The 57,369-nt window shown below is 61.4% G+C and carries 55 protein-coding genes (1 of these 55 only partly in view); 26 read left to right on the top strand and 29 right to left on the bottom strand.

What is annotated here, in order from left to right:
- Both coaE and dnaQ read left to right on the top strand, forming a co-directional pair.
- A protein-coding gene (gene coaE / locus FHX03_RS32765; protein WP_183857322.1) for a dephospho-CoA kinase crosses the window boundary here: on the top strand, positions 1-73 show its end. It extends 539 nt beyond the left edge of the window; 73 of the gene's 612 nt are visible here — the last part of the coding sequence; its start codon lies beyond the left edge, outside the window; its stop codon occupies positions 71-73.
- Positions 66-788 carry a DNA polymerase III subunit epsilon gene (gene dnaQ, locus FHX03_RS32760; protein WP_097625098.1) on the top strand — a complete coding sequence of 241 codons (723 nt, stop codon included), beginning with the start codon at positions 66-68 and terminating at the stop codon, positions 786-788. Before coaE ends, dnaQ begins: the two co-directional genes overlap by 8 nt.
- Positions 789-855: 67 nt before the next feature.
- On the opposite strand, the gene secB is transcribed toward dnaQ, so the two are convergent.
- Positions 856-1,338, bottom strand: coding sequence for a protein-export chaperone SecB (secB, locus tag FHX03_RS32755; protein ID WP_003589527.1), 483 nt, complete (start codon positions 1,336-1,338; stop codon positions 856-858).
- Between the two features lie 101 nt (positions 1,339-1,439).
- Positions 1,440-1,946: an FxsA family protein gene (locus FHX03_RS32750; RefSeq protein ID WP_183857321.1), complete on the bottom strand. Its 507-nt coding sequence runs from the start codon at positions 1,944-1,946 to the stop codon at positions 1,440-1,442.
- Between the two features lie 131 nt (positions 1,947-2,077).
- Here FHX03_RS32750 and FHX03_RS32745 point away from each other — a divergent pair, with 131 nt between their 5' ends.
- From FHX03_RS32745 to gyrB, 5 genes are all read left to right on the top strand, one after another.
- Positions 2,078-2,782 carry a Tim44/TimA family putative adaptor protein gene (locus FHX03_RS32745; protein WP_097625100.1) on the top strand — a complete coding sequence of 235 codons (705 nt, stop codon included), beginning with the start codon at positions 2,078-2,080 and terminating at the stop codon, positions 2,780-2,782.
- The gene (locus tag FHX03_RS32740) at positions 2,775-3,893 is read left to right on the top strand and encodes a murein transglycosylase A (protein WP_183857319.1); all 1,119 of its coding nucleotides are present in this window, start codon (positions 2,775-2,777) and stop codon (positions 3,891-3,893) included. Before FHX03_RS32745 ends, FHX03_RS32740 begins: the two co-directional genes overlap by 8 nt.
- On the top strand, positions 3,893-4,462 hold the full coding sequence (locus FHX03_RS32735; RefSeq protein WP_097625102.1) for a Smr/MutS family protein: 570 nt from the start codon (positions 3,893-3,895) through the stop codon (positions 4,460-4,462). The genes FHX03_RS32740 and FHX03_RS32735 overlap by 1 nt, the downstream gene beginning before the upstream one ends.
- Complete coding sequence (locus FHX03_RS32730; RefSeq protein ID WP_012559396.1) at positions 4,459-4,836, top strand: helix-turn-helix domain-containing protein; 378 nt, start codon at positions 4,459-4,461, stop codon at positions 4,834-4,836. The genes FHX03_RS32735 and FHX03_RS32730 overlap by 4 nt, the downstream gene beginning before the upstream one ends.
- Before the next feature lie 135 nt (positions 4,837-4,971).
- The gene (gene gyrB, locus FHX03_RS32725) at positions 4,972-7,407 is read left to right on the top strand and encodes a DNA topoisomerase (ATP-hydrolyzing) subunit B (protein ID WP_183857317.1); all 2,436 of its coding nucleotides are present in this window, start codon (positions 4,972-4,974) and stop codon (positions 7,405-7,407) included.
- A gap of 66 nt (positions 7,408-7,473) precedes the next feature.
- Here the strand turns inward: gyrB and FHX03_RS32720 are convergent, their stop codons facing one another.
- Both FHX03_RS32720 and FHX03_RS32715 read right to left on the bottom strand, forming a co-directional pair.
- Positions 7,474-8,073, bottom strand: coding sequence for a nitroreductase family protein (locus FHX03_RS32720; protein ID WP_183857315.1), 600 nt, complete (start codon positions 8,071-8,073; stop codon positions 7,474-7,476).
- A 40-nt stretch (positions 8,074-8,113) separates the two neighbouring features.
- On the bottom strand, positions 8,114-8,398 hold the full coding sequence (locus FHX03_RS32715) for a DUF2218 domain-containing protein (RefSeq protein WP_097625104.1): 285 nt from the start codon (positions 8,396-8,398) through the stop codon (positions 8,114-8,116).
- A gap of 253 nt (positions 8,399-8,651) precedes the next feature.
- Between FHX03_RS32715 and FHX03_RS32710 the strand changes: the two genes are divergently transcribed.
- The 9 genes from FHX03_RS32710 (at position 8,652) to FHX03_RS32670 (ending at position 17,756) form a co-directional block, all read left to right on the top strand.
- Entirely contained in the window at positions 8,652-9,494 is an 843-nt protein-coding gene (locus FHX03_RS32710; protein ID WP_097625105.1) for a fumarylacetoacetate hydrolase family protein, read from the top strand.
- A 201-nt stretch (positions 9,495-9,695) separates the two neighbouring features.
- Entirely contained in the window at positions 9,696-10,973 is a 1,278-nt protein-coding gene (locus FHX03_RS32705) for a polyhydroxyalkanoate depolymerase (RefSeq protein WP_097625106.1), read from the top strand.
- A 145-nt stretch (positions 10,974-11,118) separates the two neighbouring features.
- Positions 11,119-11,553, top strand: a complete 435-nt coding sequence (locus tag FHX03_RS32700) for a DUF2852 domain-containing protein (RefSeq protein ID WP_003571403.1) — start codon at positions 11,119-11,121, stop codon at positions 11,551-11,553.
- 87 nt (positions 11,554-11,640) lie between these two features.
- Positions 11,641-12,399, top strand: coding sequence for a M48 family metallopeptidase (locus tag FHX03_RS32695; protein ID WP_097625107.1), 759 nt, complete (start codon positions 11,641-11,643; stop codon positions 12,397-12,399).
- A 204-nt stretch (positions 12,400-12,603) separates the two neighbouring features.
- Positions 12,604-13,272 carry a phosphoribosylanthranilate isomerase gene (locus FHX03_RS32690; protein WP_097625108.1) on the top strand — a complete coding sequence of 223 codons (669 nt, stop codon included), beginning with the start codon at positions 12,604-12,606 and terminating at the stop codon, positions 13,270-13,272.
- A 2-nt stretch (positions 13,273-13,274) separates the two neighbouring features.
- Positions 13,275-14,495, top strand: a complete 1,221-nt coding sequence (trpB, locus tag FHX03_RS32685; RefSeq protein ID WP_183857313.1) for a tryptophan synthase subunit beta — start codon at positions 13,275-13,277, stop codon at positions 14,493-14,495.
- Between the two features lie 3 nt (positions 14,496-14,498).
- Entirely contained in the window at positions 14,499-15,338 is an 840-nt protein-coding gene (gene trpA / locus FHX03_RS32680; RefSeq protein ID WP_183778526.1) for a tryptophan synthase subunit alpha, read from the top strand.
- 132 nt (positions 15,339-15,470) lie between these two features.
- Positions 15,471-16,376: an acetyl-CoA carboxylase, carboxyltransferase subunit beta gene (accD, locus tag FHX03_RS32675; protein ID WP_097625111.1), complete on the top strand. Its 906-nt coding sequence runs from the start codon at positions 15,471-15,473 to the stop codon at positions 16,374-16,376.
- Positions 16,377-16,403: 27 nt separating this feature from the next.
- Positions 16,404-17,756, top strand: coding sequence for a bifunctional folylpolyglutamate synthase/dihydrofolate synthase (locus FHX03_RS32670; protein ID WP_183778528.1), 1,353 nt, complete (start codon positions 16,404-16,406; stop codon positions 17,754-17,756).
- A gap of 75 nt (positions 17,757-17,831) precedes the next feature.
- On the opposite strand, the gene trxA is transcribed toward FHX03_RS32670, so the two are convergent.
- The 12 genes from trxA to FHX03_RS32610 all read right to left on the bottom strand — a co-directional run bounded on the left by trxA (position 17,832) and on the right by FHX03_RS32610 (position 35,569).
- Positions 17,832-18,152 carry a thioredoxin gene (gene trxA, locus FHX03_RS32665; RefSeq protein WP_003589503.1) on the bottom strand — a complete coding sequence of 107 codons (321 nt, stop codon included), beginning with the start codon at positions 18,150-18,152 and terminating at the stop codon, positions 17,832-17,834.
- A 71-nt stretch (positions 18,153-18,223) separates the two neighbouring features.
- On the bottom strand, positions 18,224-21,775 hold the full coding sequence (gene addA / locus FHX03_RS32660) for a double-strand break repair helicase AddA (RefSeq protein ID WP_183857311.1): 3,552 nt from the start codon (positions 21,773-21,775) through the stop codon (positions 18,224-18,226).
- Positions 21,768-24,962 carry a double-strand break repair protein AddB gene (gene addB / locus FHX03_RS32655; RefSeq protein ID WP_183857309.1) on the bottom strand — a complete coding sequence of 1,065 codons (3,195 nt, stop codon included), beginning with the start codon at positions 24,960-24,962 and terminating at the stop codon, positions 21,768-21,770. The genes addA and addB overlap by 8 nt, the downstream gene beginning before the upstream one ends.
- Before the next feature lie 3 nt (positions 24,963-24,965).
- Complete coding sequence (locus tag FHX03_RS32650; RefSeq protein WP_097625115.1) at positions 24,966-25,697, bottom strand: nucleotidyltransferase family protein; 732 nt, start codon at positions 25,695-25,697, stop codon at positions 24,966-24,968.
- A 13-nt stretch (positions 25,698-25,710) separates the two neighbouring features.
- Complete coding sequence (tsaE, locus tag FHX03_RS32645) at positions 25,711-27,222, bottom strand: tRNA (adenosine(37)-N6)-threonylcarbamoyltransferase complex ATPase subunit type 1 TsaE (RefSeq protein WP_183857307.1); 1,512 nt, start codon at positions 27,220-27,222, stop codon at positions 25,711-25,713.
- Entirely contained in the window at positions 27,219-29,804 is a 2,586-nt protein-coding gene (locus FHX03_RS32640; RefSeq protein WP_183857305.1) for a PAS domain-containing sensor histidine kinase, read from the bottom strand. Before FHX03_RS32640 ends, tsaE begins: the two co-directional genes overlap by 4 nt.
- Positions 29,805-30,007: 203 nt before the next feature.
- Entirely contained in the window at positions 30,008-31,408 is a 1,401-nt protein-coding gene (ahcY, locus tag FHX03_RS32635) for an adenosylhomocysteinase (RefSeq protein WP_097625118.1), read from the bottom strand.
- Between the two features lie 273 nt (positions 31,409-31,681).
- Positions 31,682-31,957, bottom strand: a complete 276-nt coding sequence (locus tag FHX03_RS32630; protein ID WP_183857303.1) for an HPr family phosphocarrier protein — start codon at positions 31,955-31,957, stop codon at positions 31,682-31,684.
- A 9-nt stretch (positions 31,958-31,966) separates the two neighbouring features.
- Positions 31,967-32,368, bottom strand: a complete 402-nt coding sequence (locus FHX03_RS32625; RefSeq protein WP_003544139.1) for a PTS sugar transporter subunit IIA — start codon at positions 32,366-32,368, stop codon at positions 31,967-31,969.
- Positions 32,369-32,518: 150 nt separating this feature from the next.
- Complete coding sequence (locus FHX03_RS32620; RefSeq protein WP_183778544.1) at positions 32,519-32,968, bottom strand: HPr kinase/phosphorylase; 450 nt, start codon at positions 32,966-32,968, stop codon at positions 32,519-32,521.
- On the bottom strand, positions 32,965-34,755 hold the full coding sequence (locus tag FHX03_RS32615; protein ID WP_003589491.1) for a sensor histidine kinase: 1,791 nt from the start codon (positions 34,753-34,755) through the stop codon (positions 32,965-32,967). The genes FHX03_RS32620 and FHX03_RS32615 overlap by 4 nt, the downstream gene beginning before the upstream one ends.
- Positions 34,756-34,834: 79 nt before the next feature.
- Entirely contained in the window at positions 34,835-35,569 is a 735-nt protein-coding gene (locus tag FHX03_RS32610; RefSeq protein ID WP_003589490.1) for a response regulator transcription factor, read from the bottom strand.
- Between the two features lie 89 nt (positions 35,570-35,658).
- On the opposite strand from FHX03_RS32610, the gene FHX03_RS32605 reads away from it, so the two are divergent.
- The 4 genes from FHX03_RS32605 to FHX03_RS32590 all read left to right on the top strand — a co-directional run bounded on the left by FHX03_RS32605 (position 35,659) and on the right by FHX03_RS32590 (position 38,687).
- The gene (locus FHX03_RS32605; protein ID WP_183857301.1) at positions 35,659-35,802 is read left to right on the top strand and encodes a hypothetical protein; all 144 of its coding nucleotides are present in this window, start codon (positions 35,659-35,661) and stop codon (positions 35,800-35,802) included.
- Between the two features lie 104 nt (positions 35,803-35,906).
- Positions 35,907-37,517, top strand: a complete 1,611-nt coding sequence (locus tag FHX03_RS32600) for a phosphoenolpyruvate carboxykinase (RefSeq protein ID WP_097625120.1) — start codon at positions 35,907-35,909, stop codon at positions 37,515-37,517.
- Positions 37,518-37,624: 107 nt separating this feature from the next.
- Positions 37,625-38,068 carry an alternative ribosome rescue aminoacyl-tRNA hydrolase ArfB gene (arfB, locus tag FHX03_RS32595; RefSeq protein ID WP_097625121.1) on the top strand — a complete coding sequence of 148 codons (444 nt, stop codon included), beginning with the start codon at positions 37,625-37,627 and terminating at the stop codon, positions 38,066-38,068.
- A gap of 1 nt (position 38,069) precedes the next feature.
- Complete coding sequence (locus tag FHX03_RS32590; protein ID WP_183778546.1) at positions 38,070-38,687, top strand: alpha-ketoglutarate-dependent dioxygenase AlkB family protein; 618 nt, start codon at positions 38,070-38,072, stop codon at positions 38,685-38,687.
- Positions 38,688-38,707: 20 nt separating this feature from the next.
- Here FHX03_RS32590 and coaA read toward each other — a convergent pair whose 3' ends face one another.
- From coaA to hisB, 9 genes are read right to left on the bottom strand one after another with little or no spacing between them, the layout of a single operon-like run.
- A complete protein-coding gene (coaA, locus tag FHX03_RS32585) occupies positions 38,708-39,703 on the bottom strand; it encodes a type I pantothenate kinase (RefSeq protein ID WP_183857299.1) in 996 nt (331 codons plus the stop codon).
- Positions 39,700-40,023, bottom strand: a complete 324-nt coding sequence (locus tag FHX03_RS32580; protein ID WP_003589483.1) for a phosphoribosyl-ATP diphosphatase — start codon at positions 40,021-40,023, stop codon at positions 39,700-39,702. Before FHX03_RS32580 ends, coaA begins: the two co-directional genes overlap by 4 nt.
- A gap of 17 nt (positions 40,024-40,040) precedes the next feature.
- Complete coding sequence (gene hisF / locus FHX03_RS32575) at positions 40,041-40,829, bottom strand: imidazole glycerol phosphate synthase subunit HisF (protein ID WP_003589481.1); 789 nt, start codon at positions 40,827-40,829, stop codon at positions 40,041-40,043.
- Positions 40,830-41,576, bottom strand: a complete 747-nt coding sequence (gene hisA / locus FHX03_RS32570) for a 1-(5-phosphoribosyl)-5-[(5-phosphoribosylamino)methylideneamino]imidazole-4-carboxamide isomerase (protein ID WP_183857297.1) — start codon at positions 41,574-41,576, stop codon at positions 40,830-40,832. It lies immediately after the preceding gene.
- 6 nt (positions 41,577-41,582) lie between these two features.
- Entirely contained in the window at positions 41,583-42,140 is a 558-nt protein-coding gene (locus FHX03_RS32565; protein ID WP_097625127.1) for a hypothetical protein, read from the bottom strand.
- A complete protein-coding gene (locus FHX03_RS32560) occupies positions 42,137-42,319 on the bottom strand; it encodes a hypothetical protein (RefSeq protein WP_097625128.1) in 183 nt (60 codons plus the stop codon). Before FHX03_RS32560 ends, FHX03_RS32565 begins: the two co-directional genes overlap by 4 nt.
- Before the next feature lie 52 nt (positions 42,320-42,371).
- Positions 42,372-43,022 carry an imidazole glycerol phosphate synthase subunit HisH gene (gene hisH, locus FHX03_RS32555; RefSeq protein WP_097625129.1) on the bottom strand — a complete coding sequence of 217 codons (651 nt, stop codon included), beginning with the start codon at positions 43,020-43,022 and terminating at the stop codon, positions 42,372-42,374.
- Between the two features lie 2 nt (positions 43,023-43,024).
- Positions 43,025-43,510, bottom strand: a complete 486-nt coding sequence (locus tag FHX03_RS32550; protein WP_183857295.1) for a DUF2628 domain-containing protein — start codon at positions 43,508-43,510, stop codon at positions 43,025-43,027.
- A gap of 22 nt (positions 43,511-43,532) precedes the next feature.
- Positions 43,533-44,141 (bottom strand): imidazoleglycerol-phosphate dehydratase HisB, encoded by a 609-nt coding sequence (hisB, locus tag FHX03_RS32545; protein WP_054185459.1) that lies wholly within the window; start codon positions 44,139-44,141, stop codon positions 43,533-43,535.
- Positions 44,142-44,317: 176 nt separating this feature from the next.
- On the opposite strand from hisB, the gene hslV reads away from it, so the two are divergent.
- From hslV to FHX03_RS32520, 5 genes are all read left to right on the top strand, one after another.
- Entirely contained in the window at positions 44,318-44,845 is a 528-nt protein-coding gene (gene hslV, locus FHX03_RS32540; protein ID WP_003583308.1) for an ATP-dependent protease subunit HslV, read from the top strand.
- A gap of 91 nt (positions 44,846-44,936) precedes the next feature.
- On the top strand, positions 44,937-46,244 hold the full coding sequence (hslU, locus tag FHX03_RS32535) for an ATP-dependent protease ATPase subunit HslU (RefSeq protein WP_097625131.1): 1,308 nt from the start codon (positions 44,937-44,939) through the stop codon (positions 46,242-46,244).
- Positions 46,245-46,433: 189 nt separating this feature from the next.
- Positions 46,434-47,381, top strand: a complete 948-nt coding sequence (locus tag FHX03_RS32530; protein WP_097625132.1) for a DUF1402 family protein — start codon at positions 46,434-46,436, stop codon at positions 47,379-47,381.
- A 48-nt stretch (positions 47,382-47,429) separates the two neighbouring features.
- A complete protein-coding gene (locus tag FHX03_RS32525; RefSeq protein ID WP_183857293.1) occupies positions 47,430-48,836 on the top strand; it encodes a cytochrome P450 in 1,407 nt (468 codons plus the stop codon).
- A 91-nt stretch (positions 48,837-48,927) separates the two neighbouring features.
- Positions 48,928-51,099, top strand: a complete 2,172-nt coding sequence (locus FHX03_RS32520; protein ID WP_183857291.1) for a malate synthase G — start codon at positions 48,928-48,930, stop codon at positions 51,097-51,099.
- A gap of 72 nt (positions 51,100-51,171) precedes the next feature.
- Here FHX03_RS32520 and FHX03_RS32515 read toward each other — a convergent pair whose 3' ends face one another.
- Entirely contained in the window at positions 51,172-51,855 is a 684-nt protein-coding gene (locus FHX03_RS32515) for a L,D-transpeptidase (protein ID WP_097625135.1), read from the bottom strand.
- Between the two features lie 179 nt (positions 51,856-52,034).
- Here FHX03_RS32515 and FHX03_RS32510 point away from each other — a divergent pair, with 179 nt between their 5' ends.
- Complete coding sequence (locus FHX03_RS32510) at positions 52,035-52,529, top strand: MmcB family DNA repair protein (protein ID WP_003589465.1); 495 nt, start codon at positions 52,035-52,037, stop codon at positions 52,527-52,529.
- Between the two features lie 12 nt (positions 52,530-52,541).
- Here the strand turns inward: FHX03_RS32510 and FHX03_RS32505 are convergent, their stop codons facing one another.
- The 3 genes from FHX03_RS32505 to hrpB all read right to left on the bottom strand — a co-directional run bounded on the left by FHX03_RS32505 (position 52,542) and on the right by hrpB (position 56,988).
- On the bottom strand, positions 52,542-53,120 hold the full coding sequence (locus tag FHX03_RS32505) for an ActR/PrrA/RegA family redox response regulator transcription factor (protein WP_097625154.1): 579 nt from the start codon (positions 53,118-53,120) through the stop codon (positions 52,542-52,544).
- A 68-nt stretch (positions 53,121-53,188) separates the two neighbouring features.
- Positions 53,189-54,499 (bottom strand): ActS/PrrB/RegB family redox-sensitive histidine kinase, encoded by a 1,311-nt coding sequence (locus FHX03_RS32500; RefSeq protein WP_097625136.1) that lies wholly within the window; start codon positions 54,497-54,499, stop codon positions 53,189-53,191.
- 23 nt (positions 54,500-54,522) lie between these two features.
- Positions 54,523-56,988 (bottom strand): ATP-dependent helicase HrpB, encoded by a 2,466-nt coding sequence (gene hrpB, locus FHX03_RS32495; RefSeq protein ID WP_183857289.1) that lies wholly within the window; start codon positions 56,986-56,988, stop codon positions 54,523-54,525.
- Between the last annotated feature and the right edge of the window lie 381 nt (positions 56,989-57,369).

The raw sequence follows: 57,369 nt of genomic DNA, 5'->3' as shown, positions 1-57,369 counted from the left end.
GAAGGAACGGGTGCTCGAGATTATCGCCGACCTGAAAACGCGGATTGCCAAGGGAGAGTTCCGGAATGCGTGAGATCATCTTCGATACGGAAACCACGGGCCTCGACAACCGTGCCGACCGCATCATCGAAATCGGCGGCATCGAGCTCTTCAACCATTTCCCGACCGGCAATGTGATCCATATCTACATCAATCCAGGCGATCAGAAGGTTCATCCGGATGCGCTCGCCGTGCACGGCATCACCGACGAATTCCTGAAGGACAAGAAACCCTTTGCTGAGGTCGCCGAGGAAATCCTGACCTTCTTCGGCGACGCAAAGTGGATTGCCCATAACGCCACCTTCGATATGGGCTTCATCAACGCCGAATTGGCGCGGATCGGTTTGCCGCCGATCCTGCCGGAGCGGGTGCTGGACACCCTGTCGATGGCGCGGCGTAAACATCCGATGGGCCCGAATTCACTCGACGCGCTCTGCCGGCGCTACGGCATCGACAATTCGCACCGCACCAAACACGGCGCGCTGCTCGACTCCGAACTGCTCGCCGAAGTCTATATCGAGATGATCGGCGGCAGGCAGGCAGCTTTCGGCCTCAGCATGACCGCTACCTCAGGTCAGAACGGTCGCGGCGATGCGACTGAGGAGGACGATGTGGTGATTGCATCCGTGTTCGAGCGGCCTCGCCCGCTTGCCCCCCGGCTCAGCCAGTCCGAGGCGCAGGCGCATGAGGCGCTCGTCGCCAAGCTCGGTGAAAAAGGCATCTGGGCAAAATACGCCAGCCCGAACTAAACCGGCCGCAATTGAAAATGCCCGGGACTTGCCCGGGCATCTGCATCTCAAAACCGAAAAGATCCGATCAGTTCGGAACGGCCTCAACCTTTGCGCGGGCCTGTTCTTCGGCAACGCGCTGGGCGAACATCTGCGTGAAGTCGATCGGGTCGATCATCAGCGGCGGGAAACCGCCGTTGCGGGTGACGTCGGCGATGATCTGACGGGCGAAGGGGAAGAGCATGCGCGGGCACTCGATGAAGAGAACCGGCAGCATGTGTTCCTGCGGGAAACCGGCAACGCGGAAGACGCCGCCATAAGCGAGTTCTGTATGGAACACCGTCTTGTCGCCGTCCTTGGCTTCGGCATTCAGCGACAGCACGACATCGAAATCCGTATCCGAAAGCGGGTTGGCGTTAACGTTCACATTGATGTTGATCGTCGGCGCCTTGTCGCGGGCCTGCAGCGAACGCGGCGCACCCGGATTTTCGAAGGAGAGGTCCTTGGTATATTGCGCAAGGATCGAAAGGGTGGGGCTGGCCGCACCGTTGGTGTTGTTATCGTCTGCCATTGGCTTTTCCTCGAGGGGCATGGGAATGGTGCCGCCATCTAACATTTCAGGGAAGGGCTTACAACCCTGAGCGCTTGGCGCCGTTGATCGGTCGAAGCGCCTCAATCTCCGAGATGTTTGCCCGACCATGGCGAGTTGCGGTCCGGCTCCCTATGATAGTCCTCGTCGTCGAGGTCGACCACCTTCGAATTCCGGTTGCCGTCGCGGAAATCCGGTTGCGAGGAGGCGGAAAAGCCGCTCCTGGCGTTGACCGTGACGAAGCGTTTGGCGACCCACCGCCAGACGAAATCACGCACCGGCGGAATGAGGATCAGGATTGCGATGACATCCGTGATGAAACCGGGAACGATCAGCAGCAGCGACGCGATGACGTTCATCGCCGGCTGCAGCAGCTCGCGGCCCGGCATCACCCCGTTTCGTCCTTCGCTCGACATGCGGCGCAAAATACCGATGCCCTGCCGGCGCAGCAGAACCACCCCGAGAACGAAGCCCAGCATGACGAGCGCCAGTGTCAGCCACAATCCGATTGCCCGGCCGACGACGACGAAACCGGCAATTTCGGCGAGCGGCAGCAGTAGAATGAAAGCTGGCAGGATCGAAAAACGCATGGTCGTGATGTCCCGGGCTTGCCGGTCTCCTCTTGGCGCTGGCGAAGATGCCAGCCATCATTTGAATCATCTGTATAGGCAGACTATATGGGAGTACAAATCAGAGATGTTAACGGCGGCTGCGATACGATATGAGTTCGAACGACTTCATCACATTATTCTTCCTGGTCGCGGCTGTGCTGATTTTCTTTCAGCTCCGCTCCGTGCTCGGGCGCCGCACAGGAAATGAGAAGCCGCCGCGCGATCTCTATACGCCGCGCGATGCGGCTCCGGCCGAAACCGCCGATGCCGGCAAGGTCGTGACGCTGCCGCGCCGCGATGCGACGAGCGAGGATGAGGATCGTTTCGCTGCCATCGACGCCTTCGCCGCACCCGGAACGCCGCTCAACGAATCGCTGCGCGCGCTGAACAAGGCCGATCCGGCCTTCAGCCCGAAAGAGTTTTTGAATGGCGCCCGCATGGCTTACGAGATGATCGTCATGGCCTATGCCGATGGCGACCGGAAAACGCTGAAGAACCTGCTGTCGCGCGAAGTATACGACGGCTTCGATGCCGCGATCGGCGAGCGCGAAACCCGGGGCGAGAAAGTGAAGTCCACCTTCGTCGGCATCGACAAGGCCGAAATCACCCATGCGGAGACGAAGGGCAGCGAAGCGCAGATCACCGTTCGCATCATCAGCCAGCTGATATCGGCCACTTACGACAAAGCGGACGTGCTGATCGAAGGCGACGCCGAAAACGTCGCCGAGGTCAACGACCTCTGGACTTTCGCCCGCGACACCCGCTCGCGCGATCCGAACTGGAAACTCGTGGCGACCGAATCGGAACATGAGTGACCACGCATCGGACTTCGTCCTGCAGGCCGTAAGCTTCGACACTCTGGAAGGCTGGAAGGATGACGATCCCTCCGGCCTTTTTGAAGTCATGCGGCGCTGCCGCCGCCAGATCAGCGATGTCAAACTCTACCGCACCGGATCGCTTGGCCTGAGCTCGGAAGACCTGCTGCCGCTTCTGCACGCCGCCGAAGATTTCACGCCGTCATCGCCATCAGCGGCGCGCGCCTTTTTCGAGACGCATTGTCGGCCCTTCCTGATTCGCCGCAAGGATGGCAATCCCGGCTTCGTCACCGCCTTTTACGAACCTGATATCGAGGTGTCGGAGCGGCCGGACGAGGTTTTCCGTTTCCCTTTCTACCGGCGCCCGGACGATCTGATCGATCTCGACGATGCCAATCGCCCCGCCGATCTCGACAATTCCTATGCTTTCGGCCGCCTGCATGATGGCCGCATCGCTGCCTATCCGGATCGCCGCGCCATCGACCAGGGTTTTCTCGAAGGCCGCGGTCTTGAAATCGCCTGGGCGAAGTCGAAAGTCGACGTCTTCTTTGTGCATGTGCAGGGCGCGGCCCGTTTGCGTTACGGCGATGGCCGCATCGGTCGCATCACCTATGCGGCGAAGGCCGGCCATCCTTTCTCGGCGGTCGGCAAGCTGCTGATCGACCGAGGCGAGATCGCTCGCGCCGACGTCTCGATGCAGTCGATCCGCGCCTGGCTGGCGCGCAATCCCGAGTACGTAGACGAGGTGCTGTGGCATAACCGCTCCTATATCTTCTTCCGGGAAGCGCCCGTTGCCGATCCCGAGGCCGGTCCAGTCGCCGCCGCCAAGGTTCCGCTTTTGGCCGGACGCTCGCTTGCCGTCGACCGGATGATCCATACCTTCGGCTTTCCCTTCTTCATCCGCTCCGAAAGCCTCACCCATCTCGATGACGCCCGGCCCTTCCGCCGGCTGATGCTGGCGCTCGATACCGGCTCGGCGATCGTCGGGCCGGCGCGCGGCGATATCTTCACCGGCTCGGGGGATCTGGCCGGAGAAAGGGCCGGCACCGTTCGCAACGATGCCGATTTCGCCATCCTTATTCCCCAAGCTGCCGCCGGACGATTCGACTGATGGCCAGGGATCGGAAACTCAGCGCGGACGAGAGGATCCTCTGGGGCAAGGTTGCCCGCAGCACAAGGCCGATGCCCGGTAAGGCGGGTGAATTGACCGAACTCGATGCTTTTCTTGTCGAAGCCGAAGCGGCGGCCGAACAGGAGAAGGCAGGAAAGCAGACATCCGCCGCACCTCTGTCGCCGCAGCACGCAGCACCCTCGGCGCCGAAACCGCCGACAGGCGTGCATCATCCACTGGAAAAGCCGGTCAAGCGCAAGATCGCCAAGGGCCGGCTGGCGCTCGAAGCGCGGATCGACCTGCATGGGCTGGTGCAGAGCGAGGCTCATGTCATCCTGCTCGATTTCCTGATGCGCGCCCATGAGCGCGGCATGCGCCATGTCCTGGTCATCACCGGCAAAGGCAGCTCGATGGGCAGCGACGGCGCGCTGAAGCGGGCCGTGCCGCTTTGGTTCTCGAAGCCGGAATTCCGCTACCTGATCTCGTCTTATGAATCGGCCGCACAGCATCATGGCGGGGAGGGCGCTCTCTACATTCGCCTGTCGCGGCGGCATGGGGAAAAGCCATGACCCCTTTCGGAGAGGCGATTCGCAAGCTGAGAGCGCGTAAGGGTGTCTCGCAGAAGGAGATGGCGGAAGCGCTGAATGTCTCTCCCGCCTATCTCTCGGCGCTCGAACATGGCAAGCGTGGTTTGCCGACATTCGATCTGCTGCAGCGCATCGCCGGCTATTTCAACATCATCTGGGATGAGGCCGAGGAACTGTTTCTGCTCGCCCGCTCCTCCGACCCGCGCGTCGTCATCGACACATCAGGCCTGCCGCCGGAATATACCGAATTTGCCAACCGATTGGCGCGGCGGATCCGCAGCCTTGACAGCGCAGAGATAGGGCGGCTATCCGCTCTTCTCGAAAATGGCGTCAAAGGCGACGGAAAAGCGTCATAATCCCCTGTTTTATGCCTTGTTCAGGGGACTTGCCATTGGGAAGTGTGTCCAAAAAACCTATATACGAGAGTGAAGAAAGCCGGTGATTCGCAAGGCGCGCCGCAGCTTTACGACAACAGGGAAAATCTCGACAGAATGAGCGATACATCCGCGACGGAAAACGGCGTAAGCACCGAATATGGCGCAGATTCCATCAAGGTTCTGAAGGGCCTTGATGCCGTGCGCAAGCGTCCCGGCATGTATATCGGCGATACCGACGATGGCTCCGGCCTTCATCACATGGTCTATGAGGTCGTCGACAACGCGATCGACGAAGCGCTTGCCGGCCATGCCGACATCGTCACCGTCACGCTCAATCCGGATGGCTCGGTGACCGTCACCGATAACGGCCGCGGCATCCCGACGGATATTCATACCGGGGAAGGCGTATCGGCGGCCGAAGTCATCATGACTCAGCTGCATGCCGGCGGCAAGTTCGACCAGAATTCCTACAAGGTCTCCGGCGGTCTGCACGGCGTCGGCGTCTCCGTCGTCAACGCATTGTCCGTTTGGCTGAAACTGAAGATCCGCCGCCAGGGCAAGATCCATGAAATGAGCTTCACCCATGGTGTGGCCGATGCGCCGCTCAAGGTCACCGGCGAAGCGCCCAATGAGACCGGCACGGAAGTGAGTTTCATGCCGAGCACCGATACTTTCACCATGACGGAGTTCGACTACGGCACGCTCGAGCATCGCCTGCGCGAACTCGCCTTCCTGAACTCGGGCGTGCGCATCCTGCTGACCGACAAGCGCCATTCCGATATCAAGCAGGAGGAGCTGCGTTATGACGGCGGCCTCGAGGCTTTCGTCGCTTATCTCGACCGTGCCAAGAAGTCGCTCGTCGACAAGCCGGTCGCCATACGCGGCGAAAAAGACGGCATCACCGTCGAAGTGGCGATGTGGTGGAACGACAGCTACCACGAGAATGTGCTCTGCTTCACCAACAACATCCCGCAGCGCGACGGCGGCACCCATATGGCCGGTTTCCGGGCAGCCTTGACGCGCCAGGTCGTATCCTACGCCGACAGTTCCGGCATCACCAAAAGAGAAAAGGTGACGCTGCAGGGCGAGGATTGCCGCGAAGGCCTGACGGCGGTGCTTTCGGTCAAGGTGCCTGATCCGAAATTTTCCTCGCAGACCAAGGATAAGCTGGTTTCCTCGGAAGTCCGTCCGGTTGTCGAAAGCCTCGTTAACGAGGCGCTGAACACCTGGTTCGAAGAGCATCCGAGCGAAGCCAAGATTCTGGTCGGCAAGGTCGTCGAGGCAGCGGCGGCGCGCGAAGCGGCCCGCAAGGCCCGCGAATTGACCCGCCGCAAGGGCGCACTCGATATCGCCTCGCTGCCCGGCAAGCTCGCCGACTGCTCAGAGCGTGATCCGACAAAATCGGAGGTCTTCCTCGTCGAGGGCGACTCCGCCGGCGGCTCGGCCAAGCAGGGCCGCTCGCGCGAAAACCAGGCGATCCTGCCGTTGCGCGGCAAGATCCTCAATGTCGAGCGTGCCCGTTTCGACAAGATGCTGTCGAGCCAGGAAATCGGCACGCTGATCACAGCACTCGGCACCGGCATCGGCAAGGACGAGTTCAACGTCGAAAAGCTGCGCTATCACAAGATTATTATCATGACGGATGCTGACGTCGACGGCGCTCATATCCGCACCCTGCTGCTCACCTTTTTCTTCCGCCAGATGCCGGAACTTATCGAGCGCGGCCATCTCTATATCGCCCAGCCGCCACTCTATAAGGTCTCGCGCGGCAAGTCGGTGCAGTATCTGAAGGACGAAAAGGCGCTGGAGGAATACCTCATCAGCCAGGGCCTGGAAGATGCGGCTCTGAAACTCGGCAGCGGCGAAGTCCGCACCGGCCAGGACCTGCGCGAGGTCATCCTCGACGCGTTGCGCATGCGCGCTTTGCTCGACAATCTCCATTCGCGTTACAATCGCGCGGCCATCGAACAGGCGGCGATCGCCGGCGCCCTCAATGCCGAACGCGTCAGCGATCGGGCAAGAGCGCAGGCATTGACGAGCGAGGTGGCAAGCCGCCTCGACATCATCGCCGAGGAAACCGAACGCGGTTGGCAGGGTGATCTGGCCAGCGATGGCGGCCTGCGCCTCGAACGCATGGTCCGCGGCGTCAAGGAAATCGTCGTGCTCGACATGGCGCTGATCGGCTCCTCGGATGCTCGGCACATCGACCAGCTGACGTCACGGCTCAAGGAAATCTATCAGACGCCGCCGTCCCTGCATCGACGCGAAGGCGACCTCGAGATCTCGGGCCCGCGCGCCTTGCTCGACGCCATCTTTGCAACCGGCCGCAAGGGCCTGACCATGCAGCGCTACAAGGGTCTTGGTGAGATGAATGCCGAGCAGCTCTGGGAAACGACGCTGGATCCCAACGTGCGCTCCCTGCTGCAGGTCAAGGTCAACGACGCCACTGATGCTGACGGCCTCTTCGCCCGGCTGATGGGTGACGAAGTCGAACCGCGGCGCGAATTCATCCAGGACAACGCACTGAGCGTCGCAAACCTCGATATCTGATTGTTATTTTACCAAGCAGAAGCCGCGCCGTCTCTAGATGGCGGGGCTTTTGCTTGTGAGGGGCGATTAATCCGCGAGGAAACGGCCGTTGAACGCGACCTCGGCGAGCGGTTTGCGCTGACTGGGGAATTCGCGCGCCTGGTTGCGTTCGGAAAGAACGCTCTTGTCGGCCAGACGGCCGACGGCAACGCCGGCTTCCACCCGGTAACCCTCGGGAATGCCGAAGCTCTTCATGATTTCCTGGTGTTTGATGCCGCCCATGCCATGGGCGTAGAAACCAGAAAGGCGCGCTTGCAGCGACAGGTGGCCCCATGCCGCGCCAGCATCGAAGGAATGGGTGTAGCTGGGTTTCTCCTCGCCGGAACCGGCAACGCCGGTAAAGCTGCGCGACACGACAAAAATCAGCGCCGAGGCATTCCTGGCCCATTCCTGATTGGCATCGACGAGCAATGCGACGAATTTCTCCCAATGTTCCGAACCCTTAAGCGCATAGATAAAACGCCAGGGCTGGTGATTGGACGAAGACGGCGCCCAATGGGCGGCATCGAGCAGGCTGAGCAGTTGGGCTTCCTCGATAATTTCGCCGGTGAAGGCGCGGGGTGACCAGCGGTCGAGAAACATCGGATCGATCGGATATTGGGATTCGCGGCTATTGCTCTTGGTCATGCTTATTCCCTGAGGGCAGAAATTTGGATCGGGGTTCGTGTTAGTCGGTCCAGACGATGTCGAGTTCCTCGCGAAAGGCGAAGCGCTTCAGATGATCGTCGATGACACCCTGCATTCTTAGCTGTTGTTCGGGGTCGGCGACGGAAAGTATCATGGTCAGCGCCGCATCATCGGCGGTGAACGTCACCTCTGCCGTCTCGCTGAACGGCACGCGGCCCTTGTTCGGATCGAAATCGACGCTGAATTTGTGACTCCAGTGTTTGCAGAGCTGCTGTAGATAGCGGCTTGCATGTTCCGTGCGCACGACAGCCTGGGAGAGATGCATTTTCGAACTCCACGTCATCTTCGGATCGGTTGGGAGTCATATTTCCTGCTTCATGGGCTTGGCAAGCGCAGCATCGTCGCAATTCGGGTGCACAGACTGTCTTCATAAAAGCGGTCTACGACATGCAAAACATCGCCGAAATCCGACTAAATTCGAGGAAAGCCGTACCGCTTCGCGCCAAAGCCGTAATGACACCGGTGAATAATTCGTTCATAGGTGGCTGCAAATCCGTTTTCGATGAGGAGGAAATTCCATGAAGCTGATGCGTGTTGGCCAAGCAGGCAATGAAAAACCCGCGCTTCTCGATGCCGATGGCAAGATCCGCGATCTCTCCGGTCATGTCGCCGATATCGCCGGCGAGGCGATCACGCCGGCCGGTCTTGCGAAGATGGCGGCGATCGATCCGAAGAGCCTTCCGGAACTTATGCCCGGCCGTATTGGCGCCTGTGTCGCCGGCACTGGCAAATTCATCTGCATCGGCTTGAATTATTCGGATCATGCTGCCGAAACTGGCGCCACCGTTCCGCCCGAGCCGATCATCTTCATGAAAGCAACATCGGCAATCGTCGGGCCGAACGACGATGTCATCATTCCCCGCGGTTCGGAAAAGACCGATTGGGAAGTCGAACTTGGCGTCGTCATCGGCAAGACCGCAAAATATGTGACGGAAGCCGAAGCGCTGGATTATGTCGCCGGTTATTGCGTCTCCAACGACGTTTCCGAGCGCGCTTTCCAAACCGAGCGGTCCGGCCAGTGGACAAAGGGCAAATCCTGCGACACCTTTGGCCCGATCGGCCCATGGCTCGTGACCAAGGACGAAATCCCCGAACCGCAGAACCTCGGCATGTGGCTGACGGTCAACGGCCAGAAGATGCAGAACGGTTCGTCGAAGACCATGGTTTACGGGGTGGCTTTCCTGGTCTCCTACCTCAGTCAGTTCATGTCGCTGCATCCCGGCGACGTGATCTCGACCGGCACGCCTCCGGGTGTCGGCATGGGTCTCAAGCCGCCGCGTTTTCTCAAGGCTGGCGACGTGGTCGAGCTCGGCATCGAAGGTCTCGGCATACAGAAGCAGACTTTCGTAGCGGACCGTTAACGACGCTTCCTGCTGAGAAACTTAAGTTTTCAGGGCGATTATGATGCCGGGGATCAAATCTCCGGCATTTCTTGTGTGGGTCTGGTTCGTCCATGTTGCTGTGCAACAAAAAACTGTTAGTCTGCGTTACGTGCCCGCGTAACGGAAAGAGTCGATGCCGCTCAATCGGCCTCATCTTTTCGATAGAGAAAGGTGGCGCCTTTGTTTTATCAGCTTTATGAATTGAACCATGCCGCCATGGCGCCGTTTCGCGCCGCGGCCGATATCATGCGATTTGCCTATGCCAATCCGCTGAACCCGTTTTCCCATACGCCGCTCGGCCGGACGATGGCGGCAAGCCTCGAAATGTTCGAACGCACGACGCGCCGTTACGGCAAGCCGGAATTCGGACTGAAGCAAACGACGATCGGCGATCGGATGGTTTCCGTCCGCGAAGAGATCGTCTGGTCGCGGCCCTTCTGCAATCTCCTGCATTTCGCACGCAATGTTCCAGCCGCCCGCGGCAACGATCCGCGCATTCTGATTGTTGCGCCGATGTCCGGCCATTACGCGACGCTGCTGCGCGGCACAGTGGAGGCGCTGCTGCCGAGTGCCGATGTCTACATCACCGACTGGATCGACGCCCGCATGGTGCCGATGACGGAAGGCACCTTCGATTTCGACGACTATGTCGATTACGTCATCGAGATGCTGCATTTCCTCGGTCACGACACACATGTCATCGCCGTTTGTCAGCCTTCCGTTCCGGTGCTGGCTGCGGCTGCGGTGATGGAGGAAGCCAATGATCCGCTGTCGCCGGCGTCGATGACGCTGATGGGCGGCCCGATCGATACGCGCATCAACCCGACGGCGGTCAACAAGCTCGCACAGGAGCGGTCGCTTCAGTGGTTCTCCGACAATGTCATCATGAACGTGCCTTGGCCGCAGCCGGGCTTCATGCGCCCGGTCTATCCGGGATTCCTGCAGCTTTCGGGATTCATGTCGATGAATCTCGACCGACACCTCGTCGCGCACAAGGAATTCTTCATGCATCTCGTGAAGAACGACGGCGAACCGGAAAAGCATCGCGATTTCTACGACGAATATCTCGCCGTCATGGATCTGACCGCCGAATTCTACCTGCAGACGGTCGAGGAGGTCTTCATCAAGCATTCCCTGCCGAAGGGCGAATTGATGCATCGCGGCAAACGCGTCGATCCGGCAGCGATCCGCAAAGTGGCGCTTCTGACCGTCGAAGGTGAGAATGACGATATATCGGGGGTCGGCCAGACCAAGGCGGCGCAGACCATCTGCGTCAACATTCCCGAAGATATGCGCATGCATTACCTGCAGCCGGATGTCGGCCATTATGGTGTTTTCAACGGCTCGCGGTTCCGCCGCGAGATCGCGCCGCGTATCCTCGATTTCGTCCGCCAGCATTCCCGTTCTGCCGTGAAGCCTCCGGTTCCGCGTGTCATCAAGGGCGGGCGGACAGCCTAAATCAGGCATGGCTGAATTAGCAAAATGGATTCAAGGCCTTGTCCGATTTCACGGGCAATCGTCTTGAAGGTGGTTATTGCGGTAACCACATCGATTTCAGCGTTCGGTATCCTGCCGGACGTGGAAAGCGAGGGATACCCGCACGATGAACCAGTCAGCATTGCTTCGACCGGATTGGACTCCGGCTACCATTGCCCTGATGATTCTCGGCTTCATGGTTTTCTGGCCTCTGGGTCTTGCCATGCTTGCCTACATCATCTTCGGCGACCGTCTGCGCGGCTTCAAGCGTGACGTCAACCAGGCGACCGATGGCTTCTTTGCCTCCTGCCGCCGCTCGAACGGCCGTCACCGCCCGCATTTCTCGACCGGCAACGTCGCCTTCGACGACTGGCGCAAGGCCGAGATCGACCGGATCGAGGAAGAGCGCCGCAAGCTCGATGAAATGCGCGAGGAATTCGACGCCTACATGCGCGAACTTCGCCGCGCCAAGGACCAGGAAGAGTTCGATCGCTTCATGCGTGACCGCAAGAACGCCAAGCGTGACGACAATGGCCCGGTCGCTGAATACCAGACGCCTTGAAGGCCTGAGCGCTGAATTGATGACCGGCATCTTCCGATGCCGGTTTTTCTATGTCCGCTCCCTCGGCGAATCGGATAGAAAACACCCATGTTCTCGCTTCTGAAGACAAGGCCGAAAGCGCGGAAACCGGCGCCGCCCGAAACGCGGACGCTTGAGGTGGCCGGCCGGCTGATGCCGTTGACCATCAAGCAGCATGACCGGGCGACCCGCATCACCTTGCGCATCGAGCCGGGCGGCCGGGCCTTGAAGATGACAGTGCCGAAGGGTCTTGCGGCGCGCGAGGTCAATGCCTTTCTCGATCGGCACCAGGGTTGGCTGCTGACCAAACTTGCCAAGTTTTCGACCGATGCCGGCCTTCGCGACGGCGGCGAAATTCTTTTTCGCGGCGTTTCCCATCGCATCCAGCATACCGGCAGCTTGCGCGGGCTGACGGAGGCGGTTTCGATAGACGGCAGACCGGTGCTGCGCGTCAGCGGCATGGAGGAACATATCGGACGGCGCATCGCGGCCTTTCTCAAGAAGGAGGCGCGCGCAGAGCTGGTGAAGCTCGCGACGATGCATGCCGGAACGATCCGGGCGCCGATCCGCTCGATCTCGATGAAGGACACGCGCAGCCGTTGGGGCTCGTGCTCGTCGGAGGGAAATTTGAGCTTTTCCTGGCGCATCGTTATGGCGCCGCCCTCGGTGATCGATTATCTCGCCGCGCATGAGGTCGCCCATCTCAAGGAAATGAACCACGGCCCGCACTTCTGGGCGCTCTGCCGGAAGCTTTGCCCCGGGATGGACGAAGCGAAATCCTGGCTGAAGCGGCATGGCAGCCAGCTGCACGCCATTGATTTCGATTAGAGCATGTCGCGCAAAAGTGTGCAGCGGTTTTGCCAGGCAAGCGCTGAGCGCTTTTGCCGCAAACGACATGCGTAAAAACAAAGGGCTAAAGCGCGAGGAGCGAACCTGAAAGATCGCTAAGCGCTTCTGCCGAAGGCCGCTCTAAATACAGCTTTCCATGCAAATTGGCTCGACTCTTGCCGCGTTTCGTGTCACTTCGCTGCCATGAGACCGGATATCAAGATCTGCGGCTTGACGACGCCTGATGCTGTCGATCGCGCGCTGACGCGCGGCGCGACCCATATCGGTTTTATTTTCTTCGAAAAGAGCCCACGTTATATCGAGCCGGACCTGGCGGCAAAACTTGCCGAGCCCGCGCGTGGCAAAGCGAAGATCGTCGCCGTCGTCGTCGATCCCAGCAATGACGAACTGGACGAGATCGTCTCGCTGTTGAAGCCGGATATCCTGCAGCTCCACGGCAATGAGAGCCCCGAACATGTGCTGACCATAAAGGCGCTCTACGGTCTGCCGGTCATGAAGGTATTTTCGGTGCGCACCGCCGACGATCTGAAACGCGTCGAGGCCTATATCGGCATCGCCGATCGTTTCCTCTTCGATGCAAAAGCGCCGAAGGGTTCCGAATTGCCGGGTGGTAACGGCATTTCCTTCGACTGGAGCCTTCTGAGCTGGCTCGACGGCAGCATCGACTACATGCTGTCAGGCGGTCTGAACAAGAACAATGTCGCTGATGCGCTGGCGAATACCAAGGCACGTGGTATCGACGTCTCCTCGGGCGTCGAAACTGCGCCTGGCGTGAAGAACGTCGCAATGATCGATGAATTTTTCGATGCGGTCGACGAGGCGGATGCGCCTGTCATGGCCTCAGGGAGTTGAGAGTGAACGAGACGCCTAAACCGAATTCCTTCCGTTCCGGGCCTGATGAAGACGGCCGCTTCGGCATCTATGGCGGTCGTTTCGTTGCCGAAACGTTGATGCCGCTGATCCTCGATCTGCAGGACGAATGGGACAGGGCGAAGAACGATCCGGCATTCCAGGCCGAATTGAAGCATCTCGGCGCCCATTATATCGGCCGCCCGAGCCCGCTCTATTTCGCCGAGCGGCTTACGGCCGAACTCGGCGGCGCGAAGATCTATTTCAAGCGTGAGGAGCTGAACCATACCGGCTCGCACAAGATCAACAACTGCATCGGCCAGATCCTGCTTGCCAAGCGCATGGGCAAGACCCGGATCATCGCCGAAACCGGCGCCGGCCAGCATGGAGTTGCCTCCGCCACCGTTGCCGCCCGCTTCGGCCTGCCCTGCGTGGTCTATATGGGCGCCACCGACGTCGAGCGTCAGGCGCCGAATGTTTTCCGCATGAAGCTGCTCGGCGCGGAAGTGAAGCCGGTGACGGCCGGCAGCGGCACGCTGAAAGATGCGATGAACGAGGCGCTCCGCGACTGGGTCACCAATGTCGAGGATACCTACTACCTGATCGGAACGGCGGCGGGTCCGCATCCCTATCCGGAGATGGTCCGCGATTTTCAGTCGGTGATCGGCACCGAAGCGAAAGAGCAGATGCTGGCAGCCGAAGGCCGCCTGCCGGATCTCGTCATCGCTGCCGTCGGCGGCGGTTCGAACGCGATCGGCATTTTCCATCCTTTCCTCGATGATCCGACAGTGAAGATCGTCGGCGTCGAAGCCGGCGGCAAGGGCCTGCAGGGCGACGAACATTGCGCGTCGATCACCGCCGGTTCGCCGGGTGTGCTGCACGGCAACCGCACCTATCTGCTGCAGGATGGCGACGGCCAGATCAAGGATGGCCATTCGATTTCGGCCGGTCTCGATTATCCCGGCATCGGCCCCGAACATTCCTGGCTCAGCGATATCGGCCGCGTCGATTATGTACCGATCATGGATCACGAAGCGCTCGAGGCCTTCCAGACCCTGACCCGCCTCGAAGGCATTATCCCGGCGCTCGAGGCCGCGCATGCGATTGCCGAGGTGATCAAGCGCGCACCGACGATGGGCAAGGACGAGATCATCCTGATGAACCTCTCCGGCCGCGGCGACAAGGATATCTTCACCGTCGGCAAGATTCTGGGAATGGGACTGTAAGACATGACCGCACGCATGGACAAACGCTTTGCCGAGCTGAAGGCCGAGGGCCGTCCGGCGCTTGTGACCTATTTCATGGGCGGCGATCCTGACTACGATACCTCTCTCGGCATCATGAAGGCGCTGCCGGAGGCGGGCTCCGACATAATCGAACTCGGCATGCCCTTTTCCGATCCGATGGCCGACGGCCCGGCGATCCAGCTCGCCGGTCAGCGTGCGCTGAAAGGCGGCCAGACGCTGAAGAAGACGCTGCAGCTGGCGGCCGATTTCCGCAAGACCAACGACGCCACGCCGATCGTGATGATGGGCTACTACAATCCGATCTATATTTACGGCGTCGAGAAATTCCTCGACGATGCGATTGCTGCCGGCATTGACGGCCTGATCGTCGTCGATCTGCCGCCTGAAATGGACGACGAACTCTGCATCCCGGCGATCCGCAAAGGCATCAATTTCATCCGCCTGGCGACGCCGACGACGGATGAGAAGCGCCTGCCGAAGGTTTTGAAGAATACCTCCGGCTTCGTCTACTACGTCTCGATGAACGGCATCACCGGTTCGGCGCTGCCGGATCCATCGCTGGTTTCGGGCGCGGTCGAACGCATCAAGCAGCACACCCAACTGCCCGTCTGCGTCGGCTTCGGCGTCAAGACGGCGGAACATGCTAAGGTCATCGGCGGTTCGGCCGATGGCGTCGTCGTCGGCACCGCCATCGTCAATCAGGTCGCGACCAGCCTGACGAGTGACGGCAAGGCAACGGCGGACACGGTTCAGGCTGTTGCCACGCTGGTGCGCGGCCTTTCCACGGGAACACGTTCGGCGCGCCTTGTTGCTGCCGAATAGTTTTCCCACATTGGCGTCAAAGCATGTTGCACAGCGGTTTGGCGGCAACGACATGCGGGAACACAAAGACCGAAAGCGTGGCAAGCGATCTGAAAGATCGTGACGGGCTTTAGTCAATCAGGAGTATTCGAGTTGAACTGGATCACCAACTACGTTCGCCCGCGGATCAATTCCATGCTGGGCCGTCGCGAAGTGCCGGAGAACCTCTGGATCAAGTGCCCGGAAACCGGCGAGATGGTCTTCCACAAGGATCTGGAAGGCAACAAATGGGTCATTCCGGCCTCCGGCTATCACATGAAGATGCCGGCCAAGGCCCGCTTGGCAGATCTGTTCGACAATGGCGAATATGAATCGCTGCCGCAGCCGAAGGTCGCCCAGGACCCGCTGAAGTTCCGCGATTCGAAGAAATATAGCGATCGCCTGCGCGACAGCCGCCTGAAGACCGAACAGGAGGATACCATCCTCGCCGGGCTCGGGAAGGTGCAGGGACTGAAGCTCGTGGCGGTCGTGCACGAATTCAACTTTATCGGCGGTTCGCTCGGCATGGCTGCCGGCGAGGCCATCGTCAAGGCTTTCGAGCGTGCGACGTCTGAAAAGTGCCCGCTGGTGATGTTCCCCGCCTCCGGCGGCGCGCGCATGCAGGAAGGCATCCTGTCGCTGATGCAGCTGCCGCGCACGACGGTTGCCGTTGACCTGCTGAAGGAATCCGGTCAGCCTTATATCGTCGTCCTGACCAATCCGACCACAGGCGGCGTCACGGCCTCCTATGCCATGCTCGGCGATATTCATCTGGCGGAACCGGGCGCCGAAATCGGCTTTGCCGGCAAGCGCGTCATCGAGCAGACCTTGCGCGAAAAACTGCCCGAAGGCTTCCAGACCTCCGAATATCTGCTGGAGCATGGTATGGTCGATATGGTCGTCAAACGTCACGATATCCCGGAAACGCTGGCGCGCGTTCTGAAGATTCTGACGAAGAAGCCGGTGTCAGCGGCGAACGACATGAATAGCGGTACGATCGCCCTGGCGGCGAGCGCCTGATAACCGATAAGCAGGCGGGGTGCCGAATTGATACCCAGAGGCCAAACCGCGGTGAGTGAGGCAGCACAGGAGATCGACAAGCTCATGGGATTGCATCCCAAGGGTTTTGATCTGTCTCTCGATCGCATCACCCGTCTTCTCGATGTGCTCGGCAATCCGCACCGAAAACTGCCGCCGGTGATCCATGTCGCCGGCACCAACGGCAAGGGGTCGGTCACCGCCTTCTGCCGCGCTCTGCTCGAAGCCGGCGGCTACAGCGCTCATGTTCACACCTCGCCGCATCTCGTCAATTGGCACGAGCGTTATCGCATCGGTGTGGCGGGCGGGCGCGGGCAGCTTGTCGATGACGCCGTCTTTGCCGAGGCCCTGCGCCGGGTGGCCGATGCCAATGCCGGACAGCACATTACCGTCTTCGAAATCCTGACGGCGGTCACCTTCATCCTATTTTCCGAACAGCCGGCCGATGCCGCGATCATCGAAGTCGGTCTCGGCGGCCGGTTCGATGCCACCAATGTCATTTCCGATCCGGCGGTTTCGGTGATCATGCCGATCTCGCTGGATCACCAGCCCTATCTCGGCGATAGGGTCGAATTGATCGCCGCCGAAAAGGCCGGCATCATGAAGCCGGGGCTTCCCGTCGTCATCGGCCACCAGGAATACGACGCCGCACTCGACGTGCTGATGTCGACGGCCGAACGGCTGCATTGCCCGAGCGCCGTCTTCGGGCAGGATTTCATGGCGCATGAGGAATATGGCCGGCTCGTCTATCAGGACGAATTCGGTCTTGCCGACCTGCCCCTGCCGCGCCTTCCCGGCCGCCATCAATATGCCAATGCCGCCGCCGCCATTCGCGCCGTCAAGGCGGCGGGTTTTACCGTCACCGAGACGATGATGGAAAAGGCGATGAATTCCGTCGAATGGCCGGGCCGGCTGCAGCGCCTGGGCGAAGGCCGGCTGCTGGCGCATGCGCCCGCCGGCGCCGAGATCTGGATCGATGGGGGGCACAATCCCGGTGCGGGCGAAGTGATCGCCGAAGCCATGGCCAATTTCGAAGAGCGCCAGTCGCGGCCGCTTTTCCTGATTATCGGCATGATCAACACCAAGGACCCGGTCGGCTATTTTAAGGCCTTTGCCGGCTTGGTCGAGAAGGTTTTCTGCGTGCCGATCCGCAACAGCGATGCGATGATCGACCCGGTGATCTTGTCGAACGCCGCCTATGATGCCGGCCTGGTTGCCGAACCGATGTCGACCGTCGGCGATGCGCTGGAAGCCATAAAAGCCGTCCTCGATCCGGAGGGTCTACCCCCGCGCATCCTCGTCGGCGGCTCTCTCTATCTCGTCGGCGATGTGCTTTCCGACAACGGCACGCCGCCCAAGTGATGGGCGAAATGAAGAATACGAAATGAAAAAAGCCCGGTCGAGCCGGGCTTTTTCGTTAATGTGAACTGGGCGATATCAGGCGGCGCTGGAAATCCAGTTCGAAAGCGCGGTCTTCGCTTTGGCGCCGACAGAAATATCGGCGACTTCGCCGCCCTTGAAAATTGCCAGGGTCGGAATGGAGCGCACACCGAACTGTGCGGCGAGTTCCGGGTTCTCATCGATATTCAGCTTGGCGACCTTGACCTTGCCTTCCATCTCGACGGAGATCTCTTCAAGGCTCGGCGCAATCATCTTGCACGGGCCGCACCATTCAGCCCAGAAATCGACGACGACGGGCTCTGCAGATTCCAGAACTTCCGACTGGAAATTGTTGATATCGACTTTCACGGTAGCCATGGGCTGCTCCTTTACCTCGGGTGTTGAACCACATGTGATGGTGCGGTGCCGAATTTTCAATGTCCGGTATTTCACTTTGTCTTGACCGCTGCAAGCGCCAAACCGAGCGCCTTTTCGCTCAGCGTATAAAGCGAGGCGTTCTCGGTGTAGACAAGCATGCACTCGATTGGCTTGCCGGGATAGAGCGGCGCCAGGATCTCGCGATAGATCGCCAGCTGCGCCCGGTGCGCGAAGGGAATAGCCGCCTCCGTCGCCGGCGGCACCCGATTGGTCTTGTAATCGAGGATGACGACACGATCGGCAAAGACGGCGAGCCGGTCGATGCGGCCGGAGACGGCATAGCGCCTGTCCTCAAGAGTCAATGTTCCCATGATCGAGACCTCGGGCTGGGCCTCGTCACCGAGGACGGCCTGCAGACCCTCTTCGTTCAATAGTTTCAGAACCGAATCGACCAGCTTGCGCCGTTCGGCTTCCGGCCAGAACCGCGCCGCCCGTTCGGCATAGCGGCCTGCGGCATCAGCTCGTTCAGCAGGCGGGATTTCGGGAAGCGCCTGCAGCATGCGATGGATCAGCCGACCCTTCTCCAGAGACCGATCGCTGCGCTCCTTCTCGCCGAACAGTGGCGAAACGACGAGCAAACCGCCCTCGTCTTCGTCGATGATCGTGCCGGCGCCGGAGGGGCTGAGCGGCCGGGGCAGCTCGGCCTGCGGCGGCAATGGCCGCAACAGGCCGTCCGGCAGTCTCTCCTCGCTGTTGCGCTCCTGGCTGCGGTCGATGCGCTCGAAGCTTCGCTCCACCCGCGGCACACGCCATTCGATACCCGGCCATTCGCCATCGGGACTGGAGAATGTCGTCGCCTCGACATGCGGATGGTCGTCGCGCAGTGCCGTCGAAATCATCATATGCCAGGTGTCGTTGTTGAGACGCACGCCGCGATAGCCGCAGACGACCAGCCGGTCGGCGGCACGCGTCATGGCGACGTAGAGCAATCGGCGGTACTCTTCCTCCGCCAGCATCTGGATACGGACGGCGTCGTTCTGGGTCAGCGAATTGGCGAGATCGGAGACGGGAACCCAGACGGGCATCGGCGGTTCGTCGGCATCGGTCTCGATCAGGCGAAGTTTCGGCAGATGGGTATGGGTGAAGGCCTTCGAACCGCCGTCGACCAGGAAGACGATAGGTGCCTCGAGACCCTTGGAGGCATGCACGGTCATGATCCGCACCTCGTTGCGCCCCTTGTCCTGCTCGCGCTTGACCACCGGGGCTTCGAGCTCCAGCGTCGAGATGAAGGATTGCAGCCCGGGAAGGCCGGAGCTCTCATGGTCGATGGTGAAAGTCAGGAATTCGTCGAGGATATCGCTGACCTCGGTGCCGAGCCTGGCAAGGAATTGCCGCCGCCCGCCATGGCTGCCCAGCACACGCGCATAGAAATCATGAACCGACAGGCTTCTGGATTGGCGAAGGAACAGCTCCAGCCTCTCCACGGCCGCGCGGAAACGCTCGGTGCCGTCGGCGGCGAAGCGTTTGAGATGGTGCCAGACGCTCTCATTGTCACCGCGTAGCGCGGCGATAGCAAAGATGTCGTCCTCGGAAAGATCGAAAAGCGGGCTCTTGAGCACGGCGGCGAGCGAAAGATCGTCCTCCGGCAGCAGCAGGAAACGACCGAGCGCCAGCAGATCCTGCACGGCGATATGGCTGGTCAGCACCAGCCTGTCAGCGCCGGCGACCGGAATGTCGCCGCGGCGTTTCAAGGCGCGTGTCAAGGCATTGACGAAGGCGTCGCGCTTGCGCACCAGCACCAGGATGTCGCCGGCTTCGATCAGGCGCTCTTTGCCTTTGTCGACAATCGTCTCGCGGCCGACAAGCGTGCCGATCGAATGGGCGATCCGTCGTGCCAGGATTGCGGCCGGCGCGCTTTCCGGCATTGCGTCGAAGGGCGCCGTCCAGTCCTCTTCCTTGACCACCGCCTCGGGCGCGACCATTTCCCAAAGATCCACGGCGCCGGGATGTCCGATGCGGCTGGAGCGATGCACGACCGGTTCGCCGAGCGCGCTGAGGCCGCGCGAATTGTCGGGTTCCCTGAATATGTGGTCGACGGCTTCGAGCACATCCGCGGTCGAGCGGAAGGAAAGCGGCAGCCGCACAGAGGAAAAGTTTTGCCCGCTGTCGGAGACGCGCCGTCGCGTCCGGTCGCTTTCCTCGGAAAAACGCTCAGGCCGCGCGCCTTGAAAGGAATAGATCGACTGTTTCTCGTCGCCGACGGCAAAGAGCGTGCGCACGATCGGACGGGCGCTTTCGCCGGAGAAGAAATCCTCGGCGAGCGACTGGATGACGCTCCACTGGATCGGGCTGGTATCCTGCGCTTCGTCGACGAGGATATGATCGATGCCGCGATCGAGCTTGTAATGGATCCAGGGACCGACGCCGCTTTTCGTCAGCAGGTCGGCGGTGCGGGTGATCAGATCCTCGAAATCGAGTTGGCTGCGCTGCTTCTTCAGCTCCTCATAGTCGTGATTGAGCCGCTCTGCCAGCACCAGCGCGGCATGCGTCGCGCCATGCATCCGTATCAGTTTCAGCCGGTCGCGGCTTGCAGCGACATGGGCGCGGGCAGCAGCAATGGCGCCCGCCAGCTGCGGCGCTTCGGCAAGCATCGCCTTGACCGTGAATTGCGAATCCGCCTTCGGCTCGCCCTTCACCGTCAGAAAGATTTTCTCGAGAAACTCGGCGCGTTTTGCGTCGTCACGTTCCCGCCCGGCAAGCCTGAGACCATAGGCAACTTCCTGTGCCTTCGCGCCGCCCCTCTGATCGGCAAGCGACAGATAAAGCTCCAGCATACCGCCGGAAAGCTCCGGCAACGGCCAATATTGCGCCGCGATCCGGCTCTCCGTGTCATCGGGGGCAAGACCAAGTCTTTCGCGCAAAACCACCTCGATGCCGCCCCGCCGTTCGGCCGTTGCCGTGAAACGACGGATGGCGTTGCGGTTGGCGACGATGTCGCCGAGCAGATTTTCCAGGCCGGATTCGTCGCCGAGATCGAGCACATAGGCGAATGCCTCGGCAAGGGCGCTGTCTCCCTCCGGCGCGGTCGCCGTCAGCAGTGCTCGGCGCGCATCGGACAGCAGCGCTTCCGCCGCGCGATCGTCGAGAACCGAGAAATGCCCGGCGACATTGGCCTCCAGCGGGAACTGATGCAGCAGCGCCTCGCAAAAAGCATGGATGGTCTGGATCTTCAGTCCACCCGGTGTCTCCAGCGCCTTCGCAAACAGCCGGCGGGCCTCGGCAAGCTTTATTCCGTCGGGAGCGGTCCCCTCGATCTGGGTAATCCGCCGGCTAAGGTCTTCATCGTCAAGCACCACCCAGTCCGCCAGCCGTTCGAAGACGCGGTTCGACATTTCGGAAGCGGCAGCCTTGGTATAGGTGAGGCATAAAATGGCGGAAGGCCGCGCACCGGCAAGCAAAAGCCGGATGACGCGCTGGGTCAGCACATGCGTCTTGCCGGAGCCGGCATTTGCCGAGACCCATGCCGAGCGCTCGGGATCGGAGGCGATCGCCTGCTGGATCGTCGTCCAGCCGATCCAGGCGCCCGGATCATCGTCATTGGGAAGCGCGGTCACGTCACTCATCACCGCCGCCTTCTTCGGTTTCTGCCGTCGACCATTCGGAAACGCGGGCGAGGTGATCATAATCGCCGCCGAAATCGAATTGCTGTGCCGGGATCAGCCGCGAGGTAAAGCCTTTCTCGCCGGACTGCAGCAAGCTCACGAACTTGACCAGCTGATCGATCGATTCTTCGGCGAGATCCATCGCCGATTTCGCCTTGTCGCTGCGCGCCGAACTTTCGTTGTTGACGGTGTCGACCTGAAAACGGCGTCCCGGCCGCAGGCGGACATAAAGCAGGTCCTGCGGCACGAGACTGCCGGCATCGCGGAAGGCACCGGCGCTCAGGGCCGCCGCTTCGAGCGCTAGCTGCGGATCGAGAAGCACCCGTGCCTGTGTCGGCGAGGGATTGTAGCCTGTCTTGTAGTCGATGATATCGGCGGCCTGCGGTCCGGTGACGTCGATCCGGTCGGCAACACCGTTGAGCCGGATATTGATCGCTTCCAGTTCGACGCCGCCCCGCACCTCCGTCAGCGTCTTGCGGATGCCGGGCCGCCGTCCGGCCTCCCAGTCGAGGAAGGCGCCGGCCACGGCGCGAAATCGCGGCCGCCACACCGCATCGATATGCGGCGGCAGCTGCTCCATGTCGAAGAGCTCGGAAAGAATGCGCTCCATCGCCGCTGCCGCATCCGGCGTGCCGGCGACATGTCCTTCGCGAATGAACCGGTCGATGATCGTGTGGTAGAGCGTGCCGCGTTCGGCCGCTCCCGGATCGCGGTTGAACGCATCGACGGGGTCGAGCCGCAGAATGCGGCGGGCATAGATGGCATAAGGGTCCCGGCGCAGCCGTCCGACTTCGCTGAAAGAGTAGGATGTCGGCTGCAGCGTCAGCGGCGGTTTCGGCGAAGGCCGCTGCGCCGGGGCCTGGGGCTCGCCCCGGTCGATCAGGCCGGCCCATTGGAGGAAGCGGTTGCCGCGTCCCTTCAATTCCGCTTCGAAGGCCTCTCCGGCAAGCGCCAGCAGCCGCTGCAGCCAGCGCGAGGCGACCGTTGGCGTCGAGCCCTGGCGTAGCGCGCGCGAATAGATCAGATGGCGCGTGCCGTTCGCCATCTCGAAGTCATGCGCCAGTTGACCGATGCGCCGTTCCGGCGGCTCAAGGCCGATCTCCGTCTTCATCATGCGCGGAATGAAGGGATTGTTGGCGGTCTGCCCCGGCCAGGTGCCCTCGTTCAGGCCGCCGAGGATCATCGTATCGACGCTCTGCAGGCGGGCTTCCAGCGTGCCAAAGATGAAGAGGCGGGGATGGCTGAGCGCCCGCGGCTTCACCGCATGACCGGCGGCAAGGGCTGCCATGATGTCGATCCATTGCGGTCCGTCGGCCTCCATCTGGCCGTTGGTGTCGATCACTTCACCGAGCAGGGCGGCAAGCGCATCGCCGGCTTCGCCCGACCAGAGATCGGCGAGATTGCCATGCGGATCGGCCGCCACCGCTTCAAGCGAGCGGCCGGTGCGCTCCGCCCATTCGGACAAGGTAAAACTGGCCGTCCTGCCGCGATCTTCCGGCCGGTGCCGCATCAAGGCCGAAGCCAGCGGCTCGGTCGCTTGTGTGACCCGGCGGGCAAGGTCGTAAGCGGCATCGGCGGCGTCCGGCGTAAGCGCTTTTCGCCATTGCGGCGGGTGCCTATCCTCAGCCTGTTCGGCAAGCTGATGGGTGAGCAGCGGCTCGAGTCTGCTGATATCCACCTCCGTCACGCCGCCGCGCAGTGCCAGCAGCTCGAGCGCCTCGGTGGCGGAAATCAATGTGGCGCGTTCAAGGCCGAAGCGGGCCAGCGGATGTTTGAGCAGCGAGACGATCGCCACCGGATCGCCCGGGCGCAATGCCGCCTCCAGCAGCAATTGCAGAAGCGTACCCTGCGGCGTGGCCGCAAGCGGAGTGCCGGCCGAATCGTCGGCGAGGATGCCGAAGCGGGAAAGCTCGGCCATCACCCGGCGAGCGAGATTGCGGTCCGGCGTGATGAGCGCCGCCCGGCTTTCGCCGTCCTGCCCCGGTCTTTCCAACGCCAACCGGAGCGCAATGGCAATCGCCGTCGCTTCCTCGCGTTCGTTCGCGGCTTCGATCAGCGAAACATCGGCGAAAGCTGAAGAAAACGCGCCCTCGGGCAGCTCGCTCTTCCAAGTGCCCCAATCGCTGGTCGCCTCCGCCGGTACGAGTGCCCGGGACAGGATTTCGGCGCGCCGGTCAAGATCGGTTTCCGGCCTGTCGAGGAGCCTGACGTCGGCGCGCGTGAGCTTCAGTCGCTTGAGCAGCGATGACAGGCCATATTGCGGGTGGCTGCGGCTTGCGGGATTGGCATGCTGGCCCGGGGAAAGCTCCGGCGCCACCATCTGCCAGTGCCTTTCAGGCATGGAAAGATCAAGGCCCGGAAGCACGATCACGCCTTCGGGCATATTGGCGACGGCGGCGATCAGATCGGCGGTGGCAGGAACGGAGCCCGTCGAACCGGCAATGATGATCGGCCCAGCGGGCTTCGTCGCCGAAAGCCTTTTTGCTTCGGCCCGGAGAATGGCGTTTCGGTGTCGCGCCGGTGAGGATTTTTCGAGCTCGGAAAGCCGCTCCGGCCAGAAGGCGCTGGCGATCTGCAGGAATTCCGCCGTCAGCTGCCACCAGGCGGCATAATCGCCGGTGTCGAGTTTCGACAGCTCCGACCAGTCGAGGTCTTCGGTTTCGATGGAATCGATCAGTTCCGCGAGGTTGCGGGCGAGCCAGATCGCATCCGCCGGGCTTGCCGGCGCAACGAGCGGCGAGTCCGAATGAATGTGGCGGACGATCTCCGGCAGTTTGTTGCGCCAGGCGAGAATGAGGCGCGCAAGCTCCAGCAGGCGGGCCGTATTCGACAGCGGCTGGGCGAGATCGATCGTTGCCGGCAGCGCCTCGTCGAAATAGCCGCTGTCGTCGTCGGTTTCGCCGAGGGGACGAATAACAGGCAGGATCGCCGAGCGGCCGCCGAGCAGATCGACGAATTCCGAGCGCAGCACACGCACGGCGCGCCGCGTCGGCAGGTAGATCGTTACCCTGGAAAGCGACAGCGGATCATCGGCCTCATGCCGGAACAGCGGCGTCAGCCGGCCGTCGCAAAGCCTCGTCGCCAGCGTTTTCAGGAAGGAGTGGCCCGCCGGGATCGTCAGAATGCGTGGCTGGTACCGCTCCGCCATATCTCACGCGAACGCCCGCAGCCGTCGGATCGTTTCCTCCGCCTCGCCGATTGCCTCCGGCGTTCCCACCGTCAGCCAGTGGCCCTCGAGCAGCATGCCGAAAAGCCGCCCGCGCGCGATCGCCTTGTCGAAATAAATATTGAGATTGAAGGCATCTTTTGGCGCATCGTCGAGCAGCGACGGGTTCATGACGATCGCGCCGGCATAGACGACGGGATTGGACGGATCGTCGCGATACCGCGCCAGCCGGCCGTCGGCCGCCATGCCGAAATCGTTCTTGCCGTTGTGACCCGTCGTATCCTCGATCCTCACACAGAGAAGCGCCATGTCCATGCGTTCGGCATCGAAGAATCCGGCTAAGCGCTGCAAGTTCGTCGGTCGCCCGAGCTGTTCGCCGATCCAGAAGAGATCGGCATTCATGACGAAAACGTTCTCGCGATCGAGCAGGTTCAAACCCTTCGCCAGCCCGCCGCCGGAATTCATCAGTGCTTCCCGCTCGTCTGAGATGATGATGTCGAGGCCGCGATAGGCCTCGAGATGGTCGAGCATCTGGCCGGCAAAGTGGTGAACGTTAACGACGGCCCGTTCGACGCCAGCCGCAACCAGCGAATCCAGCGCATAGTCGATCATCGGCTTGCCGTCGATTTTCACCAGCGGCTTCGGGATCGTGTCGGTGATCGGGCGCATACGGGTTCCAAGACCCGCGGCCAGTACCATGGCTTGTCTGATTGTCATCCTGATCCGGAACTTATGATTCGCTTTGGCCTATTCCAGCCCTTGCGCACAAATCACGCAAGGGGGCAAGCGCTTCGTGCTCGAATGCGACCTGGAGATAGGCGAGCGTTCGCGGCATATGCTTGAGATAGCCGGGCTTCCCGTCGCGCTGCAACAGCCGCACCCAAAGACCGGCGAGCTTGCAATTGCGCTGCGCAGACATGATCGCCCAGGCCTTCATGAATTCGGCTTCGTCAAAGCCGCCTTGGGCACGGCGAAGGGCGAGATAATCATCCATCAGCTGCCGGAAGAGCGCCGGTTTGATCGTGACCCGCGCATCTTGGACGATGGAAGCCAGATCATAGGCGGTCGGGCCGATCATTGCATCCTGGAAGTCGATGATGCCGATTTTGCCAATACCGCTTTTCTCATCGCGCCAGATAATGTTCGGCGAGTGGAAGTCGCGCAGCAGCAGGTTCTTCTCGGCTGTCGCGAGCTCGTCGATGAGCGCGTCCCAGATCGCCAGATACTCCGCCCGTTCGATATCGGTGGGAGGTGTGCCGCGCTTCCAGGCAATATGCCAATCGAGCACAAGCTGCACTTCCATCTTCATTGCCGTGCGGTCGAAGTCCGGAATGTGATGCGTGTGCGTTGCAGACACCGGGATATTCTGAGGGATCTGCATGGAATGAAGATGGGCAAGGCAGGCGACGCTTTGCCGGTAACGTTCGACGATCGGCTGCCCGTCGTCATCGAGCACGCCTTCGGTGCCGAGATCCTCGATCAGCAGGATACCCTGCTCATAATCGACCTGATAAATCTCCGGCGTTGCAAAACCGCGCTCGCGCAAGGCATCGGCAATCGCAACGAAAGGATAGGCGTTTTGTGCCAGATGCGCGACCTTGGGATAGGACTTGCCGTCATGGACCGGCGGTCCCTCGGGATGCGGGCGCCAATCCATCAGTATTTTTCGCGGGGCAGCGTCCAGATAGATCGCCTCATAGGCGCGCAGCGAAGCATCGCCGGTCAGGAAGCGGCGTTTGACAGTGGGAAAGCCGGCTTCGTCGAGGAAGGCACGGATCGCCAGGACCCTGCGGATGCGTGAGGCCTGCGGCTCTGCGGCTTTGATCGTTGCCCGGCGGCCGCTGCCGTCCTGGTCCAGCCTTAGTGCGATGCGATCGGCCGGCAGTTCGCCCTCAGCCATCTCGGGCCATTCGACGAGACAGATGCCGTTCTCCAGGGCCTCGTCGAATCCGAGCTCCGTCAATTCGGCCGGATCGCCGAGCCGGTAGAGATCGAAGTGCGAAACCGGAATGCGCAGATCGTAGGATTGCACCAGCGTAAAGGTCGGGCTTGGGACTTCGAGCCCCTCGTCATCGGCCATGGCGCGCAGGATCGCACGGGCGAGTGAGGATTTGCCCGCGCCGAGATCGCCGGAAAGAGCCAGGCAATCGCCGGCTTTCAGGGCGAGCGCCAGATCGTCGCCGAAGCGGATCGTTGCCGCTTCGTCCTTCAGAAAAACCGAGATCGTATCGCCGGTCGTCATTCGGCGGCAGCTGAATGCGGGATATCGACCGAGGGAATGCGGCAGACGACGGTCGTGCCCTTGCCCGGCTCGCTGTCGATCGTCACGTCGCCATGATGCAGGCTGACAAAGCTGTCGACGATCGAGAGGCCGAGGCCGGCACCGCCGCGTTTGCCGCTTTTCGCTCCGGTCGCAAAGCGGTCGAAGACGGTGGCGATCATATCGGGTGAGATGCCGGGGCCGCGATCGCTGACGGCGAAAACGAAATCCGTGCCTTCGCGATGGCATTCCAGCGAGATCGAGGTGCCCTCGGGAGAGAAATTCGCCGCGTTGGAAAGCAGCTTCAAAAGGATCTGCTTCAGCCGTTGCGGGTCGGCGACGATCGAACCGAGATAGGCCGGCGCGGTGATTTCGAGCGCGACGCCGCTTTCATGCAGGCGATCGGCGATCTGCATCGAGACGTCGTCGAGCAGGTCGTTGAGATCGATATCCGCATAGTTGAGCCGCATGATGCCGGCATCGACGGTCGCGAGGTCGAGAATGTCGTTGACGAGCGTCAAAAGAACCGAGGACGAGGTCGAGATATGGTCGATATATTCGGCCTGCCGTTCGTTCAGCGGCCCGACGCCCTGCGTCCGCAGCAGGTCGGTGAAGCCGATGATATTCGTCAGCGGCGAGCGCAGCTCGTAGGAGACGTGCTGGACGAAGTCGTTCTTCAGCTCGTCGGCCTTGCGCAGCGCTTCGTTCTTCTCGGTCAGCGCCCGTTCGGCCCGTACGCTGTCCGTCATGTTGACGAAAGTCAGCATGGTCTGGGCATTCGGCAGCGGGATGACCGCATAGTCGAGCACCAGGCCGGAGAACAGTTCCAGCGTTCCTTGGCCCGAGCGGCGTTCGTCGTCGAAGCTGGTGATCAGCTCGGCGAAGGTCTTCCAGCCGTCCGGCCGGTCATAGGACGGCGCACAGGCCTCGCCCAACGCGCGGATATGGGTGCCGGGCTTGGCTTCGGTTTCGGTGATCCCCCAGAGTGCGCGGAAAGCCGGGTTCGACAGGCGGATGCGTCCATCCGGGCCGAACACCGCCACACCTTCGGATAGATGGTCGATCGTTTCGCCCTGCACCTTGACCAGCGTGTTGTAGCGCGTTTCGAGATCGACCTGCTCGGTCAGATTTTCGAACACCCAGGTGGCGCCGCCCTGCGGATGGGCGGTCGCAAAGACGCGCAATGTCTGCCCGTTCGGCAGGTGCCAGAGATCGGATTGCGTGTCGAGCGCGCGGTAGACGGAAAGGGCTGCTTCCTTCCAGCTCTTCCAGTTGAGCTGGTCCGGCAGCTTCTTGGCTGCCCGCAGCCGCTCGAGCAGCTCGCTATTGTCCGGCCGGCCTTCCAGGAAGGCGATATCCAGCTCCCAGAGTGCGACGAAGGCCTGGTTGTAGAATTGCAGCCGGCGGTCGCCGTCGAAGATCGCGACCGGCGTGGCGAGATGGTCGAGCGTTTCGGCATGGCTCTTCAGCGTCCGTTCCAGCTCGGCGCGCACCGCCTCGATGTCGGACACATCGATTGCGATGCCGGCCGAGCCGCCGGGAAGCCTGACGTCGACGACGTCGAAGAAGGTGCGGTTGCCGTGCACCACCGTCGAGATCGTGTCGTGGAAGGGCGATTCCGGCGTGACCGTCGCGCGAATGCGTTCGCGCGCCACGGTCGTCAGCATCTCGCGGCCTTCATTGATCGCCTGCTGCGGCGAGCGCGCTTCGACGGCCTCGCCATAAGCCTGGTTGACCCAGGTGAGGCGGCCGGCGGGATCGCGCTGCCAAGCCGGCATGTCGATCGCGTCGAGCATGGTCTGGAAGGCCGAGATCGAGGTCATCAGCCGGTCGCGCTCGATCCTGAGCTCCGCAAGCTCGGCGCGCAGATTGTTGAGCGCCACAAAACGGACGAAGGCGCGGCCGCCGGAAACCCGGCCCTGTGCTTCGAGAATTTCATCGCGGATGGTTTCGACCACCATGTCGAAGCTCTGTGCCCCATCGCGCAGCCGGTCGATCGCCTTTTCCAGATCGGCGGCCGAGCGGGACTTCAGCCAGAGTCCGAAGGCCAGGAATTCGCCGTCCTGCGGGGCACCGGTCTCGGGCGGAAGCTGGCCGAGCAGTTCGGGACGGGCATTGCCGTCCCAGATGACGATCCGCCGGTTCTTGTCGGCGATCAGCGCCTGGTATTGCGAAATGCGCTGCTGGGCATCGGACAGCGCCGAGCGGATTTCCCGGCTCTCGCTTTCCAGATTGCCGCGCTGGCGCACCAGCCACAATGTCGAAAGCAGTGCTGCCGATATGACGCCGATGACGACGGAAACGCCGACGACCTGCGAGGATGTGAAAAGGTGAGCCGCGGCCGCCGCTTGCTGCTCCGTCTGGGCCAGAACTGGCCGCGCCAGCGCGGCAAGCGCCGTGCCAGCCGCGCAGGCTCTCAGAAAGCGCGCCAATGATCCATGCTCTTGCTTTGCGGCCTCGTGTGCCGTTGCAGATTGCTGTTCTTGGCCCGCCATGAGCGGGCGGCGACCGGCGCGAACGCCATCATCCGCCTGACCGGGCAGGCTGTGTTTCAGTTCCGACATCCGCGGTATGTCTCCGTCCTTCAATGTGCCGCATTACGACAAGACATCCCATTTCCGGAGCGGCCGGACGGGGTCCGGCGCCACGAATCAAGTCTTAAAACAATACTTCGGATGGGAATCGGCGGGAAGAGAGCGCCCAAAAAATAAGCCGCGGCATTTGTCAATGCCGCGGCTTCTACATCTTGTGGATATTGACGATCAGATCAATATCTGTAGTGGTCGGACTTGAACGGGCCCTTCGGCGAGACGCCGATATAGGCAGCCTGCTCTTCGGAAAGCTCCGTCAGCTTCACGCCCAGCTTGTCGAGATGCAGGCGTGCGACCTTTTCATCGAGATGCTTCGGCAGGATATAGACCTGGTTCGAATATTGATCGGGCTTGGTGAAGAGCTCGATCTGCGCCAGGGTCTGGTTGGTGAAGGAGGCCGACATCACGAAGGACGGATGGCCGGTAGCGTTGCCGAGATTGAGCAGGCGGCCTTCGGAAAGAAGGATGATGCGGTTGCCCTTGGGGAATTCGATCAGGTCGACCTGCGGCTTGACGTTGGTCCACTTGAGATTGCGTAGCGCGGCGACTTCGATTTCGTTGTCGAAGTGGCCGATATTGCCGACGATCGCCATGTCCTTCATCTGACGCATGTGGTCGATGCGGATGACGTCTTTGTTGCCGGTGGTAGTGATGAAGATATCGGCCGAGGAAACGACGTCCTCGAGCAGCACGACTTCATAACCGTCCATGGCGGCCTGCAGGGCGCAGATCGGATCGGCTTCGGTTACCTTGACGCGGGCGCCGGCGCCGGAGAGCGAAGCGGCAGAACCCTTGCCGACATCGCCGTAGCCGCAGACGACGGCAACCTTGCCGGCCATCATCACGTCGGTGCCGCGGCGGATGCCGTCGACCAGCGATTCCTTGCAGCCGTACTTGTTGTCGAACTTCGACTTGGTGACCGAGTCGTTGACGTTGATCGCCGGGAAGGGCAGCAGGCCCTTCTGGCTGAGCTGGTAGAGGCGATTGACGCCGGTCGTTGTTTCCTCGGTGACGCCCTTGATCGCGTCGCGCTGCTTGGTGAACCAGCCAGGCGAAGCGGCGAGGCGCTTCTTGATCTGTGCGAAGAGGATTTCCTCCTCCTCGGAATGCGGATGCGACAGCACGTCTTCGCCAGCTTCGGCGCGGGCGCCGAGCAGGATGTACATGGTGGCGTCGCCGCCGTCATCGAGGATCATGTTGGAAAGGCCGCCATCGGCCCACTGGAAGATCTTGTCGGTATAGACCCAGTAATCTTCAAGCGACTCGCCCTTGATGGCGAAAACAGGAACGCCGGCAGCGGCGATTGCGGCAGCGGCGTGATCCTGCGTCGAGAAGATGTTGCACGAGGCCCAGCGAACTTCGGCGCCAAGCGCCACCAGCGTTTCGATGAGCACGGCCGTCTGGATGGTCATATGCAGCGAGCCGGTGATGCGCGCGCCCTTCAGCGGCTTTGCGTCGCCGAATTCGGTGCGGCAGGACATCAGCCCCGGCATTTCGGTTTCGGCGATGGTAATTTCCTTGCGGCCGAAATCCGCAAGCCCGATATCGGCGACGACATAATCTTTTTCAGTGCTCATAGAGGCCTCCAGGCTGAAAAACGTCTCAAAATTGGCGCAGGCGCGAAGATGACCGCGCGATGGATGGGCCGTGTCCTGATGCAGGTCACCCGGAGATGCGCAGCGGTTCCGGGATGACGACATGCACAAAAAAGAGAGCTGAAGCGTGTCGCATGAAGCAAGTTCGATGCAACATGCGTTAGCGCACGGCATATCCGCCGTTTAGCAGGCTTCGGGTGGGAAGGCAATAAGGATATAAAGAAGTCTTTATATGTTTATATGAGCTCGGAAAGCTCAAATCTCTTCGCCGAACCGGTTCTGGATCAGTTGGTCCAGGGCCTCGAGCGCTTCCGCGGCCTGGCTGCCGCTTGCCGAGACGACGACGCTCGATCCGGGGCTTGCCGCCAGCATCATCAGGCCCATGATCGAGGTGCCGCCGACCGTCATTCCGTCCTTGGAAACGGTGATGGCGGCATCGAAGGTCTCGACCATCTGCACGAACTTGGCGGAGGCGCGTGCGTGAAGGCCGCGTTTGTTGATGATGAGGAGTTCCCGGGAGAGCGATGTCATGAAGGGCCGTTATTTTCCGCTGAGCACGCGGCTCGCGACATTGATATATTTCCGCCCGGCTTCGGAAGCCTCCACCAGCGCCTTCTCCATGTTGTTCTCGCCACGCACGCCGGCGAGCTTGATCAGCATCGGCAGGTTGACGCCGGCAATGACTTCGGTATGGCCGCTGCTCATGACTGAAATGGCGAGATTGGACGGCGTTCCGCCGAACATGTCGGTCAGAATGACGACGCCATGGCCGTCATCGGCACCGGATACAGCTTCCAGAATGTCCTGCCGTCTTTGATCCATGTCGTCTTCGGGGCCGATACAGACCGTCTCGATGAATTTCTGAGGACCGACGACGTGCTCGACAGCATGACGAAACTCTTCAGCCAGCTTGCCATGAGTGACAAGCACAAGTCCGATCATGATATTACTGCTCCCATATACGCGAACGGTGGCCCCAATATCGCAATGCAGCAATTACGTCCACCGGTGGGGGCACATCTTGGCCATGAAAAGCCGAAGTGCAAGATAAAAATGCGAATATATAAGGCAGATTGATCAATCCGGAAGGCTTCAATGTCCGATATCGGGCGCTTTCGCCATCAACATTGCCAGCGGTGAAGCGACGCCTGTGAGCAGCCGCAATGCGGGAAGCGAAAGGCCGGGCGCGAGGCTGACGATTTCACCCTCCGGCGGCACGCGGTTTTCGCCGGACGCGCTGCCCGGAAGCACGGCATAATGCATCGCCGCCTGGGGCACATGCTCCTGTCGGACGATGCCGGTGCCGCGAAGCTCGATCAGCCCGGCGATCGATGGCGGGCATGTGGCCACCACGCTGCCGGTCTCTTCGGAGAGAAGAACCTGGTCGTCGGCGACCAATGCCGTAAACAGCCCGAGCCGGCGCGCCTCGGTCATGCAGGTGAAGGCAAGCATCGATTTTCCCCAGCCGGAGGGACCGCTGAACAAGAGCCCCGTCCTGCCAACGACGATCGCCGTCGCATGAATGTTCTGGAGCGCCGTCATGCGGCGGCATCGACGGGTAAAGCGAGGATAAAGCGGGCACCGAGCACCTGTCCGCCTTCGGCATCGGTGATGTTCTCCGCTCTCAGCGAACCGCCATGGGCCTCGGCGATCTGGCGGCTGATCGACAGGCCGAGCCCCGAATTCTGCCCGAAGCCTTCCGATTCCGGCCGGTCGGTATAGAAGCGCTCGAAGATGCGGTCGATATTTTCTGCCTGGATGCCGGGCCCGTTGTCTTCGATCGTGGTGACGCAGCGCGACCGTGTCCGCACCAGCCGCACGGTAATCTTGCCACCCTTCTCCGGCACGAAGGAGCGGGCGTTCTCGATCAGGTTGGCGATGATCTGGCCGATGCGCAGGTCGTGGCCGGTAACGACGAAGCGGGTCTTGACGTTCGGCTTGCGGTCGATCGCATATTCGATCTCCACCTGCTTCTTGGTGCTCCTGACCTGGCGCGAAACCTCGATGAGGTCGCGCAGCAGCACCTCCATGTCGACGGAACCGGCATCGACACGGGCAAGCTCGGCATCGAGGCGCGAGGCGTCGGAGATATCGCTGATCAGCCGGTCGAGGCGGCGGACATCGTGCTGGATGACGTCCATCAGCCGTTTCTTGGAATCGTCGGATCGGGCAAGCGGCAGCGTTTCGACGGCGCTGCGCAGCGACGTCAGCGGATTCTTGAGTTCGTGGCTGACATCGGCGGCGAAACTCTCGATCGCATCGATCCGGTCGTAGAGTGCCGTCGTCATTTCGCGCAATGCAATGGAAAGATTGCCGATTTCATCCTGGCGGGCGGAGAAGTCGGGAATCTGCTCACGTGTCTTTGCCCCGCGGCGCACCCGGATGGCGGCGGCCGAAAGGCGGCGCAGCGGATTGGCGATCGTCGACGAGAGCACCAGCGAAAGCAACACGTTGACGAGCGTCGCGACGCCGAAGACGCGCATGATGGCAAGCCGCTCGGCATGCACGATATTGTCGATGTCGCCTGCCTGCGTCGACAGCAGCAGCACCCCGAGCACGGCGCGGAAACGCTGGATCGGCACGGCGACCGAAACGATGAGCTCGCCTTTTTCGGTCGTGCGCACGACGGCGCCGCGCACGCCGGTTAGCGCGTTCATCACCTCGGGATAGATCGAGCCGTCGCCGCCCGGCGCTTCCTTATAGAGCGGTAGGTTGCCGGGCTGTAGCGCCTTGTTGAACAGGGTGGCAAACCATTCGCTCCAGGTCTGCTTCTCCTCTTCGACCGGCGGCAGGTCGAAGCGCAGCACCTGGCCGCGCGAATAAAGATGGCGGGAATCCAGCAGGAGATTTGCATCGGCATCGAAGATGCGGGCGCGCGTGCGCGTCGGAGAGATCAGCCGGCGCAGCACCGGCGCGACCTTCTCGGGATCGATGGGGAATTCGAGGTCTTCGTCGTTCGGCACCGGGGTGATGCTCTGGCCGGCCTGCAGCTCGAGCAGCTTCTGCGGATCGATGGTGATCGAGTTGGTATCGACCGATGCGGAGGCCGAAATGGCGCCGGCGATGATCTCGCCTTGCGTCAAAAGGCTCTCGGCGCGGGCGTCGATCAGTCCCTCGCGAAACTGGTTGAGGTAGAGGATACCGCCGACGAGCACCAGCAGTGCGACGAGATTGAAGAAGACGATGCGCCGCGTCAGGCTCGAAAATACGGCATTGCCGAAGATGCGGCGGATCAGCGTGAAGGGATGCGACCAACGGCGGCCCCGGACGCGACGGGTGCTCACGCCCTCCGCATCGTCGAGATCCCTTTCCTGCACCAACTGTGCCAACGACTGGCCCTTTCGAAGGGCGGGGCCGGATAAACCGGCCCGCAGCCCTCAACAATGTCTCGCGCTGCGCCGTTTGGGCTCAGGCTGCTTCGCGGAAGCGGTATCCCACTCCGTAGAGTGTTTCAATCATATCAAAGTCGGTGTCGACCATCTTGAATTTCTTGCGCAGCCGCTTGATGTGGCTGTCGATGGTCCGGTCGTCGACATAGACCTGTTCGTCATAGGCTGCGTCCATCAGCGCGTCGCGGCTTTTGACGACGCCGGGGCGCTGCGCCAGCGAATGCAGGATCAGGAATTCGGTGACCGTCAGCGTCACGGCCTCACCCTTCCAGGTGCAGGTATGGCGCTCCTGATCCATGACCAACTGCCCGCGCTCCAGCGAGCGGGCCTGCTGCACGGCGCCGTTCTTCGGCGCGCCGACAGGGCTGGCGCCGGCGGCTGCGGCTTCACGGCTCGAGGCGCGGCGCAGCACGGCGCGGACGCGCTCGACCAGCAGGCGCTGCGAAAAAGGCTTGGTGATGAAATCGTCGGCGCCCATCTTCAGGCCGAACAGCTCATCGATCTCCTCATCCTTGGAGGTGAGGAAGATGACGGGAATATCCGACTTTTGCCGCAGACGGCGCAGCAATTCCATGCCGTCCATGCGCGGCATCTTGATGTCGAAGATCGCCAGCTGCGGCGGGCGCGCCAGCAGGCCGTCGAGGGCCGAAGCACCGTCCGTGTAGGTCTCGACCTTATATCCTTCGGCCTCCAGTGCGATCGACACCGAGGTGAGGATGTTGCGGTCGTCATCAACGAGCGCGATTGTCGGCATGGTGTTCGTCTCCGTCATCAGTGCGCAATCTCCCGGATTTGCTCTCCCCAGGCGGTCTCAGTGACCGGATGCGCTTATGGAGGATAAAGGTGGAACAAATTGTGGCAAAGATAAAGGGAAAGATTGTCGTGGAATTCGAAGGCAATCGTGAGTGGTGCGGTAAAATGTTTCAACGCGCCAATTTAAAACGATTTAAAATTATGACGTTAAATTTAAATCGATTAAATAATTGATATTACTATATTTTTTCAAGTTTTGTCTCTTGTGTTTTAAAAATTCTACCCGTATTTTCGCGACTAGTTTTAACGGCAACGAGCCTGAGCGAAGGGAACTAGCCATGGAAATGTTCGGAGTTCATAACCCGGCAACAGAGCTGGCAACGGTTGGATTGGGCGGCGCAGCCAGCGTTCGCTACAACTTTTCCGCCGCCGCGCTCTATGAAGAATCGATCCGCCGGGGCGAAGCCGAACTGACCGCTCAGGGGGCGCTGCGGGCTATCACCGGCCAGCACACCGGCCGTTCGCCGCGTGACAAGTTCGTCGTTCGCGACAGCAATACCGATGGCGAAATCTGGTGGGACAACAACAAGCCGCTCTCGCCGGAACATTTCGCGCTGCTGCGCGCGGATATGCTGGCGCATGCCGCGGGCAAGGACCTGTTCGTTCAGGATCTCATCGGCGGTGCCGAGGAAGGCCATGCTTTGCCGACCCGCGTCGTCACCGAATTTGCCTGGCATTCGCTGTTCATCCGCAATCTGCTGATTCGCCCCGACGCCGCAGCACTGCCGAGCTTTGCGCCGAAGCTGACGATCATCGATCTGCCGAGCTTCAAGGCCGATCCGGCCCGCCACGGCTGCCGTTCGGAAACGGTGATCGCCTGCGACTTGACCAACGGTCTCGTCCTCATCGGCGGCACCTCCTATGCCGGTGAAATGAAAAAGTCGGTCTTCACCGTCCTCAACTACCTGCTGCCCGCCAAGGGCGTAATGCCGATGCACTGCTCGGCCAATGTCGGCCCGAATGGTGACGCAGCGGTGTTCTTCGGCCTTTCCGGCACCGGCAAGACGACGCTGTCGGCCGACCCGGCCCGCACGCTGATCGGCGATGACGAACACGGCTGGAGCGAAAACGGCATCTTCAATTTCGAAGGCGGCTGCTACGCCAAGACCATCCGTCTGTCGGCCGAAGCCGAGCCGGAAATCTACGCGACGACCCAGCGCTTCGGCACCGTGCTTGAAAACGTCGTGCTGAACGAGCGCCGCGAGCCGAATTTCGATGACGGCTCGCTGACTGAGAACACCCGCTGCGCTTATCCGATGGATTTCATCCCCAACGCTTCGGAAACCGGCCGGGCCGGGCATCCGAAGACGATCATCATGCTGACCGCCGATGCCTTCGGCGTCATGCCGCCGATCGCGCGGCTGACGCCCGACCAGGCGATGTATCACTTCCTCTCCGGCTACACCGCCAAGGTGGCCGGCACCGAAAAGGGTGTCGTCGAGCCGGAAGCGACCTTCTCCACCTGCTTCGGCGCTCCGTTCATGCCGCGCCATCCGGCCGAATACGGTAATCTGCTCAAGGAACTGATCAGCCGCCACGGCGTCGAATGCTGGCTGGTGAACACCGGCTGGACCGGCGGCGCCTACGGCACCGGCAAGCGCATGCCGATCAAGGCGACACGCGCGCTGCTCGCCGCCGCCCTGACCGGCGAACTCGGCCAAGTCGAATTCCGTGCGGATTCCAATTTCGGCTTCGCCGTGCCGGTCTCCGTCAACGGCGTCGACAGCAGCATTCTCGACCCGCGCTCGACCTGGGCCGACAAGGCAGCCTATGACGCGCAGGCCGAAAAGCTGGTCTCGATGTTTATCGCCAACTTCGCCAAATTCGAAGGTCACGTCGATGGCGGCGTCCGCGACGCGGCCCCGGGCGTGAAGGTTGCGGCTGAATAAAACGAATAATCTTTGACTCACGTGAAACCCGGCGTCGCAGGATTGCCGGGTTTTTCGGTTGACGGCCGATATTTTCAACTGGCTGCCGATGTGAGATAGAACGGCGCATGGCCAGCGACGCACTCTATATCGACGACAGGATCACCATATCAGGATGGGAGCTGACGGAACAGTTCGTTCTGGCGGGCGGGCCCGGCGGGCAGAATGTCAACAAGGTCTCGACCGCGGTTCAGCTGTTTTTCAATATCCCGAATTCGCCGTCGCTGAACGATCGTGTCAAAACCAATGCGGTCAAGCTCGCCGGTCGGCGTCTGTCGAAGGACGGCGTGCTGATGATCGAGGCGAGCCGGTTTCGCAGCCAGGACCGCAATCGCGAGGATGCGCGCGAGCGGCTGAAGGAATTGATATTGGAGGCCGCCAAGCCGCCGCCGCCGCCGCGCAAGAAGACCAAGCCGACCAAGGGTTCGGTCGAGCGCCGCCTGAAGGAAAAATCCGGCCGCTCGGAAGTCAAGAAAATGCGTGGCCGCCCTGGCGGCGGCAGTGGTGAATGACATGCTGGAGTTCTTGAGCGGTATTCGCCATCTTCCCGGCTATCTCGATCGGGCCCGTCAGGAGGCCTTGGTCGAGGTGATCCGCACGATTGTCGCCGAGGCGCCGCTTTATGTGCCCGTCATGCCCGGGACCGGCAAGCCGATGTCGGTGCGGATGACCAATTGCGGGCCGCTCGGCTGGGTGACCGACAAGGAGCGCGGCTATCGCTACCAGCCGACGCATCCGGCAACCGGCAGGCGTTGGCCCGATCTGCCGCAGGAATTGCTCGATATCTGGAATGATGTTGCCGGCTACGACAAACCGCCGGAAGCCTGCCTGATCAATTTCTATTCCGACGAAGCCCGCATGGGCCTGCATCAGGACAAGGACGAGAGGGATTTGCAGGCGCCGGTCGTCTCGATCTCGCTCGGCAACAGCTGCCTTTTTCGCGTCGGCGGCCTCAGCCGCAATGATCGCACGCTATCCGTCAAGCTCTCCAGCGGCGATCTGGTCGTTCTGGGCGGCGAGGGGAGACTGTGTTTTCACGGCGTCGACCGCATTCATCCGGCGACGTCGACGCTCTTGAAGAATGGCGGCCGCATCAATCTGACGCTGCGCCGCGTCAATCCTCCAAGCTGATGGTCAGCAAAGATCGCCTGCTATAGTTTCCGCAGCGCGACCTGTTCGATCAGGTGATCCTTGCCTTTTTTCAGGATCAGATCGGCGCGCGGCCGCGTCGGCAGGATGTTCTGCCGCAGGTTTTTCAGGTTGATGTTCGCCCAGAGATCCCCGGCAATTTCGAGCGCTTCCGCGTCGCTGATCGAAGCGTAGCGATGGAAATAGGAATTCGGATCGCGAAAGGCGGTCTCGCGCAGCCGCATGAAACGTGCGACGTACCAGTTGTGAATCAGGTCTTCGGCGGCATCGATATAGATCGAGAAGTCGAAGAAGTCGGAGACCATCGGCACGATCTTGCCGCCGGCCGGCAGGTCGCGCGATTGTAATACGTTGATGCCCTCGAAGATCAGGATGTCCGGCCGGTCGACGATCTTGTATTCGTCCGGCAGCACGTCATAGACGAGGTGCGAATAGCTCGGCGCCTTGACATCCGGCTGTCCGGCCTTGATCGCCGAGAGAAAGCGCAGGATTGCGGCCGTGTCGTAACTCTCCGGAAAACCCTTGCGCTGCATCAGCTTTTCCCGCTGCAGCACGACATTCGGATGAAGGAAGCCGTCGGTGGTGACGAGATCGACCTTCGGGCTCGAAGGCCAGCGCCCCAGCAGTTCCTTGAGAACACGGGCCGTGGTCGATTTTCCCACGGCGACCGAGCCGGCGATGCCGATGACGAAAGGCGTCTTCGTCACATCGGAGATGCTGAGGAAGCGGTTGCGCTGCTCGAACAGCATCTGCGAGGATTCGACATGCGCCGACAGCAGCCGCGACAGCGACAGATAGATGCGCCTGACCTCGTCGAGATCGATCGGGTCGCCCATCGAGCGCAGCCGTTTGACCTCGTCGCTGGTCAGCGTCAACGGCGTGTCGGCGCGGAACTTCGCCCATTGTTCGGAAGAGAAGAAGTGATAAGGCGAATAGGAGTCCGACTGGAAGTGATCCAACGTTTCCGGCACCCCGATAATCTCAGTCGCGATACTCATGAACTCTGCCGGCCGGCCTTTTCCTTGAGGCCGGACTGCGCGGTTCTGCGCTCGAGTTCGGCCATGACATTCTCTAACGGTATTTCAGCAATCTTCAATACGACCAAAAGGTGATAGAGCACATCGGCGGCTTCATAGGTCAGATTGTCGCGGTCGCCGGTCACCGCCGCCATCACCGCTTCGATCGCCTCTTCACCGAGCTTCTTGGCCGCCTTCGGCTGGCCGGCGGCGACGAGCTTCGCCGTCCAGGATTGCTCCGGCGAGGCTGTCGAGCGCTCTGCGACGATGCTTTCGAGATCGGAAAGGGAAAATCCGCTCATATGTCCGCTTTCAAGGTTCAGTCGAGACGCATGTCGATGCCGCACTTCGACATATAGTGCTTCGCCTCGCCGACGGAATAGGTGCCGAAGTGGAAGATCGATGCGGCGAGAACGGCATTGGCATGACCCTCTTTCACCCCGGCGACGAGATCGTCGAGATCGCCGACGCCGCCGGATGCGATGACAGGCACACGCACCGCATCGGCAATCGCCCGCGTGAGCTCCAGATCGTAGCCGACCTTGGTGCCGTCGCGGTCCATCGAGGTGACCAGCAATTCGCCGGCGCCGCGTTCAACCATCTTCTGGGCGAATTCGACGGCGTCGATGCCGGTCGCATTGCGGCCGCCATGCGTATAGATTTCCCAGGCGCTGAGATTGTCGCCGCCGACCGCCTGCGTGCGTCTGCGCTTGGCGTCGATCGAGACGACGATGCACTGGTCGCCGAACTTGTCGGCCGCCTCCGTGACGAAGTCGGGATTGCTGACCGCTGCCGAATTGATCGAGACCTTGTCGGCGCCGCACAGCAAGAGCTTGCGTATATCGGCGATGGTGCGCACCCCGCCGCCGACCGTCAGCGGCATGAAGCATTGGTCGGCCGTGCGCGACACGACATCGAAGATCGTCTCGCGATTGTCCGAAGAAGCGGTGATGTCGAGGAAGCAGAGCTCGTCGGCGCCGGCCGCATCATAGGCTTTCGCCGCTTCGACGGGATCGCCGGCATCGACGAGATTGAGAAAATTGACGCCCTTGACGACGCGGCCGTCCTTGACGTCGAGGCAGGGGATGACACGGGCCTTGAGGGTCATTTACGTAGTCTCCTTTGCCCTGCTGGCCTTGACCAGCGCCAGTGCTTCCGCGGGGTCGATACGGCCGTCGTAAAGCGCCCGGCCTGAAATTGCCCCTTCGAGCTTCTGCGCATCCGGCTCCAGCATACGCCTGATGTCGTCGAGAGAGGCAAGGCCGCCGGAGGCGATGACCGGAATGGAGACGGCCTCGGCAAGTTCCAGCGTCGAGGCCCAGTTGATGCCGGCAAGGATGCCGTCACGGTCGATATCGGTGTAGATGATCGCGGCGACGCCGGCCCCTTCGAATTTCCTTGCGAGCTCGATGACACCGAGTTCGGAAGCTTCAGCCCAGCCCTCGACGGCCACCTTGCCCCCCTTGGCATCGATGCCGACGGCGACGTGACCGGGAAATTTCCGGCAGGCTTCGATGACCAGATCAGGATTTCTGACCGCGACGGTGCCGAGAATGACGCGCCGCAGCCCGCGCGACAGCCATGCCTCGATATGATCGAGCGTGCGGATGCCGCCGCCGAGCTGCACCGGATTTTGTGTTGCCTTGAGGATCGCTTCCACGGCGTCGCCATTGGCCGAATGTCCCGCAAAGGCGCCGTCGAGATCGACCACATGCAGCCATTCGAAACCCTGGTCTTCGAAGGATTTCGCCTGGGCGGCCGGATCGGTGTTGTAAACCGTCGCCTGCTGCATGTCGCCGAGCTTCAGGCGGACGCATTGGCCGCCCTTCAGATCGATCGCGGGAAAAAGGATCATGTCGTCTTACGTCCGTAGAGTGGTCGGTACCATCAGCGCATTCCACGCATCTACGATATCCGAGTGAAAAAAGACAGCGGCAATGGTGGCCGCGCCGAAAAGCAGAAGAAGCAGCAGGGTGACGGTGAAACCGGCCCGAACCTGACGCCAGAAGCCGAGGCGCCGCTTCACTGATGTCTCGATGTCGCGCACCTCTCGCAGCGCCTGGCTGTTGACGGCGGCGAGCCGGATTTCCGGCTCCATCGCCTCTACATAGGTTTCGGCATAAGTCGAAAGGATCTGCGAGGCGCGATCGCGCAGCGTATTGCGCAGGTCGGTGGAGAGATAATTGCTGGCGACCGCGGCAAGCTCGGCCTCGTTGGGAGAACGGCCGGCGTTGCGCTTGCGATAGCTGAGGACGAAATCGCGCTTCTGTCGCTCGTAAAGGGCATAGGCAAGCAGGCCGATGAGATCGTCCTCGCCTTCAATATAAAATTCCAGCACGGCCTCAGCGATATCGTCGGCGTTGATGCCGTTGGCGCGCAGCTGCGAATTCTCGTTGCCGGCAAGAAATTCATGGATCATCGGTCCAGCCTTTCTTTCATCGCTTTGGCTGCATTGGAAAGCGCTCTTTTGTGAATGGTCTCATCGACACGGCGGATGATCGTTCCGTCGGGAAGCCGGATATCCGAGAACGGCGGCAGACCTTCTCTGGAGGGTCTCAGCATGTAGAACACCTTGCCTGATTTCCGCGAAGCCGGCATCGAGCGCACTCCTGTTCCGCCGTTTCCATAAAGGGGAAATAAGGCGGCGGTATTACGGGTTCCAACGCAGGAAATTGGCGATCAGCGCCAGGCCGAGCTTCTGGCTCTTTTCCGGGTGAAACTGGGCGCCGACCATGTTGTCGCGCCCGACGAGAGCGGTCATCGCACCGCCATAGTCGACGGTCGCGATGACATCGTCGGCGTTCTCGGCGGCAAGATGATAGGAATGCACGAAATAGGCATGCAGCCCCTCGGACCCCGTCGGAATGCCGTCGAACAACGGATGTTCGCGCTTCAGGTCGAGCGTGTTCCAGCCGATCTGCGGGATCTTTAGCGCCGGATCATCGGGCGTCATCTCGACGACGTCGCCGGGGATCCAGTTGAAACCGTGCGTCACGGTCTTCTCGAGCCCGCGCGAGGACATCAGCTGCATGCCGACGCAGATTCCGAGAAACGGCCGCGCCTTCTTCTCGACCGCTTCGATCAGCACCTCGGCCATATCGGGCACGGCATCGAGCCCGCGCCGGCAATCGGCATAGGCGCCGACGCCGGGAAGCACGATACGATCGGCGGCGGCAACATTTTCGGCTTTGTCTGTGAGATCGATATGCGCATCGATGCCCGCTTCACGGGCGGCCCGTTCGAAAGCCTTGGTCGCCGAGCGCAGATTGCCGGAACCATAATCGATAATCGCGACGCGCATCGTCAGCGTCCTCCATCAAAACCAAAGAGACCAAGCGAGGTGGCTTGGCCAGGCGGATTGTTCGGACGGGTCTTGTTCTCCCAGTCCGGTGCGGTGTCCTTGTTGCTGTCGGCAACGGCCGCCTTGTCCGAGAAATAGACGTCCTCGGCAATGGCGATCGTATCGGCTGCAACGAGCCCATCTTCGGTCCACCCCTTGGCGGCGAGGTGGCGGATGCGGAAATTCTGGCCCTCGAGGCCGACCAGCACATTCACGCCCAGCAGGAGGGCCGCTCCCGCCAGCCCGAGGCCCGGCTCGTCCATCAACGCACCGCCGATCGCCTGCAGCACGAAGGCCGCGGCCGCATGCAGCCACAGCCGATGTGCGAGCAGCCAAACCCATGGAAACAGAAAGCCGAGCAGCGTGAAGCCGTCACGGATGGTCCGGGTCTCTTCGACCGTGGCGCGCGTGCCGCCGGGCGGCGTCAGGAAAATATAGCTGGATGTCATTGTCGCCGCTCCCTTGAGGGGCTCAGACGAGCGTGCCCTTCGTCGAAGGTACACGGCCGGCCTGTCTCGGATCGATCTCTGTCGCCGTGCGCAATGCGCGGGCGACGGCCTTGAAGCATGTCTCGGCAATATGGTGATTGTTGGCGCCATAATGGTTGAGAATATGCAAGGTGATGCCGGCATTCTGGGCGAGCGCCTGGAAGAATTCGCGAACGAGTTCGGTATCGAACGTGCCGATCTTCGGCGCGCTGAAGGCGACGTTCCAGACGAGGAACGGCCGGCCGGACAGATCGACCGCGGCCTTGGTCATCGTCTCGTCCATGGCCAGATCAATCGAGGCGTAACGCGTGATGCCGCGCCGGTCGCCGAGCGCCTTGGAGATCGCCTGGCCGATGGCGATGCCCGTATCCTCGACCGTGTGGTGGTCGTCGATATGCAGATCGCCCTGGGATTCGATCTCCATGTCGATCAGCGAATGCCGCGAAAGCTGGTCGAGCATATGATCGAAGAAGCCGACGCCGGTCGAAATCTTCGATTTGCCGGTGCCGTCGAGATTGACGGAGACGGAAATCGAGGTTTCGTTGGTCTTGCGGGAAACACTGCCCGTGCGGCTTGCTGCGGTCTCGGCCATATGGCCCTCCATCGGAATAAGGCCGTTCCTTATCAGGCGGATCGGCAAATATCCAGAAGCCGGGCAAGAGAAAAGCCGGCCCATTTGCAAACGGCGCCGGCCCCCTTACATAGGGCTCAACAGGGCCAATGTGTGGTCTCGCGTAAACGCCCGCGTCGTGGGCAGACAGGTGTTTGATGACAACGATCATTACAGTTCGAAAAGGCGGCAAGGTGGTGATGGCCGGTGACGGCCAGGTGAGCCTCGGCCAGACCGTCATGAAGGGCAATGCCCGCAAGGTGCGCCGCATCGGCAAGGGCGAAGTCGTTGCCGGTTTCGCCGGCGCCACGGCCGATGCTTTTACCCTGCTCGAAAGGCTTGAAAAGAAGCTGGAGCAATATCCCGGCCAGCTGATGCGCGCCGCTGTCGAGCTCGCCAAGGACTGGCGCACCGACAAATACCTGCGTAATCTCGAAGCCATGATGCTCGTCGCCGACAAGTCGATCACGCTGGCGATCACCGGCAATGGCGACGTTCTGGAGCCCGAGCATGGCACGACGGCGATCGGTTCTGGCGGCAATTTTGCCTTCGCCGCCGCCCGCGCCCTCATGGATACCGACAAATCGGCTGAAGAGATCGCGCGCCGCGCCCTCGAAATCGCCGCCGACATCTGCGTCTACACCAACCACAATATCGTGGTGGAATCGCTGGATGTCGAAGGCTGAATCTGAGGCCTTCCGGCCGCTCCCGCGGCGAACAAAGATGTATTTGCGGCCGGGCGCTGATGGCCCTGGACCACCAGGAGAATGACACGCAATGACGACCTTTTCCCCCCGCGAGATCGTTTCCGAACTCGATCGCTACATTATCGGCCAGCATGACGCCAAACGCGCCGTCGCGATCGCGCTGCGCAACCGCTGGCGCCGCCAGCAGCTCGACCCGAGTCTGCGCGACGAAGTCATGCCGAAAAACATCCTGATGATCGGCCCGACCGGTGTCGGCAAGACCGAGATCTCCCGCCGCCTGGCAAAACTCGCCGGCGCGCCCTTCATCAAGGTGGAAGCCACCAAATTCACCGAAGTCGGGTATGTCGGCCGCGATGTCGAGCAGATCATCCGCGATCTGGTCGAGGTCGGCATCGGTCTGGTGCGTGAGAAGAAGCGGACCGAGGTCCAGGCCAAGGCGCATGTCAGCGCCGAGGAGCGTGTTCTCGATGCGCTGGTCGGCACCACGGCTTCGCCCGCTACCCGCGAAAACTTCCGCAAGAAGCTGAGGGACGGCGAGCTCGACGACAAGGAGATCGATATCGAGGTGGCCGATGCCGGTTCCGGCATGGGAGGCTTCGAAATACCCGGCATGCCAGGCGCCAATATTGGGGTGCTCAACCTGTCGGAGATGTTCGGCAAGGCGATGGGCGGCCGCACCAAGAAGGTCCGCACGACGGTCAAGGCCTCCTATACCGATCTGATCCGCGATGAATCCGACAAGCTGATCGACAATGAGGTCATCCAGCGCGAGGCCGTTCGCTCCACAGAGAATGACGGTATCGTCTTCCTCGACGAAATCGACAAGATCGCTGCCCGCGACGGCGGCATGGGTGCCGGCGTGTCGCGCGAAGGCGTCCAGCGCGACCTTCTGCCGCTCGTCGAAGGCACGACAGTTTCGACCAAATATGGGCCGGTGAAGACGGATCATATCCTCTTCATCGCCTCAGGCGCCTTCCATGTCTCCAAACCCTCCGATCTTCTGCCGGAGCTGCAGGGCCGATTGCCGATCCGCGTCGAATTGCGCCCGCTGAACAAGGAGGATTTCCGTCGGATCCTGACCGAGACGGAAGCAAGCCTCATCCGCCAGTACCGCGCACTGATGGAGACCGAAAGCCTGAACCTCGAATTCACCGACGACGCGATCGATGCGCTCGCCGATGTCGCCGTGCATCTGAACTCCTCCGTCGAGAATATCGGCGCCCGCAGGCTGCAGACGGTGATGGAGCGGGTCCTGGACGATATTTCCTATAACGCCCCCGATCGCGGCGGCACGGCCGTCACCATCGATGCCGCCTATGTGCGCGAACATGTCGGCGATCTCGCGCAGAATACCGATCTCTCGCGTTTCATTTTGTGATATCGGCGCACCGGTCCATGTCTTTCCCGACGTGAATGCCGGATTGTCACGCACTCTCTCTCGACAGCGGGCCTTTTACTTTTTAGTGAAGGCCCGTTTTGTTTTCCGCTCCGGCTTTATTCGGCCAAGATTCTGGTCCAGTCAGCCGCATCGCAAACACGACGATGGAACGGGACGGGATAGCGGATCGTGCGACGCCTTTTGACAAGCCTTTTGATTGCCGTTGCCCTGGTGAATTCGGCGCCTGCCTTCGCCATGCAGACGGTGCCGGCCGGCAATCGTCATGCCGAACAGCCCGATATTCCGGGCGCTTCCGTCAGGCGCACCAAGGGAACCAAGAGCAGCTTCGATCTGAAATATGAAAAGGTCCACGACCTGCTGGCGACCGATCGCGAGCTGATGGCCAAGATTCGCAAGGTCTCCAGCGCTTACGGCATCAATCCCATCCATGTCGTCGGCGCGATCGTCGGCGAACACACCTATAACGTCGACGCCTACGACCGGCTGCAATCCTATTATGTCAAGGCCGCTTCCTATGCCGGTGAAAGCTTCCGCTTCGCCTATGACGGCGAAAACGTCGATGAATTCGTGGCGCGGCCGCAATTTGCCGAATGCAAAGGCAAGAGTGATTCCTACACGCTGTGGTCCTGCCGCGAAGATGTCTGGGAAAGCGATTTTCGCGGCAAGACGGTGGGCGGCAAGAGCTTCCCCAACAACCGCTTCAGCGCGGTCTTCTTTCAGCCCTTCTACGCCGGCCAGACCTTCGGCCTCGGCCAGGTCAATCCGCTGACGGCGCTGATGCTCTCCGATCTCGTGGCCCGCGTCTCCGGTTATCCGAAACTGAACGAGAAGAATGCCGGCGCGGTCTACAGGGCGATCATGGATCCCGACATATCGCTCGCCTTCGTCGCCGCCTCGATCCGCCGGTCGATCGACGATTACAGGGAGATTGCCGGCATGGATATCTCAGGCAACCCCGGTCTGACGGCAACGCTTTATAATGTCGGCAACTCGCGCCAGCGCGCCGCCGCACTCGCTGCGAAGAACCGCTCTTCGGGTGCGACCGTCTGGCCGGAGGAGAATTATTACGGCTGGCTGATCAACGACAAGCTGGACGAACTCAAGGGCCTGCTCTAGCTTCAAGCTTGCCGGGAAGGCGCTGATCTTCCCCGAAAGGCTTTGACGATGGACATGCGTCCTGATCCCTTCTTTCCGCCGGCACCGCTGCCGCGCACCGTGCCGCCAAGCCGGTTGGAAATCATCCGCATCATCCTGCGCAATCCGCTCGAACTCTGGGGCGAGCCGTCCTATACGCTGCCCTGGATAAAGACGAGCTTCTTTGGGCAACACACGCTGATCGTCAACGATCCCGGTCTGATCAAGCATGTTTTGGTCGATAATGCCGGCAATTATCGCATGTCGGACATTCGCCAGCTGGTGCTGCGTCCGATCCTGCGTGACGGCCTCCTGACCGCAGAAGGTCCCGTCTGGAAGAGATCACGCAAGGCGGTGGCGCCGGTTTTCACGCCTCGCCATGCCCAGGGTTTTGCCGGGCAGATGCTGCGCCAGTCGGAAGATTATGCCCGCAAATATCAGAGTGCCGGCGAGACGGGGGCAATTTTTGATATCAGCACTGATATGACCGAGCTGACCTTCGCGATTCTCGCCGACACGTTATTTTCAGGCGAAATCGTCACCTCGAGCGGCCATTTCGCCGATGACGTCAATGCTCTCCTGCATCGCATGGGCCGCGTCGATCCGATGGACCTGATGCGCGCCCCCTCCTGGGTTCCACGTGTGACACGCATCGGCGGTCAGACAGTGCTGGAGAAATTCCGTTCTATCGTCCGCAACACGATGGATATGCGAACCGCAAAGATGAAGGCGAATCGCGCCACAGCACCCGAAGATTTCCTGACCCTGCTGCTGGACCAGGCCGGCCCCGACGGGCTGACGAAGGAAGAAATCGAAGACAATATTCTGACCTTTATCGGCGCCGGGCATGAGACCACGGCACGGGCATTGGCCTGGACGCTCTATTGCGTCTCGAACAGCCCGCATATCCGCGAGGCGATGGAGATGGAAATCGACGCGGTGCTCGCCACCGGGGCCGAACCTGTGGAATGGCTGGATATGATGCCGCAAACGCGCGCTGCCTTCGAGGAGACGTTACGCCTCTATCCGCCGGCGCCATCCATCAATCGCGCCGCCATATCGGATGACTCCTGGACAAGCCCCAAGGGCGAGCGGGTCGAGCTCGAGGCCGGGATCACCGTGCTCATCATGCCCTGGACGCTGCATCGCCACGAACTCTATTGGGATAGGCCGCGCGCCTACATGCCCGAGCGCTTCCTGCCGGAAAACCGCGGCTCCATCGGCCGCTTCCAGTTCCTGCCTTTCGGCGCCGGTCCGCGTGTCTGCATCGGCGCAACCTTTGCGCTTCAGGAGGCGGTGATTGCCCTTGCCGTGCTGGTGCATCGATATCGTTTCGATTCCACCGATGAGACCAATCCCTGGCCGGTACAAAAGCTGACGACGCAGCCGCAGAACGGCCTGCCGATGCAGGTGACACCGCGCATAATTTCCCGATAAGCATAAATCTTTCGAATTATTGCGGAATTGACTGTGAATGAAAGCCGGGCAAAGTGGCAGCATTCAAAGTCGTTGCCAGGGAGAATGTCGCATGAGCCGCATTGATAAGAACGGTCTTGCCATCGAAGCCGTCCTTCATGATTTCCTCGTCCAGGAGGTTCTGCCGGGTCTGGGGATCGATGCGGACAAGTTCTTTGCCGATTTTTCGGCGATCGTCCACGATCTCGCCCCGAGGAATCGTGCCCTGCTGGCAAGACGCGACGAGCTGCAGATCAAGATCGACGACTGGTATCGCCAGCACGGCGCGCCTACGGATATGGACGACTACCAATCCTTCCTCCGCGGGATCGGCTATCTCCTGCCGGAAGGATCGGACTTCCAGGTTTCGACCCAAAATGTCGACCCCGAGATCGCCTTGATCGCCGGCCCGCAGCTCGTCGTTCCCGTCATGAATGCCCGTTATGCGCTGAACGCTGCCAATGCGCGCTGGGGCTCGCTCTACGATGCGCTCTATGGCACGGACGCCATTCCGGAGAGCGACGGCGCCGAACGGGGCAAAGGGTACAATCCGAAGCGGGGCGAGAAGGTCATCGCCTGGGTGCGCGATTTCCTCGACACAGCGGTACCGCTGCAGGACAGCAGCTGGAAGCACGTAGGCGGTTTCGCTATCAAGGATGGGGTGCTCGTTCTCCGATCGACCGATGGCGAACAGGCAATGCTTGTCGATGGCGGGCATTTTGCCGGCTATCGCGGCGATGCTGCGGCCCCGACGCATATTCTCTTGAAGAACAACGGCATCCATATCGAGATCGTCATCGATGCGACGACGGCAATCGGCAAGTCCGATCCGGCTCATATTTCCGATGTCTGGCTGGAATCGGCGATCACGGCGATTATGGACTGCGAGGATTCGATTGCCGCCGTCGACGCCGAGGACAAGACCGTAGTCTATCGCAACTGGCTCGGCCTGATGAAGGGCGATCTGCAGGAGGAAGTGGTAAAGGGCGGGGCGAGCTTCATCCGCAAGCTCAACCCGGATCTGGACTATACCGGTCCGGATGGCGCTGCCTTCGAGCTGCATCGCCGCTCGCTGATGCTGGTGCGCAATGTCGGCCACCTGATGACCAATCCGGCCATTATCGACCGCGACGGCAGGCAAGTGCCGGAGGGTATCATGGATGCTGTCATCACCGGCCTGATCGCGCTTTACGATATCGGCCCGGCCGGCCGGAGGAAAAATTCCCGCGCCGGCTCCATGTATGTGGTCAAGCCGAAGATGCATGGGCCCGAAGAGGTCGCCTTCGCGGTCGAAATCTTTTCGCGGGTCGAAGATGCGCTTGGTATGGAGCGCAACACCATCAAGATGGGCATCATGGATGAGGAGCGCCGTACGACGGTCAATCTCAAGGAATGCATCCGTGCTGCCCGCGAGCGGGTCGTCTTCATCAATACCGGCTTCCTCGACCGCACCGGCGACGAGATCCACACCTCGATGGAAGCCGGCCCGATGATTCGCAAGGGCGACATGCGCCAGGCAGCCTGGATATCGGCCTATGAGAATTGGAACGTCGACATTGGCCTGGAATGCGGCCTCGCCGGCCACGCCCAGATCGGCAAGGGCATGTGGGCGATGCCGGATCTGATGGCGGCGATGCTGGAGCAGAAGATCGCCCACCCGAAGGCCGGCGCCAACACTGCCTGGGTCCCGTCACCGACGGCCGCGACCCTGCATGCCACCCATTATCACCGGGTCAATGTCGCCAGGGTTCAGCAGGGGCTGAAGGACCGTGCCCGCGCCAAGCTCTCCGATATTCTCTCCGTGCCGGTCGCGGTACGGCCGAACTGGACGCCGGAGGAAATCCAGCGCGAACTTGATAACAATGCCCAGGGCATCCTCGGCTACGTCGTACGCTGGGTCGATCAGGGCGTCGGCTGCTCGAAGGTGCCCGATATCAACAATGTCGGCCTGATGGAGGATCGCGCCACATTGCGCATCTCGGCCCAGCACATGGCGAACTGGCTGCACCACAAGGTCGTCACCGAGGCCCAGATCGTCGAAACCATGAAGCGCATGGCGGCCGTCGTCGACCGGCAGAACGAGGCGGATCCCCTCTACCAGCCGATGGCCGGTAATTTCGACGGCTCGATCGCCTTCCAGGCCGCCCTCGACCTCGTGCTGAAGGGCAGGGAGCAGCCGAACGGCTATACCGAGCCGGTGCTTCACCGCCGCCGCCTCGAGCTGAAGGCGAAGCCGACCGGTTGAGGGTATAGAATATGAAAAGGCCGCCGGAACGACAGTTCGGCGGCCTTTTTTATACCGAATTCGGTCTATACCCTACTGGATAACGACGACCTTGGACGTGCCTTTGCCGGGGCGGACGCGGCTGTAAAGGTCGATCACGTCCTGGTTCATCAGGCGAATGCAGCCCGAGGAAGCGGCGGTGCCGATCGAGGCCCATTCCGGCGTGCCGTGCAGGCGGAACAGCGTGTCCTTGCCATCCTCGTTGAAGAGATACATGGCGCGCGCGCCGAGCGGATTGCTGAGGCCCGGGCCCATGCCGTCCTCGACATACTTGGCGACGTCAGGGCGGCGAACGGCCATTTCCTTCGGCGGGTGCCAGGTCGGCCATTCCTGCTTCCAGGCGACGTAGGCGGTGCCGGCCCATGCGAAGCCCTGCTTGCCGACGCCGATGCCGTAACGCATCGCCTTGCCGTTGGCGAGGATGTAATAGAGGAAGCGCTCGCGCGTGTTGACGATGATCGTACCCGGGCGCTCGGTGGTCTGGTAGCTGACGACCTGGCGGCGGAACTGCGGCTTGACCCTGTCGATCGGGATCGCCGGCAGAGAATATCCGGCATCCTTCGTCACGCCATAGGCGTCGTTGAAGATCTGGGCTGTCTGTACGGTCGGGCCTGCGCCCTTGTCGTCGACGGATGCGCTGTCTGATGTCGAGGAGCAACCGGCCAGTGCGAGCGTCGTCAGCAGGCCAAATACCGGGAATGCATTGCGGATGCGCATAGATGACTCTTGAAGTTTTAGGGCAAGGAGAACAGTCTTTCGACCATCGTTGATTATGGTTTATTTTCGATTAACTTGCGCTTTGCAAGGCTACTGCAGCGCGACAAATCCGTCTGCGGCGCAAATTAGAAGCGCATGGTTTTTTTGCAACAACACGCCAGCCCCTACTGTGGTTATCCATGACGATTTTGAGCGTTTACAATAACAATCCGTTAATCGATGGCCGGCAATCGGACAGAGCCATGATGGTGCGGCGCGGAACGCAGATTTTGCTGCATGAAATGCGCCATGCCGTGCTGCCCGAACTGCCGCTGGCCAGCGGCCGCCGTGCTGATTTGATCACCGTTTCGGAAAAGGGCGAGGTCTGGATCATCGAAATCAAGACGTCGATCGAGGATTTCAGGGTGGATCGCAAATGGCCGGAATACCGGCTGCACTGCGACCGGCTGTTCTTTGCGACTCACGAAGGTGTACCGCTCGACATCTTTCCCGAGGAGTGCGGGCTTTTCCTCTCGGATGGTTATGGCGCCCATATGATTCGCGAAGCGCCGGAACACCGTTTGGCCCCGGCCACACGCAAATCCGTCACGCTCAATTTCTCGCGCGCCGCCGCGCAACGGCTGATGATGGCCGAATGGGCGAACGGAAAGCCGTTCACCGTCGATGATGTTTGACGGATGTCTTGGCTATTTCGGCGCGCGTTTGGCGAGGATGCGCTGCAGTGTCCGCCTGTGCATGTTGAGGCGGCGCGCCGTTTCCGAGACGTTGCGCTCGCACATTTCATAGACCCGCTGGATGTGCTCCCAGCGCACCCGGTCAGCCGACATCGGATTCTCGGGAAGCTCGGCCTTTTCGCCCGGCCTCTGCGTCAGCGCCGAAAAGACGTCGTCGGCATCCGCGGGCTTTGCCAGGTAATCGACGGCGCCGAGTTTTACGGCGGTCACTGCGGTTGCGATATTGCCGTAGCCGGTCAGCACGATGATCCTGGTGTCGTCGCGTCGCTGGCGGATCGCTTCGATGACATCGAGCCCATTGCCGTCGCCGAGCCGGAGGTCGACCACCGCATATTTCGGCGGCCTGCCTTTCGATTTCGCAACGCCTTCCGCCACTGATTCGGCCGTTTCCACCTGGAAACCGCGCGTCTCCATCGCCCGGGCCAGCCGGCGCAGGAACGGTCCGTCGTCGTCGACGATCAGCAGGCTGGCGTCGGGACCAATATGGTCTTCATCCCCAGCGGCGAAATTTTCGTGATTATGGTCTGTCATCGTCTTGGCCCTGGCGCTTGAACGCCCGATCTGCGTCAACCGCTTATATCCTACTTATGCCGACAAAGTCACTTTGTCGAATTTGCGTCGATCAGCATGCGCGGCCATTCGATCCGGATACGCGCCCCCGCACTTTCCGGGTCGCGATTCTCGAAAATCAACGATGCGCCCGAGCGCTCCAGCAGCGTCTTGGCGATGAAAAGCCCGAGCCCGAGGCCGCCCGCCGTATCCTCCTTTTGCCGCTTGGTCATATAAGGCTCGCCGATCCGCGTCAGAATATCGGGGGCGTAACCGTTGCCGTCATCCTCGATGACGATCAGCACTTTGTCGTGATCATGCTCGACGGTGATCCTTACTTTCTCCCTGGCATAATCGACGGCGTTTTCAATCAGATTGCCGAGCCCATACATGATGCCGGCGTTGCGGTCGGTCACCGGCTCGTCCTTGCGCGGGCTCTTTTCGATCAGCTCCAGCGTAATGCCGAACTCCCGGTGTGGCGCGACGATCTCCTCGATCATCGAGGAAAGCGGCAGGCGGCGCATATGCGCTTCTCCTTCCGAGGAAAGTGTCGTCAAGCGCCGCAGGATGTCACGGCAGCGCTCGCTCTGGCTGCGCAACAGCATCACATCCTCGCGGAAACGATCGTCGTCCTTGAGTTCGCGCTCCATTTCCTTGGCGACGACGCTGATTGTCGCAAGCGGCGTGCCGAGTTCGTGGGCGGCCGCAGCCGCCAGTCCGTCGAGCTGCGAAAGATGCTTTTCCCGCTGCAGCACCAGTTCGGTCGCAGCCAGCGCATCAGCAAGCTGGCTCGCCTCCATCGACACCCGATAGGCATAGAAGGCGGCGAATGCCATCGTCGAGGCGATCGAACACCAGACGCCGAACTGCATGACGTTGTGGACATTGATCTCGACGCCGTCGAACCACGGCAGCGGAAAGGGCGAAAAGGCAAGCACCGTGATGCAGACCATCGCGAAGCCGATAAGCGCCGTGCTGTAACGGATCGGCTGCGAGGCAAACGAGATGATAACAGGCACGCAGACGAGGGCTGCGAAAGGGTTGGCGAGGCCGCCGGTGATGAAGAGCAGCGCGCACAGCTGCAGAAGATCGAAGCCGAGCAGCGCAAAGGCGGCCGGCGGTCCCAGCCGGTGTGTCGGCGGATAGCGGATCGTCAGATAGAAATTCACCCAGGCAAGCGCGGCGATCAAAGAGGAGCTGGCAATCAGCGGCAAGGGAAATTTCAGCCAGAAGGCCACGATAAACACCGTCAGCGCCTGTCCGCAGACCGCAAGCCAGCGCAGCCGCACCAGCGTCTGCAGGCGCAGCCTGCGGCTGCTGTGCCGGTCTTCCAGCGCATGGCTTTCCGTCTTGTCGATCATGCCGAGGACTCCTCAAATGGTCCTCATGTACCACGCGGTTTTGCCCGTGTCGTCGGCAATGCCTCTTGCGGCCGCTCCGGCCAGGGATGCCGCGGATAACGGCCGCGCATATCGGCGCGCACATCCTTCCATGAGCCGGCCCAGAAGCCCGGCAGGTCGCGGGTCGTCTGTATCGGCCGATGCGCCGGCGAGGTCAGTTCGAGCAGCAGCGGCAGGCGGCCTCCGGCTATCGCCGGGTGCTGCTTCAGCCCGAACAGCTCCTGCACGCGGATCGTCAGCACCGGCTCCTCGCCCTCATATTGGATCGGATGCCTCTGACCCGTCGGCGCTTCGAAATGGGTCGGCGCAAGTCGGCTAAGGTCGCGCTGCAACTCGTGCGGCACCAGGGACATCAGCCCGTTCGAAAGCCCGGCTGCGGAAATCTCGGAGAGGCCGCGGGCCTCCGTCTGAAACGGGCCGAACCAGTCGTCCAGCCGGGAAAGCAGGGCATCGTCGCTGACATCGGGCCAGGGATCGCCGATCGTCCGGTGAAGAAATCCAATTCGCTCGCGAAGTTGCACGGCCTCCTTCGAGAAGGCGAGATGATCGAGCCCGAGTTCGCGCACCCCCTCCACCAGCGCCTGGGTGACGGCGGCGCCGGAAGGTCGGGGCAAGGGCGTCTCTTCGAAGACGATCGCACCCAGCCGGGTTGCCCGCCGCGCCCGTATCTGCCGGCTTTGCCGGTCGAAAAAGATCTGATCGCCGGTTCTGATCTCGTCGGGCAGCTCGGCTTCGATGTCGCCGCGTGTCACCTCGGCCGCCGCCAGAACCCGCGCCTGCGCCGCCCGCCCGGTGAGATCGCCTATGACAAGCATCTGGCTGCCGGCCAGCCTCTCGGTTTCCGGCAGTTCCGCGCCGCGCCCGTTCGCCATCACGAATCGGCCGCGCCCGCCGCGCTGAAGGGCGATTCGATCCGGGAATGCATGCAGCAGCAACTGGCCCGCAAGCGCCGGCGCCGTGGCGGTCACTCTGTCGAGGCCGCTTGCCAGCCGTCCCGCCAGCCGCCGCGAGGCCTCCGCTCTTTCGCCGCGCTCGGCCTTGAAGCGTCGCAGCCGCTCCTCGATATCGATGCTCGTCCCGCCCATTCCCTGTTCGGTCAGAAGCACGGCGATCAATGCCGCATCCCGGGCGTGCCCCGATTCGCCTGCAGAAACGACCATGGCGGCAAGCCGCGGCGGCAAGGCGAGATTGCGCATGACCTTGCCGCGCGCCGTCAGCGCTCCATCCTTGTCGAGCGCACCGAGTTGGCCGAGCAGCACGCGCGCTTCCTTAAGCGTCGTCTCCGGCGGCTGGTCGACAAAGGCAAGCGATCCCGGATCCTGAACGCCCCAATGGGCGAGATCGAGCACCAGCCCGGAAAGATCGCTGGAAAGGATCTGCGGCGGTGTGAAGGCCGGCAGGGCCGCCGTCTGTCCCTGGTGCCATAGCCTGACGGCGATGCCCGGTTCCGTTCGGCCGGCACGACCGGCCCGCTGATCGGCCGACGCCCGCGACACGCGCACCGTCTCCAGCCTCGTGATCCCGGTCGACGCTTCGAACACCGGCAGACGCTGCAGCCCGCTGTCGATCACGATCCTGACGCCGTCGATAGTGATCGAGGTTTCGGCGATCGACGTCGCCAGCACGATCTTACGCATTCCTTTGGGCGCCGGTCGTATCGCCGCGTCCTGCTCTTTCTGGCCAAGATTGCCATAGAGCGGCGCAATCAGTGTTTCGCTTCCGCATCGTCCCTGCAGGCGTTCCGCGGTTCGGGTGATTTCCGCCTGACCGGGCAGGAAAGCGAGGATCGAGCCGGTTTCATCGGCATGGGCATCAAGTATCGCCCGCGTGACCGCATCCTCGATACGCAGGCCGCCTGGTCGATCCTGGTAACGCGTATCGATCGGAAAGCTGCGTCCCAGGCTTTCGATGACAGGTGGATGAGAGAGCAGGGCCGCCACACGCTCGACGTCGAGGGTCGCCGACATAACGAGGATCCGCAAATCCTCGCGCAGCGCCGATTGGACGTCGAGCGCCAGCGCCAGCCCGAAATCGGCATCCAGCGAACGCTCGTGAAATTCGTCGAAAATCACGACCGAGACCCCGGCGAGTTCCGGATCGTCGAGGATCATCCGGGCAAAAACCCCTTCGGTCACCACCTCGACCCGTGTCGCCGCCGATATCCTGTTGTCGAGGCGCATGCGGTAGCCGACCGTGCCGCCAACCTGTTCACCGAGCAATGATGCCATGCGGTTTGCCGCCGCCCGCGCTGCCAGCCGCCGCGGCTCAAGCAGAATGATCTTGCCGTCGCCGCGCCAGGCCTGGTCGAGCAGGTAAAGTGGCACCAGTGTCGTCTTGCCGGCGCCGGGCGGCGCGGAAAGAACGGCGCGTTTCTGCTCGGCCAGGGCGGCGCCGACGGCCGGCAGGACATGTGAAACCGGAAGCTCCGGCAATGATGCACTGATTGTCACTTTCGTCCTGTCATCGTCTCATAGGCAAGGAAGGATGGCGCCGGCCAGCTGTTCGTCGTCGAGAACAAGCATCCTTCACTCCGCCGGATCGGTCTTTCCTCCGAGACTAGCGAGTGAGGCGCGCTATAGGCAAGCACCTGGAATTCCGCTTCGGGCTTCCCATATAAGCCTTGCTCCCTCGCCGAAGCCTTTCTCTGGGGATTCGGCAAAAGCGAATCTCAAAAACCGCCCGATTGGGCGGTGGATTTCTTCGTTTTGAGAGATGAGCGCTAAAAGCCCTTCATTTTCAACCTGTTACAAAAATGTCAAAAAACTTTGGGTATGTGTGTTGACTGTTTGGGAGGGTTAGTTCTATAAGCCCACTCACTGAACGAGGGCGGC

The organism is Rhizobium sp. BK456, from assembly GCF_014194045.1.
Taxonomy (GTDB): Bacteria; Pseudomonadota; Alphaproteobacteria; order Rhizobiales; family Rhizobiaceae; genus Rhizobium; species Rhizobium redzepovicii.
This window is presented reverse-complemented; position numbering and strand designations above follow the sequence as displayed.

Coding starts and splice junctions, on each gene's coding strand:
- dnaQ (WP_097625098.1), top strand. CDS start 66: ATGCGTGAGATCATCTTCGATACGGAAACCACGGGCCTCGACAACCGT.
- secB (WP_003589527.1), bottom strand. CDS start 1,338: ATGGCAGACGATAACAACACCAACGGTGCGGCCAGCCCCACCCTTTCG.
- FHX03_RS32750 (WP_183857321.1), bottom strand. CDS start 1,946: ATGCGTTTTTCGATCCTGCCAGCTTTCATTCTACTGCTGCCGCTCGCC.
- FHX03_RS32745 (WP_097625100.1), top strand. CDS start 2,078: ATGAGTTCGAACGACTTCATCACATTATTCTTCCTGGTCGCGGCTGTG.
- FHX03_RS32740 (WP_183857319.1), top strand. CDS start 2,775: ATGAGTGACCACGCATCGGACTTCGTCCTGCAGGCCGTAAGCTTCGAC.
- FHX03_RS32735 (WP_097625102.1), top strand. CDS start 3,893: ATGGCCAGGGATCGGAAACTCAGCGCGGACGAGAGGATCCTCTGGGGC.
- FHX03_RS32730 (WP_012559396.1), top strand. CDS start 4,459: ATGACCCCTTTCGGAGAGGCGATTCGCAAGCTGAGAGCGCGTAAGGGT.
- gyrB (WP_183857317.1), top strand. CDS start 4,972: ATGAGCGATACATCCGCGACGGAAAACGGCGTAAGCACCGAATATGGC.
- FHX03_RS32720 (WP_183857315.1), bottom strand. CDS start 8,073: ATGACCAAGAGCAATAGCCGCGAATCCCAATATCCGATCGATCCGATG.
- FHX03_RS32715 (WP_097625104.1), bottom strand. CDS start 8,398: ATGCATCTCTCCCAGGCTGTCGTGCGCACGGAACATGCAAGCCGCTAT.
- FHX03_RS32710 (WP_097625105.1), top strand. CDS start 8,652: ATGAAGCTGATGCGTGTTGGCCAAGCAGGCAATGAAAAACCCGCGCTT.
- FHX03_RS32700 (WP_003571403.1), top strand. CDS start 11,119: ATGAACCAGTCAGCATTGCTTCGACCGGATTGGACTCCGGCTACCATT.
- FHX03_RS32695 (WP_097625107.1), top strand. CDS start 11,641: ATGTTCTCGCTTCTGAAGACAAGGCCGAAAGCGCGGAAACCGGCGCCG.
- FHX03_RS32690 (WP_097625108.1), top strand. CDS start 12,604: ATGAGACCGGATATCAAGATCTGCGGCTTGACGACGCCTGATGCTGTC.
- trpA (WP_183778526.1), top strand. CDS start 14,499: ATGACCGCACGCATGGACAAACGCTTTGCCGAGCTGAAGGCCGAGGGC.
- trxA (WP_003589503.1), bottom strand. CDS start 18,152: ATGGCTACCGTGAAAGTCGATATCAACAATTTCCAGTCGGAAGTTCTG.
- addA (WP_183857311.1), bottom strand. CDS start 21,775: ATGAGTGACGTGACCGCGCTTCCCAATGACGATGATCCGGGCGCCTGG.
- addB (WP_183857309.1), bottom strand. CDS start 24,962: ATGGCGGAGCGGTACCAGCCACGCATTCTGACGATCCCGGCGGGCCAC.
- FHX03_RS32650 (WP_097625115.1), bottom strand. CDS start 25,697: ATGACAATCAGACAAGCCATGGTACTGGCCGCGGGTCTTGGAACCCGT.
- tsaE (WP_183857307.1), bottom strand. CDS start 27,222: ATGACGACCGGCGATACGATCTCGGTTTTTCTGAAGGACGAAGCGGCA.
- FHX03_RS32640 (WP_183857305.1), bottom strand. CDS start 29,804: ATGTCGGAACTGAAACACAGCCTGCCCGGTCAGGCGGATGATGGCGTT.
- ahcY (WP_097625118.1), bottom strand. CDS start 31,408: ATGAGCACTGAAAAAGATTATGTCGTCGCCGATATCGGGCTTGCGGAT.
- FHX03_RS32630 (WP_183857303.1), bottom strand. CDS start 31,957: ATGACATCGCTCTCCCGGGAACTCCTCATCATCAACAAACGCGGCCTT.
- FHX03_RS32625 (WP_003544139.1), bottom strand. CDS start 32,368: ATGATCGGACTTGTGCTTGTCACTCATGGCAAGCTGGCTGAAGAGTTT.
- FHX03_RS32620 (WP_183778544.1), bottom strand. CDS start 32,968: ATGACGGCGCTCCAGAACATTCATGCGACGGCGATCGTCGTTGGCAGG.
- FHX03_RS32610 (WP_003589490.1), bottom strand. CDS start 35,569: ATGCCGACAATCGCGCTCGTTGATGACGACCGCAACATCCTCACCTCG.
- FHX03_RS32600 (WP_097625120.1), top strand. CDS start 35,907: ATGGAAATGTTCGGAGTTCATAACCCGGCAACAGAGCTGGCAACGGTT.
- arfB (WP_097625121.1), top strand. CDS start 37,625: ATGGCCAGCGACGCACTCTATATCGACGACAGGATCACCATATCAGGA.
- FHX03_RS32590 (WP_183778546.1), top strand. CDS start 38,070: ATGCTGGAGTTCTTGAGCGGTATTCGCCATCTTCCCGGCTATCTCGAT.
- coaA (WP_183857299.1), bottom strand. CDS start 39,703: ATGAGTATCGCGACTGAGATTATCGGGGTGCCGGAAACGTTGGATCAC.
- FHX03_RS32580 (WP_003589483.1), bottom strand. CDS start 40,023: ATGAGCGGATTTTCCCTTTCCGATCTCGAAAGCATCGTCGCAGAGCGC.
- hisF (WP_003589481.1), bottom strand. CDS start 40,829: ATGACCCTCAAGGCCCGTGTCATCCCCTGCCTCGACGTCAAGGACGGC.
- hisA (WP_183857297.1), bottom strand. CDS start 41,576: ATGATCCTTTTTCCCGCGATCGATCTGAAGGGCGGCCAATGCGTCCGC.
- FHX03_RS32565 (WP_097625127.1), bottom strand. CDS start 42,140: ATGATCCATGAATTTCTTGCCGGCAACGAGAATTCGCAGCTGCGCGCC.
- FHX03_RS32560 (WP_097625128.1), bottom strand. CDS start 42,319: ATGCCGGCTTCGCGGAAATCAGGCAAGGTGTTCTACATGCTGAGACCC.
- hisH (WP_097625129.1), bottom strand. CDS start 43,022: ATGCGCGTCGCGATTATCGATTATGGTTCCGGCAATCTGCGCTCGGCG.
- FHX03_RS32550 (WP_183857295.1), bottom strand. CDS start 43,510: ATGACATCCAGCTATATTTTCCTGACGCCGCCCGGCGGCACGCGCGCC.
- hisB (WP_054185459.1), bottom strand. CDS start 44,141: ATGGCCGAGACCGCAGCAAGCCGCACGGGCAGTGTTTCCCGCAAGACC.
- hslV (WP_003583308.1), top strand. CDS start 44,318: ATGACAACGATCATTACAGTTCGAAAAGGCGGCAAGGTGGTGATGGCC.
- hslU (WP_097625131.1), top strand. CDS start 44,937: ATGACGACCTTTTCCCCCCGCGAGATCGTTTCCGAACTCGATCGCTAC.
- FHX03_RS32525 (WP_183857293.1), top strand. CDS start 47,430: ATGGACATGCGTCCTGATCCCTTCTTTCCGCCGGCACCGCTGCCGCGC.
- FHX03_RS32520 (WP_183857291.1), top strand. CDS start 48,928: ATGAGCCGCATTGATAAGAACGGTCTTGCCATCGAAGCCGTCCTTCAT.
- FHX03_RS32515 (WP_097625135.1), bottom strand. CDS start 51,855: ATGCGCATCCGCAATGCATTCCCGGTATTTGGCCTGCTGACGACGCTC.
- FHX03_RS32510 (WP_003589465.1), top strand. CDS start 52,035: ATGACGATTTTGAGCGTTTACAATAACAATCCGTTAATCGATGGCCGG.
- FHX03_RS32505 (WP_097625154.1), bottom strand. CDS start 53,120: ATGACAGACCATAATCACGAAAATTTCGCCGCTGGGGATGAAGACCAT.
- FHX03_RS32500 (WP_097625136.1), bottom strand. CDS start 54,499: ATGATCGACAAGACGGAAAGCCATGCGCTGGAAGACCGGCACAGCAGC.